Source organism: Rhodococcus sp. USK10 (assembly GCF_019378875.1).
Lineage (GTDB): Bacteria > Actinomycetota > Actinomycetes > Mycobacteriales > Mycobacteriaceae > Rhodococcus_F > Rhodococcus_F pseudokoreensis.
In genome coordinates this window covers 2,605,513-2,662,289 of the sequence record NZ_CP076048.1, presented here as the reverse complement: position 1 = coordinate 2,662,289, position 56,777 = coordinate 2,605,513, and the positions used below count along the sequence as shown (strand labels likewise).

Below are 56,777 nucleotides of genomic sequence, written 5' to 3'. Positions count from 1 at the left end.
GCTCCCACAGTGAAGGAACCACCGCAGTGTCCACTCCGCTTGCCAAGGGTCAGAACGGCCCACTGAGCGTCGACGACGTCATCGTCTCCCTCGAGCTGACCGCCGCCGCCGACCTGTCCGCGCTGCTCGTCACGGACTCGGGGAAGGTCCGCTCGGACGCCGACTTCGTCTTCTTCAACCAGCCGTCCGGTCCCGGCGTGCAACTCGTGCCCGGGGCCCCCGGCCAGGCGGCGTCGCTGAAGGTGTCCCTCGGCGCGGTACCCGCCGACATCGCCCAGGTGCGCGCGGTCATCACACTCGACGACGCCACCAGCAACTTCGGCCGCTCCGCCCCGCCGACGGCCCGGGTCACCGACGGCGCTGGAAACGCGCTGTACGAGTACCGGATCGACGGACTGAACTCCGAGTCGATCGTCATCGCGCTCGAGCTGTACCGCCGCCAGGGCGCGTGGAAGGTGCGGGCCGTCGGGCAGGGCTACGCCGGCGGTTTCGCCGCACTCGTCACCGATCACGGCGTGTCCGTCGACGACGCTCCCGCACCGGCGGCCGCCCCCGTCCAGCAGCCACCGGCACCGCAGGCCACCCCTGCTCCTGCCTACCCGCCGCCGGCTGCACCGGTTGCACCGCCTGTGCCCCCGGCGCCCGCCGCCCCTGCGGCTCCGGCCGAGGTCAGCCTCACCAAGTCGCGGCCGGTGAGCCTGAGCAAGGGGCAGAAGGTCACGCTCCGCAAGGACGGTGGCGTCGCGCTGACGTACATCCAGATGGGACTCGGCTGGGATCCGATCGAGAAGCGCGGCATGTTCGGAAACCGTTCCGCCAACGTCGACCTCGACGCGTCGGCGGTCCTGTTCGCGGACAGCAACATGGTCGACGTCGCCTACTACGGCCAGCTGACGTCGAAGGACGGGTCGATCCGGCACCAGGGCGACAACCTCACCGGCGAGGGCGCAGGCGACGACGAGGTGATCCTCGTGGATCTCACCCGCATTCCGCCGCATGTCTCGACCATCGTGTTCATCGTGACGTCGTACCGCGGGCACACGTTCGAACAGGTGAAGAACGCGTTCTGCCGCCTGGTGGACACCACGTCGAACGCCGAACTCGCCCGGTTCACGCTGCAGGGCGGGATGCCGTTCACCGGAATGGTGATGGCGAAGGTGTACCGGGTGGGCGGCGAATGGAAGCTCCAGGCCATCGGTGAGGGCATCCAGGCCAAGCACGCCGGTGAGGCCGCGCCTCAACTCGCCCGGTTCCTCGGCGTCTAGGGGCGGTTGGTGACGGTCCACCTCGTTCCGGGGCAGAACGCCCCGCTGCCGTCGCGCGTACTGCGTTTCCGCGCAGTCGACGCGACACCGGTCGACGTCTCGGCGTTGATCGTCGACGGCGATCTCCGCGCGCTGTCCTCGGACCATTTCGTGTTCTACAACCAGCGGCGCGCCGCCGGCGTGGAACTCGACGCGGACGGAACGGTCCGGCTGAACCTGGACGAGGTGGACGCCGCCGCGGCGGGGGTGCTCTGCGTGGTCAGTGTCGATCCGGCATCCCCGAGCGGTCCGGCGACGCTGGCCCGGTCGGGTCTGTCGGCCACGCTCGCCGATGAAAGCGGCGGTACCGTGGTCGTTTTCGACGTCCCGCTGGTCGGTTCCGAGGCGGCCGCGATCTGCCTGGAGATCTACCGCCGCGGCACCGACTGGAAGGTCCGCGCCGTCGGGCAGGGATACGACGGCGGCCTCGCCGAACTTCTCGCCAGGCACGGCGTCGACGTAGACGAACCCGCGCACCCTGTCGCCGAAGAGGTTCCGGCGACGCCCGGTCCGGCGGGCATACCGCTCGACCCGGCCCACTCGTTCGAGAGAGCGTGGATGATCTTCGAGGACGCCGCCCGTTCGGCGGCCTCGTTCCGGTCCTCCCGCGACTACGCGCAGACGCGGCTGGACGACGAACTGTCCGCGTCGGTGGCCGACCCGTCCACCCGCAACAGTCCGGCGGTCGCGCAGTCGCAAGCCCGGGCGCAGGAGCGGTCCGACGCCCTCGCCGCCGAGGCGCAACGCAAATTCGACGGCGAGACTTCGCAACTGGCCGAGGAACTCCGCGTCATCGATCCGCTGCTGCCGCGGTCGCTGGCCACGTTCGAATCCGCCGCGTGGACGAACCCGGTCACCCACACCGCCGTGACGGACGGCCTGAGGCTCGGCGAGTTGTCCGCACCGGACCTCGGCGAACTGCGGGTCCCGTTCTGCGTCCACTACCCGCTGGGGCGTCCCCTCTGGATCGTCGGCGAACCGGCCGAGGCCGCACCGGTCGTCGCGGCACTGGCTGCGCGCATGCTGGTGGCGTCGCCCGCGGCGTCGGGGCGGCTGGAGGTCGTCGACCTCAGTGGCTCGCTGTGCGAGTTCACCGAACCCCTCGGTGCGCTCCTGGCCTCGCCCGTCGTGTCCGCGGCGTCCGACGTCACCGCCCGGCTCTCCGCGCTGTCCGAGAGCGTCGACCTCGCAGAGATGGCGGCCCGCAACGGGATCCGGGACACCCTGCCGGAACCTCGGCTGGTGATCCTCGGCGACTTCCCGCACGGGTACGGCACCGAGGACGCCGCCCGCATCGTGCACCTCGCCGACCACGGTCCCGCAGTCGGGACGTCGCTGATCATCGTCGGCGACAGCGCCGGCGCCGCTGCGGATCCGGGAGTCGCGGTGCTCGAACGCATCGCGCAGCAGGTTCCGACGTCGGGGGTTCTCACCGTCTCCGACCCGTGGACGCGCAACGACTGGATCCTGACCCCCGACCGGCTCCCGGACCACCCCCTGCACCGGGCGTCGGTGCTGGATTCGCTGACCGGCCACGAAAGGTGAGTGCACCGTGACACGTCTTGCGCGCGGCGAGAACGTCGAGATCGTCTGTTCGCCGACGAGTGTCGCGGTCGCCGGTGCCCGCCGAGGCGAGGTCGACCTGATGGTCTTCCAACTCGGCGCGAACGGACGGGTGCGGTCCGACGGGGATTTCGTCTTCTTCAACAACCCCAGTTCACCCGAGGGGGCCGTGCGGTTGGCAGCGGCAGACGGCGTCGACCTCGATCTCGCGGCGGTGCCCGCCGACATCGACAAGCTCAGTATCGCCGTCGCCCTCGACGACTCGGTGCCCGGCAGTCTCGCCGATCGCGTCGGGTTGGGCGTTGTGATCGAGAACTCCGGGGTGTCGCTGGGGGCGGACGCGTCCGGGCTGAGCACCGAGCGCGCCGCCGTACTCGTCGAGGTGTATCGGCGTGGTTCCGGATGGAAGGTGCGCAACGTCTCGGCCGGGTGGGACGGCGGGCTCGCTGTCCTCGTCACCGAGCACGGCGTCGACGTGACGGATTCCGACTCCGCCGACGATGTTGCCGTGCGAACGGTGCCGGACGAGCTGGGTCTGACGTTCGAGAAGCGGCAGACGCTCGACATGCGCAAGCGTGAAGTCGCGAAGGTGTTGCTGCACAAGGGTGCAGGTGAGACGCGCGCCCGAGTCGTTCTGGTGATCGACAAGACGGGCAGCATGCGGCGTCAGTATTCGACCCGGGCGATCAACAGGGTGGTCGAGCGGATGGTGCCGGTGGCCACGCAGATCGACGACGACGGTCGCCTCGAACCGTATCTCTACGCCAAGAACTTCGCGCGCCTGCCCGACATCGCCGTGCACGAGGTCGACAGTTGGTGCGATACGTTCCTGCATCTCGGCGGCGTCCACGGCGGAATCGACTACAAGGCAATCGGCGGCTACAACGACGAACTGCCGATCATGACCGACATCGTCTCCAGTCTGCCGCCGCGGGGCGGGACCCCCACCCTCGTGCTGTTCTTCACCGACGGCGGATTCCAGCAGCGCGCCAAGATCAGCGAACTCATGCGCCGGGCGTCGAGTCTGCCCGCGTTCTGGCAGTTCGTCGGAATCGGCCGCGCCGACTACGGACTGCTCGAGAAACTCGACACCCTCGACGGGCGGACCCTCGACAACGCCGGGTTTTTCGCCGTCGACGACCTCGACAGGATCGACGACGCCGAACTGTACCGCCGCCTGCTCAGTGAGTTCCCCGACTGGCTGCGCGCCGCGAAGTCGGCGGGTGTGGTCGGGTGACGCACGGACACGAGTCACTCGTCGGGTAGTTCCACCCCGAGTTCGCGGGCCTTCGCGGCGACGGCGTCGGGGAAGACGTTGCGGAACAGGAACAGGTCCTGTCCGATCACCCAGCCGGGCGCGAGTTCGGTGGCGTAGCGCTCGAAGTAGCCGAGTTGCTTCCCGAACAGGACGAGTTCCTCCGGGCTGGCGACGCCCCAATTCTTGCCGATGCCGATGAGTGCCATGATGAGTTCGCTGAGCCGCAACTCGCCGAGGTCCCGGCCCAGCAGGGGTGCGAGGGCGGCCGCCACCTGGAGGCCGATCTCGTCGTCGGTGGCGTCGTTGTCCTGCGCGTAGCCGAGGTTGCGGATTCCGCGCGCCATGCGGGAGAAGTCGCCGTCGATCAGCGTCGCGTAGAACATGTCGCGCAGGATCTGCCGCCACGATTCGGGTAGCTCACCGACGATGCCGAAGTCGAGCATCGCGATGCGCCCGTCGTCGAGGACCCACAGGTTTCCGGCGTGCACGTCGCCGTGGAACGGGCCGTGCAGGATGACGGACTCGATCCACACCTTGACGCCGCGGCGGATCAGCATGCGGGTGTCCATGTGGACGAGGTCGGGGAACCGGTCGAGCGGCAGCCCGTACATGCGTTCCATGCAGATGACGTGCGGACCGCAGTAGTCCCAGTACACCTCCGGGGTGGTGACGCCCTTGTTGTCGCCGAAGGCGCCGATGTTCGTCCTGAACCGGGTCTGCCGGTCGGCCTCCACGGCGCTGTTGAGTTCGGTCATCGTGGCCGCGTGGAGATCGCGGATGATGGCGGTGGCGTTGGCGATGCGGAAGAACTCGAAGAGTTTCTCGAGGATCCGCGCACCCCAGTACGCGGTGCGCAGGTCCACCACCATGCGGCGGAAGATGTCGGGGCGCTGCACCTTGATGACGGCTTCCCGGCCGTCGGGGAGCACGCAGCCGTGGACCTGTGCGACGGAGGCGGCGGCAAGGGGGACGTCGTCGAACGACGCGAACAGCGCGTCGACGGGATGTCCCAGATCTGCCTCGATCACCCGGCGGGCCTCCTGCGCGGGTACCGGCGGCACGTCGTCGAGACACCGCAGGCAGGCGTTGGCCAGCGGGGCGGGAAACACGCCGGACGACGACGCCATCAGCTGCCCGACCTTCACGAACGTCGGGCCGAGCACCTCGAATCCGTTGACCAGGCCCTCCGACGCCGCGTCCGCGAGGGTGCGGCCGCGACGCCGGACGGGCCAGGTGACGAGCGAGAGCAGTGTGTAGGCGACGACGACCACGCCGATGACCAGCGCCCGCCACAACTCGGCCGCGCGGAACCGGTCGAGTCTCGCGGAATGCACGGTCAGGGCTGCAGGTGGCGGCCCCGAAGCGTATGGGCCGACCGGACGTGGCGTTGGCTCGTGCACAGTTCCTACCTTGCGTTCAGTCCTGCCTGCCGTTCAGAAGGGGACCATACCCCGACCGTTTCGGCGAACGCTTTTCAGTATGCGGTACCCGCCATCACACTATTTCGTTAGCAGAACTCAGAGTCCCAGCGCGCCCGCGAGTTCCCGCAGCGCAGGGATGGGATCGTCACCGGCGGGCAGCACCTGGATCGCGACGTGATCGGCGCCCGCGTCCAGATGTTCGCGGAGGCGGCCCGCGATGTAGGGGGCGTCGCCGTGGGCGGCGAGTGCGTCGATCAGCTCGTCGCTGCCGCCGTTCGCGATCTGCTCGTCGGTGTACCCGAGCCGCTTCAGGTTGTTGACGTAATTGCGCAGATGCAGGTACGGATTCTCGACCGCCGCACGTCCGACGGGACGAGCCCGTTCCGGATCGGTGTCCAGCACGACCTTCTGCTCCGGTGCGATCACCGGGCCGGGGCCGAGCAGCTCACGCGCTTCCCGGGTGTGCTGCGGAGTGGTCAGGTACGGGTGGGCGCCTGCGGCGCGGGCCGCCGACAGCTCGAGCACCTTCGGGCCGAGCGCGGCGAGGACGCGTCGTCCCGCCGGGACCCCCGCGGCGTCGAGGACGTCGAGGTACTCCACGAGCGCGGCATACGGCTTGTTGTAGTTCAGACCGGGTTGTTCGGGATGGCCGACGCCGATGCCGAGGAGGAAGCGCCCCGGATGACGGGCCTCGAGCCGGTGGAAGGAGGTCGCGATGTCGTCGGCGGGTGCGGTCCAGATGTTCACGATGCCGGTCGCGACGGTGATGGTGGACGTCGCGTCGAGCAGGCGTTCGGCGACGTCGAGGTCGGCAGGCGGCGAACCGCCGATCCAGATCGCGCCGTAACCTGCCGATTCGATCGCGGCACCCACCTCGGGTGCCAATCCGCCGGCGTGACGCCAGACGCCGAACTGTCCGAGCTGCGGGGTTTCTCCTGTGGTCTCCGTCATGTGGCGTGCAACCTTCCCTCGCGCACATTCATTCCGGCATCTCAGATCTGGTGGAGCCACGACCGGAACAGCAGTGCGCCGGCGACGGCGAGGACCAGCGCGACGGGCACGACCCATGCCGGACCGCCGTCGCCGAGCAGGCGCCGGGTGAGTCCGGTCTGCAGCACCGCGATGCCCCGCAGGATCCACACGGCGACCGGCACGAGCAGCAGACCGAGCACGAGATGCACCAGCCAGGCGCCGGCGAGCGTCGGGCCACCCCAGCTGTACGCGTAGGAGTCGTCGGTGATCAGCCCGTAGAACAGCCCGCGGAACGCGGCGATCACGCTCAGGGCTACCACAAACCATGCGACCGTCCCGACCAGGAGCGACAGCACGGAGTGGGTGAGGACGCGCAGCGGCGACGACGGACGCGCCTGTTCGGACCACCGGCCGGCGGCGTCGAGTTGCCACCGCGTGGCCCACCGGTGCTGCCCGATCGCGGCGGCGCCGAGTGCGGCGAGGCCGGCGGGAAAGGCCCTCAGCGCGAACAGGGCACGGCGAGCGGAGTCGGTGGTGAACGGATTCACGGTCGTCGAGTAGGTCTGGTCGGCAGACATGGCTCGACGGTATCGGCCGACTCCGCGGCTGCACATCATCCTGCAGAACGATATTCGCCGCCGCAGGCAGTGGGGTCGATCAGCTGCCGGGCGCCCGATATTCGGCGTCGCGGCGAACTGCGTCGTCCACCTGCTCCGGTGTCAGCAGCGCTACCGATTCCGACCGTGCCGCCCCGGAGGCGGCGGTGCGGATGCCGAGCGCGGCGGCGGCCACGTCGTCGGGCACATCACCGATCACGAACAGATCCCGGCCACCCAGTGCGAAGTAGCAGGATTCGACTGTGCCCCCGACGCTTTCGACCATCTGGGTGATCGCGTCGCGTCGTGCGGTGCCGCCTTCGCTGAGCAGTCCTTTCGCGCCTTCGGGTGAGTACGTGACCTGCCAGAGATATCTCGGCATCGGTGCCTCCTCGATTGTGGGGTCTTCTCATGGTTCTCCCGGGACGGGCCACATGCAATAGGTTCCGCGCTAGGGTCGGGAGATGGCGCAGGCCCGCGTAGGTATTTCCGGCTGGACGTATCCCGGGTGGCGCGGCGACTTCTACCCGGAAGGACTGGCGCATCGCAAGGAGTTGGCCTACGCCGCGGGGCGTTTGACGTCGATCGAGATCAACGGTTCCTTCTATGCGTTGCAGCGGCCGACGAGTTTTGCGAAGTGGCGCGACGAGACACCGGACGATTTCGTGTTCGCCGTCAAGGGCGGTCGCTACATCACGCACATGAAACGACTCGTCGGTGTCGAGGCGGCGCTGGCGAACTTCCTCGCCTCCGGGGTGCTCGCGCTGGGCCCGAAGCTCGGACCGCTGCTGTGGCAACTGCCCCCGACGCTCGCGTTCGACGCGGCGAGTCTCGCAGCGTTCCTGGGCCAGTTGCCGCGGACGACCGCCGAGGCCGTGGCGCTCGCAGAGCGGCACGACGACAAGCTCACCGGCGACCGGACGTGGACCGAAACCGACGCCGACCGCCCCGTCCGTCACGCGCTCGAGGTTCGCCACCACAGCTTCGAGGCGGAGGAGGCGAAGGAGTTGCTCCGCGCGCACGACGTCGCGTTCGTCGTCGCCGACACGGCGGGCCGGTACCCGTTCGTGGAGGCGGTCACGAGCGATTTCGTCTACCTGCGGTTGCACGGCGACAAGGAACTGTATGCGAGCGGCTACACCGACGAGGCCCTCGACGAGTGGGCGCGCAAGATCGGGCGGTGGCGGGGGCAGGGGCTCGACTGCTTCGCCTACTTCGACAACGACATGAAGGGGTACGCCCCGTTCGACGCGCTGCGGCTGATCGAGCGGCTGCGCTGACTGTCGGTGCCCCATGATTCAGTAGCCTCGGTTCGACGGATACGAGAAGAGGATCTACCGGATGTGGCCCACTCACTGGCCTGCTGTTGCGCGTGACATCGCCGAAGCGCTGGACGTCGCCATCGTCGCGGCACGGGCGTCGGATGCGGCCGCGCTGACCGAGGCGACCGAAGACCTGGCGGCCCTGCCCGCGGAGCAGGTCGGCGCGGTGCTGGCCGGGGTGGTCCGGGAACTCCTCGAGACGCTGCACCCGGACGGACTGACGGGGGAGGACGTGCAGGAGGTGCTCACCCGGTGCGCGCGGGCGGCGGCGCTCTGGTTGCCTGCCGTGAACGTCGACTCCTTGGTCACCGTGCTGACCGGCGCGCTCGGTGTGGCCGACGTCGAGGAGAACCCGCGCAGGCCCGAGCATTCCGTCGAGGCCGCGATCCTGGTGATCGCCGACCTTCTGAGCGCGGCGGAGGTGCCCGCCGACGGCTACGTGCGCCGGGCGCTCGACGAGATCGCGCGCGCCGAAACCGTGGAGATGCCCTGAGTCCACTGGCCGATCTACGGGCGCAGTCCTGACTCGACGTTGGCGGCGATCCGTCGGAGCAGACCCGCCAGCACCGCGCGCTCGTCCTCGTCCAGTCCCTCGAGGAATTGCCGGTCGCGTTCGACGCGCTGCGGGAATTCGGTGTCGACGAGGGCGCGTCCGGCCTCGGTCAGGTGGAGCAGCACGACGCGGCCGTCCCGTTCGAAGGGCAGCCGTTCCACGAGTCCCAGTCGGCCGAGGCGGTCGACGTGCTTGGTGGTGGAGGCGCCGCTGAGCATGGTCACGGCGGTGACCTCGCTGGCCCGCAGGGGCCGGTCGCTGCGGGCGAGCACGCACAGGACGTCGAACTCGGCCCGCGAGACCCCGCTCGCGTCGAGGGCGCGGTCGAGTTGCTGCAGGGCCTGGGATCCGATCCGGGTGATGCGACCCATCACCTCGATCGGTGAGGTGTCCACGTCGGGATGGGTCTCCGCCCATTCGCGTCGTACGCGATCGGTGAAATCCTCATCCGGACGTGGGGCAGGGCTCATGAAAACCATCGTAGCGACCAACTTCACACTATTTCACAACTATTTTACTAGTGAAATATACGGTAGGCTCGGGTCATGCAGGCTTCTCCTCGATTCGCACCCGACCTCAGCCGGCTCCATCACTCTCGTGGGGCGTTGGCCCACTCGGTGGCGCCGTCGACGTGGCGCCGGGCGTTCGAGGTCCGGACCGCGGACGCCACCATCGCCCCCGCCCTGCGGGTGGGTGCGGCGACGGCGCTGGTGCTGGTGATCGGCGGCCTGCTCGGGCACGGCAACCTCGCCGGCTTCGCGGCGCTGGGTGCGCTGACCGCCGCGTTCGGCCGATACGAGCCGTACCCGCGGCTCGCCCGCAAGACGGGTCTCGTCGGTGTCGCACTCGTCGTCTTCGTCGCCGGGGGAGCACTCCTCGGTGCGGCCGGACTGTCCCTCTGGCTGCAGATAGCGGTCATGGCCGTGGCGTCGGGGATCGCTGCATGGCTGCTGGCGGCGTTCCGGATCGCCGGCCCCGGTCCCGTCATCCTGATCTTCGCGGCCACCGCGGCGGCCGGGTACTCGACGCGGCTCGCGGATCTCGGACCGGCGGTCGTCGCCGTGGCGACGGGTGTCGCCGTGGGCTGGCTCGCCGCCATGGCGCCCTGCCTGTTCGTTCCTCTCGGTCCCGCGCGACTGGCGGTGGCGCGGGCGCTCGCCGCCGTCGCACAGCTGGAACGTGCGCACGACGCCTCCGCGATCGCGGCCGCCCGCAAGGCCATCGACAACGCGAGGGACGTGATCGCGCACAGCGGCCGGGGCAGGGACGGTCACTCCCATCAGTTGTTCGCGCTTCTCGCCGAAGCCGACACCGTGGTCGATCGGTGGGCGCACGAGCGTGACCACGACACCCTGCGTGCGCTCGTCGATCACGAGTCCGAGCTTCGTAAGGTGAAGCGCCGCAGCGACCTTCCGGCTTTCGATGTGGAGGCCGCGGCGTTGCCGAAGCCGGCCGGCTTCCTCGCGGAAGGGCTCCGGGGACTGCGGTCGCGTGAGGGGATCGTCAACGCCGCCCGTATTGCCGCCGCCGCAGCACTGGCCGGATGGATTTGTGTGGCAGTGGGATTGGAACATCCGCTGTGGGCGTCGATGGGTGCGATGGCCGCGATGCAGGGGTTCAACTTCAGTCAGACCGTGCAGCGGGGGATTCAACGTCTCGTCGGCAACGTGGCGGGCGCTGTCCTCGCCGCCGGGCTGATCGCCGCGGCGATGGGGTACTGGCAGACCGTCGTGGTGATCGTGGTGCTGCAGACCGTGACAGAACTGGTGGTCATCAAGAACTACGCGTTCGCGTCCGTCGCCATCACTCCCATGGCGCTGCTGCTCACGGGTCTCGGGTCGGCGGTGGCGCCGGACATCGCGGTGAGCCGCGTCGTCGACACCCTCGTCGGTGTGGTGGTCGGTGTGATCGTCTCGGCCGTCGCGATCAGCCGGACCGACCACCATCACGTGGCCTGAGGACGCTCAGATTCCCGTCGCCGAGACGTAACCGGCGAACCCGATCGCGCACGCGGCCGCGCAGAGGACGAGGGTCCCGCACGCCACCGGCCACGCGACCGTGTGCCGCGCGATGTGGGCGATCGTGACCGCGCCGCCCATCACGGTCACCAGTGCCGCGACCGCGAGTGAGACGCACACCGCGATCCACGCGTTCTCGGCGCTGCAGGTCTCGGGTGGGCAGTAGTCCAGGAACAGCAGCCAGAAGAACGCCGCGACCGCGGAGATGCTGGCGACCGCGACCGCGACGACGATCGCCGCCGCAGACACCGCCACGTCCCAGCCGTTGAGTCGCGGCAACTGCTCGTCACCGGCACGTGGGTGATTCCATGGTTGTGGCGCAGGCCCCCCTTGCTGCATGTTCGTCACAGTACAGCCGCGGCCGGGAAGATCGGCGGCGGCAGCGGAGACCCGTCCGGGCGCAACCCGGCGAGGAAGACCGTGATCAGCCGCGGAACGAGATTGGCCGTCGTGTTCTCGAACATCAGCACGTGCGGCCGGGTGAGCATCGCGATCCCCATGACGATCTCGAGCGGCACGATGTCCTCGCGGACCAGCCCGAACTCCTGGAGTCGGTGAACGAGCTCGGTGACCGTCGCCTTCGTCTGCTCCCTCGTGTCGCGCACGTCGGGCGGCAGTTCGTCGAGGCTGTCGACCAGCGCGGGAACCAACGCTCCGATCCGCAGTTCGACCACCGCGTCGACGAACCGTCGCCATGCCGCGTCGGGTTCGTCCGCGCACTCGTCCAGCGCCCGGACGGCGAGTTCCCGGACCTCGGCGAGCGTCGTCCGGGCGACGGCGTGGGCGAGGTCGTCCCGGCTCGGAAAATTCCGGTACAAGGTGGCGATCCCGACGCCGGCGTGCGCGGCGATGGCGTCGAGTGGCGCATCGTGGCCGCGGTCGGCGAACACCGCCCGGGCCGCCTTGATCAGGGTGTTGCGGCGTTCCAGCGCGTCGGCTCGCATCGGGGCACCTCTTTCGTTTGACAACCCAGCATAACCGGAGGAATATTCTCCACAAATACTGGAGGAATTTCCTCCACTTAGTTGAAGGGGAGTCCGATGAGCACTTCGGATACCGGGACACTCGACCCGCGCATCGAATCTGCCGGGCAGGCGAGCAACGGCCCGTCCGATCCGGTGAAAATGATCGCCGTCGTGCTGGGACTCACCGCCGTGATCGCCGTGATGCTGCTGGCGTTCGCGCTGCCTGCCGTCCACAGCGGCCCACACGACCTGCGGCTGGGCGTCGCGGGACCCGACGCGGCCGTCACCCGGATCGACGCCGCACTCGAGGCAGGTCGACCGGGGGCCTTCGCCACCGAGCGGTTCGCGGACGCCGAGGCGGTCCGGACGGCGATCGAGCACCGGGAGGTGGTCGGCGGAATCGTCGCGACACCGGAGGGCATGAAGGTCCTGTCCGCCGGCGCAGGCGGGGCACCCATCGCGCAGACGATGAACGGTCTCGCAGCGGGCATGAGCGCGACTGCGGGACAGCCTGTTCCGGTCGAGGACGTCGTTCCGTTGACGGCCGACGACCCCGCCGGGGCCGGCCTCGGCGGCTTGGCGCTTCCGCTGGTCTTCGGCGGCATGATCCCCGCGATCGTGCTGGTACGACTGTTCCCGCACAGCGTCAAGAGCAGGGTGGCGGGTGCGGTGCTCTTCGCCGTGAGCGCCGGACTGGCGCTGACCGCAATTCTGCAGTTCGGTCTCGGAAGTGTCGATGGTGACTACTGGACGACTTCCGGTGCCGTCATCCTCGGAATCGCCGCCATCTCCCTGACCGTCCTCGGGCTCGAATCGGTTCTGGGCATCGCGGGGTTCGCGCTCGGCGCGGTGACGATGATGTTCCTCGCCAACCCGCTGTCGGGACTGGCGACCTCCCCGGCATGGCTGCCCTCGGGGTGGGGCGCGTTCGGTCAGCTCCTGCCGCCCGGAGCGGCGGGAACCGTGGTGCGGTCGACGGCGTTCTTCGACGGACACGGAGCCGGCGCGGGCCTGCTCGTGCTGAGCTGCTGGATCCTGTTCGGGCTCGGCCTGTGCGTGGTATCCGGACTGCGTGAGCGGCGCGCCCCGCAAGAACCGGCCGTCGCCTGACGCTGTGGTTTGATGGCGGCATGGGGGAACGACGGATCGTCCGCCGACTGGTCGGCATCGGAGCGGGCCTCGGCGCGCTCGCGGTCCTCGTCGTCGCGGCCTCGACGGTGTGGATCTCGCGCGAGGCCGAGGGGCACGTCTACGACGTCGAGGACGCACCCGAAGCTCCCGTGGTCATCGTTCTCGGTGCGCAGGTGCGCGACGGCAAACCCCGGGAGTATCTGGCCGGGCGCCTCGACGTCGCCGTCCGCCTCGTGCAGGACGGGCGTGCGCGGGCGGTGCTCGTCTCGGGCGACGGCGCAGGCAGATCCGGCGACGAGATCGCGGCGATGACGGAATACCTGGTCGAGAAGGGCATCGACCGCAGCCGGATCGTCGGCGACCGGTACGGGCTCGACACGTACGACACGTGCGCGAGGGCCGTCCAGATGTACGGAGTGACCAAGGCGCTCATCGTCACTCAGGGTTTCCACGTCCCCCGCGCGGTCGCGCTGTGCCGCGGCGCCGGAATCGACGTCGCCGGCGTCAACGCCGGGTGCGAATGCCGCCCGGTCACGATGGCCAGGAACACCGTGCGCGAATCGCTGGCGCGGCCCAAGGCCGTCCTCGACCTGCTGTCCGGACGCGACCCGGTGGTGGTCTCCGAACCCGAAGACTCGCTCGGCAAGGCCCTCGCCGCCGGGGACTGACCTCGAACCGCCGCGGTGCGGTAGTCGCGTCGGTAGGCTTCGACCCGTCGACGATCGGGAGGCTCACGATGGTTGCGGGTGCACGACCGGATCCCGGTCCGCGCGAGGTCCGGAAATGGCGTCGCTACCTCGCCGACGAACGTGCCGAGGCCGCCGTCTACCGCGATCTCGCGAAACGCCGCACCGGCGAGGAACGCGAGATTCTGCTGGCGCTCGCCGACGCCGAGGGACGGCACGAGGCGCACTGGCGTGCGCTGCTCGGCGAGCACGTCGGCAAACCCGTTCGCGGTGACGTCCGCACGCGCATCCTCGGCGTGCTGGCCCGGCGGTTCGGATCGGTGTTCGTGCTCGCCCTCGCGCAACGCGCGGAGACCCGATCGCCGTACCCGACGGACGTCGACGCCACCGTCGCCATGGGCGCGGACGAACGCATCCACGAAGAAGTGGTGCGGGCGCTGGCGGCGCGTGGGCGAAATCGTCTGTCCGGCACGTTTCGTGCTGCCGTGTTCGGTGCCAACGACGGCCTGGTCAGCAATCTCGCCCTCGTGCTCGGCATCAGCGGTAGCGGCGTCGACAATCACATCGTGCTACTGACGGGGCTCGCCGGGCTGCTCGCGGGCGCGCTGTCGATGGGTGCGGGCGAGTACGTGTCCGTGCGGTCGCAGCGCGAATTGCTCGAGGCGTCGGCGCCGGGGGAGGGCGCCCGCGAGGCGGTGCCGCTCCTCGACGTCGACGCGAACGAACTCGCACTCGTGTACCGGGCGCGGGGCATGCCCGCCGAGGACGCCGAGAAACGCGCGGCCGACGTGTTGCGGAGAGCCGCTGCGCCCGAGCCTGTTTCGGGTGCGGAGGCCGTCGACGAACACGAGGCCATCGGCACCGGGCTCGGTGCGGCGGCGGCGAGCTTCTGCTTCTTCGCGTCCGGTGCGGTGATCCCCGTGCTGCCGTATCTCTTCGGCATGGAAGGGACCGCCGCGCTCATGGTCGCGGCCGCGCTCGTCGGCGTCGCGCTGCTCGGAACCGGCCTGGTGGTGGGGTTGCTGTCGGGTGGACCCCCGGTCAAACGGGCGCTACGCCAGCTGGCAATCGGGTACGGCGCAGCCGCCGCTACCTATCTGCTGGGCATGCTGTTCGGAACCGGCGCCTGAGAAAGCTTGTCGCTGCCTGTCAGACATCACAGCCCCTTCCCTGATCGGGACGCAAATGTTACCGCCAGGTATGGCGTGTGGTGACCGGCGAGCGTAGGAGGGCGATGTTATGTTCCCCTCGCCGGGTGTGGCCGGTGTTGACGGAGGGGTCGGGGATGTCGAAGAGGTGGATCGCGTCGGTCGCGGCTGTGGCGATCGGTTCGGGCATGATTGCCTATTCCAACCAGAACGCCGCCGTCGCGGAACCCGAGCCGGTAGCCAACGGAATCCCCGGCAGCGGACCCTGCGCGAGCGAGGTGTCGAACGAGACGCACTCGCTCATCCCGGACAAGCTCGAGATTCCGATCCCGTACCCGAAGATCACGACGGTGCCCTATCCCGCCCCGGTCACGGATCCCGTCCGCGTCTCGCAGGCGCTGCCCGCCGACACGTGCACCGATCCGTGCCCGGATCTCACCGACGAGACCGACCACGCCCCGGGAAACCTGTCGAGCGAGCTGAACATCCCGGACGTCAGCGTGAAGTTCACGCCCTTCCACTTCGGCATTCCCGTCCCGGGCGCCGACATCGAACTGCCCCCGCCGCCGCCCCTCGTCCACCCCGCGACCGAGGAGGCGCCGCGCAGCGCGGCCCCGGCCACCCCGAAGATCGGCGACGTGACCCGCGTGGCCAAGGTGACCGGCGCCGGCTCCGTCAGCCGCACCGACAAGCGTTACCAGGTCAACGGCACCGACCTCGGTATCATCTGGGAGAGCGCCCCCGACCAGGTCGCCGTCGCATTTGGTGACACCGTCGGCAAGGGATTCCAGCCGCCCGGCGGCCAGGGCGACGACTGGCGCAGCAACGTCCTCGGTTTCAGCTCCGACCGCAACCTGTCCGACGGCATGAGCCTCGACAGCATGGTCCAGGACAGCCGGTGCCACGCGGCGGAACTGCTCGACAGCCGCAAACTCGACAACATCGAGATCACCACCATCCCGACATCCGGTTTCGCCGTCGGGAATCGGCAGTACATGAGCTACATGTCGATCCGCACCTGGAACAGCATCCCCGCCACCTGGTGGACGAACTACGGCGGCATCGCCTACTCCGACGACGGCGGATCGACGTGGACCAAGGACCCGTACGCGAAGTGGGACAACATCTTCGGGGTCACCAAGTTCCAGGTCGCGTCGATGGTCCCGGCCGGCGACTTCGTGTACATGTTCGGAACCCCCAACACGAGGCTCGGCGCCATCGGTCTGGCGCGCGTCCCGGCCGCCGACGTGCTCAACACGTCCGCGTACCAGTACTGGCAGAACGGCAACTGGACGCCGGTCGGTGGCTACACGGAGGCGACGCCGATCGTGGACGCCCCCGCCGCCGAACTGTCCGTGCGGTACGAGGAAGCCACCGGCAAGTGGCAGATGACCTACCTCGACACGTCCAAGGCGGCCATCGTGCTCCGTGAGTCCGACTCGCCGCAGGGCGTCTGGTCCGGCGGGGCGCCGATGGTCAGCGCCGCCGAATACCCGGAACTGTACGGCGGCTTCATCCACCCGTGGTCCAGCGGCGACGAACTGTACTTCACCATGTCGACCTGGTCGGACTACAACGTGTTCCTGATGAAGGCGGACTTGGGCGCCTAGCGCCCGTGCGTGGTTAAGGAGTCTCTGGACTCGTTCACCACGCACGGGCGGCGGAGCCGCCTACAGCAGGCCGTGCCGGGGCGGGACGGTGCCCGACAGCGTCCACCGGCCGATGTGCTGGATCTTCCACCGCGTGGGGTCGTGCAGCGTGTGGGTGCGGGCGTCGCGCCAGTACCGCGACAGGTTCGACGTGTCCGACGCACTGCGGGTGCCGCCCAGTTCGAACAGCACGCTCGACGCCTCGAGGGACGCGCGTGCGGCGGCGACCTTGGCCGCGGCGGCGTCGATCGAGGCGACCGCGGCGGTCTGCTCGGTCAGAGTGCGCCGCGCCGCGTCGATGCTGCGCGCACCCTCCCGGAGCACTGCCGTCGCGGACCGGACGCCGACCGCGGCCTCCCCGGCCAGTTGGATCAGCAGGGGATCGTCGACGGCGTCGGTGACGCCCGCCTCGAAATACGGTCTCGCACTGCGGGCGGCGCGCACGCCCTCGTTCAGCGCGGCCGCGGCGATCCCGGCGTCGATCGCGGCGTGCAGGATCTGCGCCTGCGAGCCGTAGGTGGTGGGTGCGTCGAAGATGGGGGAGAACGGCACGACGTGGAACGCGGGCACCCGGACGGCGTCGAGGGTGACGGTTCCGCTCGCGGTGGTCTTCTGCCCCATGCCGTCCCAGTCGTCGACGATCGACAGTCCGGCGGCGGTCCGCGGCAGGTAGGCGACGGCCTTGGCCGGTTTCCCGGCCGGCGTCGTCCGCCCGGGAAGCGTGGCCCGCACCGCGATCCAGTCGGCGAACAGCGCGCCCGTGCTGTAGAACTTGCGACCGTCGACGACGAAATTCCCACCCTGCTCGGTGAGGGTCGTGGCGTCGATGTCGATCGTTTTCGTTCCGCGCTCGCTCTGGGCGTTGGCGAATTGGCGCCCCGCGAGCACCTCGGAGTAGAAGAACTCCTGCTGCGCCGGTGTGCCCTGGTGGCGCAGCACCTCGAGGAACGTGTAGTGGCTGTGCGGGATCTGCGCGATGCTCGGATCGCCCTCGGCGAGAAGGCGGAACACTTCGGTGAGGGTTTCGGTCCGCGCGTCGATGCCGCCGTGCTCGCGGGGAACGCCGAGCGCGAGCAGTCCGGACGCGGCGAGCGCCCGCACCTGTTCGTACGGCAGCTGTCGGCCGGAATCGCGCGCTGCCGCCTCCTCGGCGAAGTGCGCGGCGAGATCGGCGGCGACGGTGAGGGCTTCGGTCTCGTCGCTGATGCGGTGGGCGTTCTGGACGGCGGTCATGGTTCTCCGTGGGTCGGTGGTGCGGACGCACCGAATCCGGCCACCGTCGACGGTGGCCGGACTCGGGGTTCGGAATCGTTATGTGTACCAGGTGGGTTCGGGCAGTTCGCCGGTCAGCAGGTGGCCGCCCACCTCGCGCCGCTTGTACGCGACGGGATCGTGCAGAGTGTGCGTCCGCACGTTCCGCCAGAAGATGTCGAGACCCACCGTGTTGGACGTGGCACGCGCACCGGTCAGTTCGAACACCTTGGTGCCGATCTCGAGGGCGACGTCGGCGGCGCGGATCTTGGCGGCGGCGATACGGACGGCGAGATCCCCGCGCGCCTGTTCGGTGAGGTTCTCCCGCGCGTCGTGCAGCACCGCGTTCGCCTCGCCGTTCACCTGATCGACGAACGCCTCGGCCGCCCACAGCTTCGACTGCAGGTCGCCGTAGCCCTCGCGCAGGTACCACTCGTCGGTCGCCAGTTCCTTGTCGTCGCCGCCGTACGGCCACGGACGGGTCCGGGTCCGGGTGTATTCGGCCGCGGTGTCCAGTGCGCCGCGGGCGATGCCGACGTAGAAGTTGGCGAACACGATCTCGAGCGCCGGGAAGTTCAGCGTGTTGTAGACGAGCGGCTGAAACTCCTTGTCCACGAACCCGGCAGCCCCCGACCAGTCCACCTCGACGTCGTTGATCTCGACCGTGCCGGAGTCGGTGAGGCGTTGTCCGAGATTGTCCCAGTCACCCCGGAACACGATGCCGTCCTGCGCCGTCGGCACGATCGCGAACACGTGCGTGGCCGTGCCCTCGATGATGCCCTCGAGCACGGTGAGGTCGGTGGCGCGGCCGCCCGTCGAGAACGACTTCACCCCGTTGTAGACGAGCGTGTCGCCGCGGTCGACGATCGTGAGGTCGGTGTCGCGCGGGTTGACCGCGCCGCCGAACAGGAAGCGGTTGCTGGTGTACAACTCCTCGACCGCCCCGATCTGCGGTGCGGTGCCCACGAGTCGCACGGCCCACGCCCACAGGTAGTGGTAGCCGAGCAACTGTCCGATGGAACCGTCGCCGCGCGCGATCTCGCGGACCACCTGGTAGGCGGTCTCCCACGGCTGTCCGGCGCCACCGAATTCGGCGGGCCCGAGCAGGGTGACGAGCCCACTGTCCTTCAGGAGCCGGACCTCCTCGAACGGTGCACCGCCGGCGCGGTCGCGTTCGACGGCGTCGCGAGCGAGGATCACGCTCACCTCACGCGCACGCGCGATCCAGCCGTCGGCGGTGGCCGGGGCGTCCGACCAGATCTTCTCTTCGGTGATGACGGTCATGCCTTGTCTCCCTCTGCGGTCGGTGCGGTGCCGATGGCCCACACGTAGACGGGTTCGGTTCCGTTGATCTCGTAGTCGCCGACGACCTTGGCCTTGAACACCACGGGGTTGTGGCTGGCGACCGTGCGTGCATTCCGCCAGAAGCGGTCGAGGTCCCACTCGCGGCTCACCCCGGACGCGCCGAGCGCGTCGAAGATCTTGGCGGTGGCGGGGACGACGATCGCGGTGGCGGAGATCTGGCCCTGCGCCGACGCGATCTCGGCGGCGATGTTGGCGGACTTCTCCTCGTCCGGGCTGCCGGTGAACGCGGCCTCGTACGCCCACTGGGCGGGTTCCGCCGCGTGCAGTGCGATCGCCTCGGCGGCGTGCGCGGCGGCCGACACCTCGCCCACCACCTGCTGGATCTGCGCGTCCAGCGCGTAGGTGGGGGCGTTGCCGTGGCTGAACGTGCGGGTGCGGGTCGCCACCCGGCGGGCGATCGCGTCCGTCGCCGCCCGCGCGATGCCCGCGAGCGTCGCGAGGTGGAACAACTGGTAGAACGCGGTCTGATACTTGAACCGGGTGGAGAAGTCGAAGATGTTCTCCGGTTGGACGATCGCGTTCTCGTACGTCGACGTGCCGGAGCCGGTGGTCTGCTGGCCGAATCCGTTCCAGTCGTCGCTGTGTGTGACCGCAGGCTGGCGTGCCTCGACCGCGGCGATCACGAACGCGCCGGTGTCGGTGCGCTGCGAGTACAGGTCGATCCAGTCGGCGAAGATCGAACCGGTGCTGTAGTACTTCGTCCCGTTCGCGAAGAAATGGGCCTCACCGGGGACGGGGGACACCTTGGTGTTCGCCTCACCGAGCGGGACGTCGCCGATCTCGGTCCACGCGTTGCCGACCAGCTGACCGTCCGCGAATCTCCGAAGCCACGTGTCGCGGTCGGGACCGTCGGCGGCGACGAGGCGGTCCTCGACGAATGCGAAATGTCCGCGCAGGGCCTGCGTGATGTTGGAATCCGCCGCGGACAGTTCGACGAGCAGCCGGAACAGCTGGGGGATGCTCGCGCCCGACCCGCCGTGGGATCGCGGCACGCGTACCGCCCCGAACCCGGCCTTCTTCAGGGCGTCGATCTGCTCGTAGGGGAGGACGTGGTCGCGTTCGCGTTCCACCACACCTTCGGCGATGTCGGCGAAGAGGGGACGGAACCTGGCGGCGAGCGTGTCCCAGTCGGTCTCGCTCGCGATGGGCTGTGCAGCTCTTCGTTCCTGTACGGCTGTCATGCCGTCGAACCTCACACGGTCTCGCGTGCCCGGTGAAGGGTTGGACGCGCGCTGATTGGAAGGGTGGGCGTCTGCCCGGCGGGCGGGTTCCATGCTGGGTATGTCAACCGAACACATCGCTGAGCAGATCAAGTTCGCCTACTGGGTGCCCAACGTCAGTGGCGGGCTGGTCACGTCCGACATCGAACAGCGCACCAGCTGGGACTACGAGTACAACAAGAAACTCGCCCAGACCGCCGAGAACAACGGGTTCGAGTACGCGCTCAGCCAGGTCCGGTACGAGGCCAGCTACGGGGCCGAATTCCAGCACGAGTCGACGAGCTTCAGCCTCGCGCTCCTGCTCGCCACCGAGCGGCTGAAGGTGATCGCCGCGGTCCACCCCGGCCTGTGGCAGCCCGCCGTGCTGGCGAAACTGGGGGCCACGGCCGACCACCTTTCCAACGGCCGGTTCGCCGTCAACGTGGTGAGCGGCTGGTTCAAGGACGAGTTCACCCACCTCGGCGAGCCGTGGCTCGAACACGACGAACGGTACCGGCGCAGCGCCGAATTCCTGCAGGTGCTCCGCAAGATCTGGACCGAGGACGACGTCGATTTCCGCGGCGATTTCTACCGCATTCACGACTTCACCCTGAAGCCGAAACCGCTCAACACCCCCGACCGTCCCAACCCGGAACTGTTCCAGGGCGGCAACTCCGCCGCCGCCCGGCAGAACGCGGGCCGCTACTCCGACTGGTACTTCAGCAACGGCAAGGACTACGACGGCGTCACCGAGCAGATCGACGACGTACGGCGGGTGGCGCGCGAGCACGACCGGGAAGTGAAGTTCGGGCTCAACGGTTTCATCATCGCCCGCGACACCGAAAAGGAAGCTCGCGACACCCTCCGCGAAATCATCGAGAAGGCCAACAAGCCTGCGGTCGAGGGTTTCCGATCCGCCGTCCAGCAGGCGGGGGCGTCCACCGCCGACAAGTCGGGGATGTGGGCGGATTCCACGTTCGAGGATCTCGTCCAGTACAACGACGGATTCCGCACTCAGCTGATCGGGACGCCGGAGCAGGTCGCCGAGCGCATCGTCGAATACCGCCGTCGCGGAGTCGACCTCATCCTGGGCGGATTCCTGCACTTCCAGGAGGAGATCGAATACTTCGGGGCCAACGTCCTGCCGCTGGTCCGCGAACTGGAGGCGTCCGAGAGGCTCGCACCCGTGAGTGGTTAAGGAGTCCAGGGACTCGCTAACCACGCACGGGCGGCGGAGCCGCCTACCGGGCCAGCGCGCGACCTGCGGCCCGGCCGGAGAAGATGCACCCGCCGAGGAACGTGCCCTCGAGCGCGCTGTACCCGTGGACGCCGCCGCCACCGAATCCGGCGACCTCGCCGGCGGCGTAGAGACCCTCGAACGGGGTGCCGTCGGGCCGGATCACCTGTGAGTCGAGGTTGGTCTCGAGGCCGCCGAGGGTCTTGCGGGTGAGCAGGTGCAGCCGGACCGCGATCAGGGGACCGTTCTTGGGGTCGAGCAACTCGTGCGGGCTCACGACGCGGGTGATCTTGTCGGCCAGCAGGTTCCGGGCGTTGCGGATCGCCATCACCTGGAAGTCCTTGGTGTAGGCGTTCTTCACTTCCCGGTCGCGGGCCACGATTTCACGTTCGAGGTCCTCGTACTTCAGCGGTGCGTCGGGGGTGAGGGCGTTCATGCCGTCGACGAGGTCGCGGAGGTTGTCGCGGACGACGAAGTCGGCGCCGTGCTGCTTGAACGCCTCGACGGGACCGGGGGCGCCCTTCTTGAGTCGTTCGGCGAGCAGCTTGAAATCGCGGCCGGTGATGTCGGGGTTCTGCTCGGACCCCGACAGCGCGAACTCCTTCTCGATGATCTTCTGGTCGAGGACGAACCACGTGTGGTGGTGGCCGCTGTTCACGATGTGCTCGAGGGTGCCCATGGTGTCGAAACCGGGGAAGTTCGGGCTGGGCAGGCGGGTGCCGTTGCCGTCGAACCACATCGACGACGGGCCGGGGATGATGCGGATACCGTGGTTGGGCCAGATCGGGTCCCAGTTCTGGATGCCCTCGGTGTAGTGCCACATGCGGTCACGGTTGACGATGTTGCCGCCGGCGTTCTCGGTGATCTCGAGCATGCGGCCGTCGACGTGCGCGGGGACGCCGGCGAGCATGTTCTCGGGGGCCTTGCCGAGTCGTGCGGGCCAATTCTTCTTGACCAGTTCGGGGTTGCCGCCGATGCCGCCGGACGTGACGACCACGGCCTGCGCGGAGAATTCGAACTCCCCGACCGCGGTTCGCGAACTCTTCACACCGCGTGCCTCGGTGGACGGTTCGAGGACGGTACCGCGCACACCGGTGGCGGCGCCGTTGGTGACGACGATCTCGTCGACCTGGTGGCGGTGCTTGAACGTGACGAGTCCCCGCTTCGACGCGGCGACGACGCGGGTGAGGAAGACCTCGACGACGCCCGGGCCGGTGCCCCACGTGATGTGGAATCGGGGAACGGAATTGCCCTGTCCGAGTGCGGATCCGCGCCCGCGTTCGGCCCACCCGACGTTCGGCATCAACCGCAGTCCGAGGTCGTGGAGGTACTGCCGCTTCTCGCCGGCCGCGAATTCGACGTACGCCTGCGCCCACAACCGCGGCCACTGGTCTTCACGCTCTCGGTCGAAGGCGGCGGTGCCCATCCAGTCCTGGATCGCCAGTTCGTACGAGTCCTTGATGCCGAGGCGCCGCTGCTCGGGGCTGTCGACGAGGAACAGGCCGCCGAGCGACCAGAAGGCCTGGCCGCCGAGATTCGCCGAACTCTCCTGGTCGACGACGAGGACCTTCCGGCCGGCCTTGACCATCTCGTAGGTGGCGACGAGTCCGGCCAGTCCTGCGCCGACGACGATCACATCAGCCTGTTCGGTCACGAGGACCCCTCTTTCCGGTGTGTGTGGGTGTGGGTGGTGTCGGGTTCGGTGTAGGCGGCCACGACGCGGGTGAACAGTTCGACGCGCAGTTCCCGGGCGGCCGCGTTCTCGTCTTCGATGAGGCACTGGACGCTGGTGCCGTCGTGGAGAGCCACGAGCGCGCGGCCGAGCACCCGGGGATCGCCGGTTATGCGGCGCCCGAGTCGGTGCAGGGCTGTCTCGAGGATCGGCACGATGGTGTCGAGAATGGTGTGCTCGCGGGCTGCGAGAGCCTTCTTCAGTGCCGGGTTGCGCAGGGCGTGGGCGGTGAATTCCGCGTTGATCCGGTACCACTGGTCGTCGACGGGGACGACGTCGAGCACCAGTTCGGTTCCGGTACGAAGCTTTTCGGCGGGCGAGAGCCCGGAGAGGTCGATGCTCGACGAGTCGGCGGCCTGCCGGATGTGCGCGAGCATCGCGCTGGAGCGCTGTTCCCACATGGCGAAGAACATTTCGTCCAGCGACGCGAAGTTGGAGTAGAAGGCGCCGCGCGTGTACCCGCCGCGTTCGCAGATCTGCTCGACCGTCGACCGTCCGAAGCCGTTTTCGGCGAACACCTCGACGGCGGCGTCGAGCAGTCGCTGCCGGGTCTGGCCGCGTCGCTTCGTCACCCTCCGGGGTGTGTCGGTGGCAGGCTCGGAGGAGCGGGCCGGTGACGTCGGCATGGCCTCTCCTCCGATCGGGTCGACAGCAACCGTCGATACACTAGCGTATCGGATACACCGGTGTATCGAAATCGGTCAGCGCAGTCCGCTCGGCGAGGTCGGCGGTCTCAGAGGTAGAGGCGCCTCAGAGGTAGAGGTCCTGCTTCCGGATCAGGGCGGTCGCCACGACGCTGACGACCGAGGTGGCGACGAGGTACCCGCAGGCCAGCCAGGGGGTTCCGCCGCCGGCGGCGATCAGGGCGGTGAGGATCATCGGCGTGATGCCCGAGGCGTAGATCCCGGAGAACTGGTACACGACGGACAGGCCGGTGTAGCGGATCTCGGTGGGGTAGAGGCTCGCGTACAGCGTGCCCTGCGCGCCGTAGAAGAGGGCGTGGACGACGCCGAACACGAGCACCATCGCGACGCCGAACAGGACGAGATTCTCCGTCCCGAACAGGGCGAACGCGGGGAAGACGGCGAGTCCGTAGGCCCCGATCCCGATGAGGTAGATCCGTTTGGCGCCATACCGGTCGACCAGTAGGCCGGAGAACGGCAAAAGTACCGCCATGATCGTCGCGGCGACGGTGACAACGAGGAGGACCGGGATCTTGGCGAACTCCAGATTCTTGGTGGCATACGTGATCGCGAAGACGCCCCACGTGTTGAACGCGGCGCCCTCGCCCCACCGGGAGAGCAGGCCGAGGATGCTGCCGCGGCGCACCCGGCCGCGGAACACGTCCTTCAGCGGAGCGGAGGAGCGCTTCTCGAGGTCGTGCACCTCTTGGAACGCCGGAGTCTCCTCGACCTTCAGCCGGACCACGAATCCGACGAACACGAGAATCAGGCTGAGCAGGAACGCGATTCGCCAGCCGTACGTGAGGAACTGGGCGTCGTCGAAGATCGTCTGCAACGCGGCGAAGACGCCGGTGCCCAGCGCGAGTCCCAGTGCCAGACCGATCTGGGGGATGCTGCCGAAGATGCCGCGCCTCTTCGCGGGACTGTGTTCGACGGCGAGGAGCACGGCGCCCGCCCATTCACCGCCCAGCGCGAATCCCTGCAGGACGCGGAGCAGGAGCAGCAGCACCGGCGCGATCACCCCGACCTGCGCGGCGGTCGGTAGCACCCCCATCAGGGCGGTCGCGATGCCCATGATGAACATGGTGAGCGCGAGCGTCTTCTTCCGTCCGATGCGGTCGCCGATGTGGCCGAAGACGACACCGCCGATCGGCCGGACCACGAAACCGACCGCGAACGTGGCGAACGCCAGCATGGTGCCGACGAACGAACTCTGATCGGGGAAGAACAGCTGGTTGAACACCAGGCTGGCGGCGGTGGCGTAGAGGAAGAAGTCGTACCACTCGACTGTCGTGCCCAGCAGGCTGGCAGCGACGACGGTGCGGAGCCGCTTGCGCCGCTCGAGGTCGGATTCCGGTGTGGACGTGTACGGGGCGTCGGACAGCGTAGTCATAACGGGGGGCGACGCTAACGCCGTTCGTGCCGGCGCCGCACCCCTCCGAATCACGGTGATCGAAACCCTCGCGCCCCGGCGCCGTCGTTGATGAACTGGCCTGCGGTGCCCATCTGTCGTCGACAAGAGGATCGCGCGTGTCTCTTCATTTCCACTGGTTCCTTCCCACCTACGGTGATTCCCGCAACCTGATGGCAGGTGGTCACGGGAGTTCCATGGCGGGGGACCGGCCGGCGACGCTGCGGTACCTCAACCAGATCGGCGCGGCGGCGGAGTCGAGCGGATTCGAATCGGTGCTGACGCCCACCGGCGCGTGGTGCGAGGACGCCTGGCTCACCACGGCCATGATGCTGGAGACCACCGAGACGCTGAAGTTCCTGGTCGCGCTGCGGCCGGGCCTGCTCAGCCCCACGCTGGCCGCGCAGATGGCGGCGACGTTCCAGTGGCAGTCGCAGGGGCGGCTCCTGCTGAACGTCGTGACCGGCGGTGAGGACCACGAGCAGCGCACCTACGGCGACTACCTCGACAAGACCCAGCGCTACGCGCGCTGCGGCGAGTTCCTCGACGTCATCCGGAAGCTGTGGGCGGGAACGGGACCGGTCGACTACGTGGGCGAGTACATCCGGGTGGAGAACGCCCAGTTGCAGCGCATCCCGGACCCGGTGCCACCGATCTTCTTCGGCGGGTCGTCGCCGGCCGCGGGCACCGTGGCGTCCCAGTTCGCCGACACCTACCTCACCTGGGGTGAACCGCCCAGTGCCGTCGCCGGGAAGATCGCCTGGATCCGCGACCTCGCCGACGTCCAGGGCCGCACCCTCGACTACGGCATCCGGCTGCACGTGATCAGCCGCGACACGTCCGAGGAGGCGTGGGCCGAGGCCGACCGCCTGCTGTCCGCCCTCGACCCGGCGACGGTCGAGCAGGCGCAGCAGAGCCTGGCCCGCTCGGGTTCCGAAGGGCAGCGGCGCATGCGGGAACTTCACGGCGGCGGCAGCGCCTATTCGAAGGACGGTGGGGCGCGCGCCCTCGAGGTGGCCCCCAACCTGTGGTCCGGGGTCGGGCTGGTCCGCGGCGGCGCGGGCACCGCGCTGGTCGGCTCCCACGAGGAGGTCGCCGACCGCATCGCCGAGTACGCGGCGCTCGGACTCGACCACTTCGTCCTCTCCGGCTACCCGCACCTGGAGGAGGCGTACAACTTCGGCGAGGGTGTCCGGCCGATCCTCGAACGCCGCGGGCTCGTGCAGTCCCGCACCCACCGGCCCGGGGATCTGTCGGGGTCGACGGCGTTCCTGTCCTCGAGTCGGTAGCCGCTGCCAGACTGGGGGCATGGCGACGGTCGGGCGGGTCCCCGAGGAACTACTCCCGCACCTGCGCCGTGCCCGGGACCTCGCCGACCGTGACTACGCCTCGCCGCTGGATCTGCCGGAACTCGCGGCGACGGCGGGGGTGTCGAAGTACCACTTCCTCCGGTGTTTCGCGGCGGTCTACGGCCGGACGCCGGGCGTGTATCTCGCGGAGCGCCGCGTCGAGCGCGCCCAGGATCTGCTGCGGGCGACGAACCTGACGGTGACGGAGATCTGCCACCTCGTCGGGTACACCAGCCTCGGGTCGTTCAGTGCCAAGTTCCGTCAGCTGGTAGGCACGTCACCGTCGGTGTACCAGGCGAAGTTCGCCGAGCACGGGGCGCCGCGCATCCCCGGGTGCTACGTGTTCATGCACGGGCTGAGCGACCGCCGGTGAACACCGCAATTTCGGAGAAGCGCCGTTGTCCGCTCCGGACATAGGTTGGTCGCATGATCACCAACGTTTCGCTTGTCACCCTGTGGGTCACCGACCAGGACGACGCGAAGAAGTTCTACATCGACACACTGGGTTTCGCCCCGGGCACCGACGTCACGATGGGCGACGGGTTCCGCTGGGTGACGATCCTGCACCCCGACCACCCGGAGCTCGAGGTCACACTGATGCGGCCGGGGCCGCCTCTCGACGCCGACATGGCGGAGGCGGTCCGCCGGTCGCTGGCTAGCGGGACGATGGGCGGATTCGGGCTGACCACCACCGACTGTCACGCGACGTACAAGGATCTGGTCGCGAAGGGTGTCGAGTTCACGCAGCCGCCGGCCGAACGGCCCTACGGCATCGAGGCGGTCATGCGGGACAACTCCGGCAACTGGCTGGTGCTGGTGGAGAAGCGGGAGTACACGGGGGAAGATTTCGCGCACTGACGGACACGAGTCAGCGCGCCCGGTGGCGTCGTACGGCGTCCCGGTTCGCGCACTTGGGTGAGCAGTACCGCTGACGGCCGTTGCGCGAGGTGTCGGCGTAGATGGCGGTGCATTCTTCGAGCGCGCAGCGGCCGAGCCGGTGCATGCCGCGGCCGACGAGGTGCAGTGCGGTGCCGACTGAGAACAGTGCCTCGAGGACGCCGGCCAGGGACTGCTGGTCGTCGCGGTAGTGGAGGTGCCAGCCGTCGCCGGCGTGGTTGGTCAGTCGCGGGTAGGCCGACGCCTTCGTCAGCAGGAGGTTGACCTGTTCGGCCCGGTCTTCGTCGCTCGTGGCGTCGGCTATGGCCGACCACCGGTCGAGCATGCCGAGCACGTCGGCGAGGTCGTCGTCGGTGACGGGGAAGTCGACGACGATGCCGGCGTCGACGCATCGGTCGACGAGTTCGCCGGTCGAGTCGGGCGGGCGATTCGCGAGGTCGGCGGCGAGCGTGACCGCATACTCCCCGTAAGGGTTGAGATGCACAATGCCATTACATCACGCTGGGTGCATGAGCGAACATCACGAACACGACTGGCAGGAAGTATCCCGGCATCGAACGAGCACGGGCGTGGTCACCTACCTCGGCTGTGCGTGCGGTCGGTGGCAGTTGTCGCTGCTCGAGGCGTCGCTAGGGGAATCTAGCCGTATCTACGTTCGATCGCAGATCTGAATAGATTTGTATACGGACCGCCGGTTTCCGGGTCGAGGGTCTGGCATTTCCGGGACGAGACGCACATAATCACCACGTGAGCCAAGTTACTGTTACTCCGAGTTCGCTTATTCTTGCCCAGTCGGGCGGGGAGGGTGGCGGTGCGGCATTCGACCAGATCATCGGAATCACGGTGGCGACGGCGATCATCACCGTGGGTCTGCTGTGGGTCGCGTACCTGCATCGCACACGCAAGATCACGTGGCTGCAGACGATCGCCGACGCGGCGTCGCGTGCACTCGACCGTCCCCCGTGGGTGGCCCTGCCCCTGGTGACGTTCGTCGGGACCATCCTGACGGCGTTCTTCGGTTTCATCTGGGACGTCAGCCTGCACATCGGGCGAGGCCGCGACAACGGGCCGCTCGCGAACCCCGCGCACTACTTCATCCTCGTCGGACTCTTCCTGCTGTTCATCACCGGAATGCTGGCGATGATCCTGCCGCGCGACGAGAAACCCGGCCGTGCGGCGATCAAGATCACCCGCACCTGGTACGTCCCGGTCAGCGGCGTCCTCGTGGCGGGAGCGGGTCTGTACGCCCTCATCGGGTTTCCGCTCGACGACGTCTGGCACCGCATCTTCGGTCAGGACGTCACGCTGTGGGGGCCGACGCACCTGATGCTGATCGGCGGTGCGGGACTGTCGCTGATCGGCGTCCTGCTCCTGGACTACGAGGGCCGGATGGCGACCCCCGGGGAGGTGAAGCCGGACAGCAGACTCATCTGGTTCCTGCGGTGCGGCATGTTCGGCGGCCTGCTCATCGGCCTGTCCGTCTTCCAGATCGAATACGACTTCGGCGTCGAACAGTTCCGACTCGTCCTGCAGCCCATGATGATCGCCGGAGCGGCCGCGTTCACCCTGGTGGCGGCGCGCATCGTCCTCGGACCGTTCGCGGCGATCGTGGCCGTGGCAGTGGCAGGCGTCGTCCGCGCGATCACGGCTCTGGTGGTCGGACCGGTTCTCGGTGCCCCCACCAACGTGTTCGAACTGTGCCTCGGCGCCGCGGTGGTGATCGAATTGCTCGCTCTGACACCGCTGGTCAAGAATCGGGTGGCGTTCGGTGCCGTCGGCGGTCTCCTCGTCGCGACGGTCGGGCTGTGGCTCGAGTCGCTGTGGATCGACGCCGTCTACATCTACCCCTGGCCCACCAGCATGTGGCCGGAGGCGCTGGCGATGGCCGTGCCCGTCGGCATCGCGGCCGGAGCCTGCGGCGCGCTGCTCGCGCGGGTGCTCCGATCCGAAGGGCTTCCGCGCCCCGCGATCAGCCGCACCATCGTCGTCGCCACCGTCGTGGTGATTGCCGGTGCCACGGCCAACGGCCTCGTCACCACGGTCCCGGACAACGCCACGGCAACGATCGCTCTCACGGAGGCCGCCCCGGACGGCGGCCGCATGGTCGACGCGGAGGTGCGCATCGACCCGTCCGATCTCGCGAGCGACGATCCGGCGTGGGTGTCCATCCTGTCCTGGCAGGGCGGCCCCGGACTGGGCAACGGTTTCACGGTCGACCGGCTCGAACGCACCGGTCCCGGCACCTACCGGACGCACGAACCGGTCCCGGTCCACGGAACGTGGAAGACGTTGCTGCGTGTGCAGGACGGGCGCACCATGACGGCCGTCCCGATCTACCTGCCCAGCGACCCGGGCATCGGCGCGGAGGAACTGCCCGCCGTCGAATCCTCGACCCGCGACTTCGTCCCGGAGATCACCATCCTGCAGCGGGAGCGGAACTTCGACCACCCGTCCTGGCTGTTCGGCGCCGCATCACTGGTGGTGCTCGTGTGCACCCTGGCGCTGATCACCGCTCTGGCGTGGGGAGCGGGCCGGATCAGCAAGTACACGCAGGGGCAGGCGGCCACCGGCACCCGCGAGGACGTGACGGTGACATGAACCCGGTGCACGATCCGGACGTCGCCTATCTCGCCGATCATTCGGTGCTGCTGGCGATTCCGGCGTTCGTCCCCGCGTTCCTGGTGGCCGGACTGGTCATCTACCTGGCGGTCAGGGACCGCAAGGCGGAAGCCGCCGAGAATGCCGAGAACGCGAAGCACGGCCCGAGTGAAAACGAAGAGGAGAACTAGGTGATCAGGCGGTTGGCCGGACTTGTCGCGATACCCGCTGTCGTCGTCGCTCTGGTGTCGGGCTGCGGAGGTGACGAAGACACCCCGGCGACGGAGGACGGTGTCGTGATCGACGTCGTAATCGAGAACGGCACGGTCACACCGGACAACGAACGCATCGAGGCCACGGTGGGGGAGACCGTCACGGTGCGGATCGACAGCGACGCCGACGACGAGTTGCACGTGCACGCGGTTCCGGAGCACTCGTTCGAGATTCACCCCGGAACGCAGGAAACCCAGTTCTCCGTTGATGTTCCGGGTCAGGTGGCAGTGGAATTGCACGACACGGGTAAGACGGTGGCCACGCTGCTCGTGCGTCCATGACCGCTGTTCTCGCGCACGGTCTCGGCGGATCCACCGACCTTCCCATCCCGTTCACGTATGCGCTGATCGGGGCGAGTTGGGCGCTCACCGCGTCCTTCGTGGTGCTGGCGTTCGCATGGCGCACCCCGAAGCTGGATCCGGACAACCCGGGGCGCAGGCTGCCGGGCTGGGTGACGCGGTTCGCCGACGCGCAGGCCACGCGGAACGTGCTGGCCGCGGTCGGTGTGGTGTTCGCGGTGTGGGTGGCCCTCGCCGCCTTCCTCGGACCCGCGGAATCGTCGGAGAACGCCCTGCCGGGCGCGTTCTACGTGCTGCTCTGGGTGGGGCTGGTCGCGGCGTCGCTGGCGTTCGGGCCGGTCTGGCGGGTGCTGTCCCCGGTCCGCACCGTGCACCGGTCGGTGTGCGCGGCGATCGGCCGCTCACCGGCGGAAAACGATGCGCGGTACCGCAACTCGTGGGGTTACCGGCCCGCGGTCGCGGGACTGTTCGCCTTCGTCTGGCTGGAACTGGCCTCCGGCGACCCGGGTTCCGTGGCCGCGGTGCGGACGTGGCTGCTCGTGTATGTCGTGGTCACGACGGCCGGGGCGTTTCTGTGCGGCGAGCGTTGGTGCGAGCGGGGCGACCCGTTCGAGGTGTACAGCACGCTGGCGTCGCGGCTGTCTCCGCTGAGCCGCGACCGGCCGAGCGGACGGATCGTCCTGCGCAACCCGCTGGACCACCTGGGGTCGATGCCCGTCCGCGCCGGCTCGGTCGCGTTGATGGCAACCCTGCTGGGGTCCACGGCCTTCGACAGCTTCTCGGCGTTCCCCTGGTGGTCTCGTCTGGTGGACGGGATCGGTTCCCCGATCGGCGCCACCCTCGCGCGCACGGCCGGGCTCCTGGTCTTCGTCGGCTTCGTCGGGGTGTCGTTCTGGGTGGCCTCGCGGGCCACAGCGGGGCTGCGGCCCGAGCAGCGCGCCGCTCTCCCGGGGCAGCTGTCGCATTCGCTGATCCCGATCATCATCGGCTACGTCTTCGCGCATTATCTGACGTATCTGGTGGAGAAGGGGCAGGCGACGGTCATCCTGCTGGCCGACCCGTTGGGGCGGGGATGGAACCCGCTGGGGCTCGGCGACGCCGAGGTCTGGTACGTGCTGTCCGAGCATCCGGCCGCCTCGGCGTCGATCAAGGTGCTGTTCGTCCTCGCCGGACACGTGCTGGGAGTGATTGCTGCACACGACAAATCTGTGCGGCTCCTGCCGCGGGGCCATCAGCTGACCGGGCAGCTGGCACTGCTGCTCACCATGGTCACCTACACGTTCGGTGGGCTGTACCTGCTGTTCGGTGGCTGACGGCCCCGGGTGCGTCAGCGTGCGAGGACGACTGCCGCCTCCGCGGTGAGCGAGGCGAACGTGAACGTCTCCTCGAGGTAGAGCGTGACCTCGTCGGCGGTGTGGCTGTCGTAGCCGATCGACAGGTCCGTGCCGAGGGTCAACTGGTTGTCGCCACCACGCGTGGACAGCACGTATCCACCGCTGATGGCGGGTGCCCAGATGATGTCGCCGGTGACCAGGTCGCGCAGGTGGTGGAACACCGGATGTCCCTCGTCGCGGGTCTCGCTGACCGCGGTGTACGCGTCGGCGTCGAGCACCACCGAGTACGGTCCCTCGACTCCGGCGAGTCGCAGCGCCGACAGCGCGGAGGCGACGGCGTCGGGGATCAGCAGCGGATCTTCCGGCAGGCTGAGAACCGGGTTGTCGCTGGACGGTCCGAGTCCGCGGATGCCGGCCTCGTCGAATCCCTGGAAGATCGACTGGTCTTCCGCGAACGCGACGGCCTTCGCGGCGTCCTTGACGGGCTGCCAGTCGGAGTCGAGGGAACCGCGGGCGACGTCGTCGACCTCGGCGCGGCTGAGGGTGAACGGGAACCGGAGTTCGACGAGCGGGTCGACCTGCCGCTGCTGGGCGCGGATCCTGCTGTCGGAAGTCTTGATCGGCTTCACCCGGCCGAGGTTGTGGGCCGAGTAGGAGTATCCGAACGGTCCCGCGACGTCGACCACGCGCCGGCCGGCGACGTGGCGCTTGAACGTGCGGGTGGCCTCTTCGCCGATCTGCTGCCAGGCCGCCTCGGTGACGGGTGCCAGGTTGCGGTGCAGATTGCTCGAATCACTCATTGCGATACTCCTTTGAGACCACCGATTTTCAGGGACAGTTCGTACGGGTCGGCCGCGGCGGGCTCGACCGGGTCTTCGGGCGCCGGCTCCGCGACGGCCGGTGCGTCGCCGAGCGATTCGAGCACTTCCCGGCTCGGCACGAAGAACAACGTGCCGGTGGCCGCCGTGGAGAAGTCGAGGATGCGGTCGTAGTTTCCGGGCGGCTCGCCGAGAAACATTCTCCGCAACATCAGCTCGGTGACGGCGGGATCCTTGGCGTACCCAATGAAGTAGGTGCCGTACTCGGCCTCGCCGAGACTGCCGAATGCCATGTTGTCCCGCAGGATCTCGTGCTCGACGCCGTCTTCGTCGACGATGCTGTTGAGGGTGACGTGCGAATTGCTCGGCTGGGCGTCGTCGTCGAGTTCGATGTTGTCGAGCTTGGTGCGCCCGATGACCCGTTCCTGCTCCTCGGTGCTCAGCGTGCTCCACCCGCCCATGTCGTGCAGGTACTTCTGCACGATCACGTAACTGCCGCCCCGGAAGTCGGGGTCCTCGTCGCCGATCAGCGCGGCGTCCGACGCGTCGTCTTCGGTGGGATTCTCGGTGCCGTCGACGAATCCGAGGAGGTCGCGGGAATCGAAGTAGCGGAAGCCGTGCACCTCGTCGACGACGGTGGCGGCGGACCCCAGTGCGGAGACGATCTGGCGGCCCAGTTCGAAGCACAGGTCCTTGCGGGCGGCCTTGATGTGGAACAGCACGTCGCCGGGTGTGGACGGCGCGCTGTGGGCCGGTCCGGTCAGCGGGACGAACGGGTGCAGGTGGGCCGGCTTCGACGACGCGCTCACGCGGTCCCAGAACTCCGCACCGACACCGACCACGCAGGACAGGGAGCCGGCGAGTTCGCGGAATCCCACGGCCTTGAGCGGTCCGTCGATGCCGGAGATCACGTCGCACACCGTCGCGCGGTCTTCGTCGGAGGGCCCGGCGACGAGCACCAGGAACAGGGAGGCAGGGCTGGGCGGAGTGAGGACTGCTTGGGGTGCCAATCTCGCGACTGTGCCTGGCATCTGTGTCTCCGTTCACTCCGACGTACGACGCTGCACTGTCCGGAACCTCAGGTCCCATCTAACCGTTTCGGACCGTCAGGTTCCATTCGATAGGCCCGCGCGCCGCCGCGGACCCCCGGAATGTGTCGGCGGGGGCTCCTATCGTCGAGGTCATGTCATTGTCTGTGTCCGAGCGCGAACAGTTCCTGTCCGAGCCGCACATTGCGGCGCTGTCGGTTTCCGCCGGTGAGAGCCGCGGACCTCTGACGGTCCCCATCTGGTATCAGTACGCCCCGGGAGGTGAGCTGTGGGTACTGACCGGCGCCGGTTCGGAGAAGGCGCGCCTGATCGAGGCGGCCGGGCGATTCACGATGATGGTCGAACGGGTCGACCCCACCGTCCGGTACGTGTCCGTCGAGGGAGCGGTGGCGCGAGCGGTCCCGGGAACCGACGCCCAGTTGCGGGAGATCACCGAGCGCTACCTCGCGCCGGACAAGGTCGACGGCTATCTCGACTTCGCCAGGGCCGAACTCGGCGAACAGGTCGCCATCTACCTCCGCCCCGAGCGCTGGCTGTCGGCGGACATGGGTTCCGTCTGACCGTGGGGCCGACCCCGTCTAACCCTGCGAGAGAAAGCGGTATCTGACGGGTTCCGGTCGTAATACGTCGAGCATATAGCTGTGAACTGTGTGAATGGGAATCCCGTTGCGTAACCGAGAAAGCGTTTACAAATTCGGTGACGTGGGTCATAGTAGTCGGGTTCCGGCAGTTCCCCTTAACAGTCAGGAGTTCTCGATGGGCATGACCGAACTCGGCACCGAGCGGTCGACCGCGGTGCCGCACGGGTCGGCGGGGCAGCAACGCCGCCGGGTGATCAAGGCGAGCGCGGCGGGAACCGTGATCGAGTGGTATGACTTCACGCTCTACGGTCTCGCGGCCGCCCTCGTCTTCGGGCCCCTCTACTTCCCCGGGGCGGGATCCCTCGCCGGCACGATGGCCGCCTTCGGGACGTTCGCCGTCGGCCTCGGCGCCCGCCCGATCGGTGGGCTGGTCTTCGCGCACTTCGGTGACCGGATCGGCCGCAAGCCGATGCTCCTCATGACCCTGCTCGTGATGGGCGCCTCGACGACGCTGATCGGGGCACTGCCCACCGCGGACGCGATCGGCATCTGGGCGCCGATTCTCCTGATCGTCCTCCGCCTGTTCCAGGGCGCAGGCGCGGGCGCCGAGTTCGCCGGGGCGATCACGATGGTCACCGAATCCACCGACAGTTCCCGGCGAGCACTCTCCAGCGCGTATCCGGGGGCCGCGATCTACGTCGGAACCGGCGGCGCCACCGCGATCTTCGCGGTGCTCACGCTGATGCCCGACGACCTCTTCCTGTCCTGGGGCTGGCGTATTCCGTTCCTGGCCAGTGCCGTCATCGTTCTCGTCGCCGGCTACCTGCGACTGAAGGTGAACGAGACGGCGGTGTTCGAGGAGGCCGCCCAGCACGGTGAGGTCGACCGTGCACCTCTGGTCGAGGCGGTCCGCAACCACTGGCGACAGATCCTGTGCGGACTCGCCCTGTTCAGCTTCGTGATTCCGTGGGCCTACGTCATGCAGGTCTTCGCGCTGTCGTTCGTGACCAAGACCCTCGGGGTCGATTCCACCCAGGCCCTGATCGGATTGATTGTCGCCGAGTTCTGTGCCATCCCCGTCATCCTCGGCTTCGGCCGCCTGGCCGACCGGATCGGCCGCAAGCCGGTCCTGTTGGCCGGCGCTGTCTTCGGGATCGTCTTCCCATTCCCGATGTTCATGATGCTGGACACCCGGTCGCCGTGGATGGTCGGGCTGGCGCTGATCCTCGGCATCTGCCTCGTCCAGGGCACGACGTCCGGACCTGGCGGCGCGCTGCTCTCCGAATTGTTCCCTACCAAGATCCGCTGGAGCGGCATCGCGATCTCCCGGGAGATCCCCGCCGCGGTGGTCGGCGGCACGATTCCGCTGGTCGCCACGGCCCTCGTCGCCGTCGCCGGCGGAACACCCTGGCTCGTCGCGAGCTACCTCATGGGCCTGAGCGTGGTGGGTCTGATCGGCATCGCCCTGCTCCCCGAGACCCTCGGCCGGAGCGTGAGTGCGCGCACCCACGCCGAGGCGGCATCGTGACCCGACGTGTCGTGGTGATCGGCGCCGGTCTCGCGAGCGCCGCGCACCTCACGGCCCTGCGGGCGGTCGGCGCCGACGTGGTCGGTGTGGTGACGCGCGACGAGAAGAGGGCGGCCGCCGCCCGCCGACTGGCACCTGAGGCGCGAATCCTTCCGAGTCTCGACGCGGCAGAGGCCCTGGACGCCGACACTGCCGTGGTGGTCACGCCGCCGTCGAGTCACCTCGCGGTCGCGTCGGCGCTGGCCGAATGCGGTCTGGACCTGGTGATCGACAAACCGCTGGCGGCCTCGTTGCCCGATGCGCAGGCGATCGTGGACGTGGCGGAGCGGACCGGTGTTCGGGCCGCGGTCACGCTGCAACACCGCTACAAGGAGGCGGCGGGCCGCGCCCGGCAACTGCTCGCGGACGGCGTGATCGGCACGCTCCGTTCGGCGACCGTCACCGTTCCGTTGTGGCGGCCGGATTCCTACTACGCCGCGGCCGGGCGCGGCACCTGGGACCGCGACGGCGGCGGAGTGCTGATCACCCAGGCCATCCACACCCTCGACCTCTACCTGTCGCTGACCGGACCGGCGCGCAGTGTCGTGGCCGCGACCGCCACCAGTCGTGGGCGGCTCGAGGCCGAGGACACGATCCACCTGCTGATCGACCAGGGCACGCATGCGGCGTCGGTGACGGCGAGCACGGCGTCTTGGCCGGGCGGCGCCGAGACGATCCACCTGTTCGGTGACGCGGGACAGCTTCGGCTGGTGGGTGATTCGCTCGTCCTGATCGGTGACGGTGCCCGCACGCTCGTCGACGGGTCCGTCGACGCGTCCGGACCCGACCCGCTGTCGATGACGGCGTGGTTCCGGTCGCTGTACGAGGACGTCCTCACCAGTTGGGCGGCGGGGGCGGCGCCGCTGGCCGACGCCCGGTCGGGCCTGCGCGTGCAGTCGGTGATCGACGCCGCCTACCGGTCCGCCGCAGCAGGCACAACGCCGGCCGTCGTCTCCGAGGAGACGCATGACATCGTCTCCGAGGAAAGGGAAAGTGCATGTCAGTCTTGAGTATTCGGGTCGACGGTCCGAACGACTATCGCCTCGACCGCGGTGACGTCGCGGAACCCGGTGAGGGGGAGGTGCTCGTCGCTCTCGACTCGGCCGGGATCTGCGGCGGCGACCTGTCGCATCTGCGTGGCCGGAACGCCGTCGCCGCGTACCCCACGGTGCTGGGCCACGAATGCGCCGGACGCGTCTTGCGGGTGGGCCCGGGCACGAGTCTCGCCGTCGGACAGCCGGTGATGGTCTACCCGACCACGGGGTGCGGCCGATGCCGCGCGTGCCTGGACGGCAGGATCAACAACTGCCCCAGCATCCGGGTGTTCGGGCTGTCGGATCCACGCGGGTGTTTCAGTGAGGAGTTCGTCGTCCCCGAGACGCAGTGCGTGCCTGTCAGCGACGCGGTGCTGGACCGTTTCGGGGCGCTCGTCGAACCCCTCGCCGTCGGCGTGCACGTCGTCCGCCGCGGCGGCGTGTCGGCGGGGGACACCGCGCTGGTCGTCGGAACCGGGGCGATCGGTCTCGCGACCACGCTGGTGGCCCGGAGTCGGGGCGTCCGGGTGTTCGGCGTCGATCGCTACACCGAACGCGAGCGGCCCGCCCTGGCGTGCGGGATGAGCGATTTCACGACGGACTCGGGCGACGTGCTCGAGGGCTGGCTCCGGGACCGGACGGAATCGGTCGACCTCGTCTACGACACGGTGTGCTCCCCGGAGTCCGCTCGGCTGGCGCTGCGGGTCCTGGCTCCGGGCGGCCGGTACGTGGCGATCGCGTCCGCGAAACCCGGACACGAACTGACCCTCGACTACAGCGCGCTGTACGCCCGCGAACTGTCCGTCGTGGCGTGCCGGAACTACGTGCGGCAGGACTTCGTCGACGCGGCCGGACTGCTCGAGTCGGGGAAGGTGGACGCGTCGCCGCTGCACACCGCGACGTTCCCGCTGGACGAATTCGGCCGCGCGGTCGAGGAGCTCGAATCGAACGGCAGCAGGCACGTCAAGGTGCTGCTGACGTCGCGGAAACTGCTCGGAACGCGCGCGTTGTTGCGCGGGGAGTGAGCGTCCGCGTGATCCGGGGCCGCCTTCGCGCTACGCTGTAAGCGTTTCCACCCTGCACTGGGTGGACGGTGGCAATGGCGACGAGAGATGCAGAGGCAGCGATGGCTGATCAGACCCGAGTGCCCGCGAGCCGTCGCGTCACGATCAACACCGTAGCGAAGGCCGCCGGCGTCTCGATCGCCACCGTCTCCCGCGTCATGAGCGGCAGCTCGTCGGTGACCCCGGACCTCGCGGCCCGGGTCCACAAGGTCGCCGAAGAGCTGTCCTACCGGCCCAGTACCGCCGCCCGCGGACTCGTCCTCGGGTCGCTGAGAAACATGGGCGTGATCCTGCCCGACCTGGCCAACGCGTATTTCTTCGACGTCGTGAAGCAGATGCACCACGGCGCCACCGCCGACGGCTACCGCATGCTCGTCGCCGACTACTCCGGTGACGCGGCCGACGAACTCGCCACCGCGCTCGACCTGCTCGGCCAGGTCGACGGCCTCGTGCTGCTCTCGTCGAGGATTCCGACGAGCGGGCTGAAGGAACTCGCCAGGCAGGCCACCCCCGTCCTGCTCGTCAACCGGGTGGAACTGGGGGTCGATCTCCCCATGGTCGCGGTCGACAACTTCACCCCGATGATGGAGCTGTGCGGGCACCTCGCGAAGCTCGGCCATCGCCGGATCGTCTACGTCAAGGGCTCGGACCTGGCCTGGCAGAACCGCGAGCGGTGGCGGGCCATCGAAATGGCGAAGGTGCTCGGGATCGAGGCGACGGCGGTGCCGTCGGACGGGACCATCGAGGGTGGCTACGACGTGGTGGAGGAAGCGCTCACCCACGAGCCGACCGCCCTCGTCTGCTTCAACGACCTGACCGCGCTCGGCGTCATCTCGAAACTGCGCGAGCGTGGACTCCGTGTCCCCGAAGACATTTCGGTCACCGGCTTCGACGACATCGACATGGCGCGGCACCTGGCGCCGCGCCTGACCACGGTGGTGAGCCCGAAGATCGACCTGGGCGACCAGGCGTGGTCGCTGATGCGCGCCGCCCTGAACAACGAGACCACCACGTCTCCGCCGCTGATCTCCGCGGACGTCGTCATTCGCGAGTCGACGGGTCCCGTCCCGAGCTGAGCCCGGCGTATTCGCTCGGACGATAGAGGCGGGGTCGGCGACAGAGCCGTCGATCATCCATGTCACCCCGGCGCACGGTGCTGCGCCGGTGCGGTGAAGCACGCCGACGCGTCAGTCGTCGGCGAATCGTGTCCTTCCGGTCATCGGACAGGTCTCGGAAAAATTCTGTAATCGCTTTCTTGATGTTGCTCAGCTCACAATATAGTGTGTCAATAACCGAGGTACATGGCGTTCATGGACCGATTGGCCAAATGTAAGCATTTACAGGAGCGGATATGACACATCCCGGACCGGGTGCCGCGGCGAGGCGCTGGACACCGACCACCGCGACACGGGCCGTGAGCGGCATCGCGCCAGGATCGACGATCGCCCTCACCGGTTCGGGCGGCGGAATCCTCGAACCGGACACCGTGCTGAAGGCGCTCGAAGAGTGCTTTCTCGCGACCGGATCGCCCAGGGACCTCACGATCGTGCACGCCCTCGGCATCGGTGACCGGGTGCGTCGCGGAACCAACCACCTCGCACACAAGGGCATGGTCAAGCGGGTCATCGGCGGGCATTGGACGTGGTCGCCGACGATGATCGAACTCGTCCGCAACGACGAGATCGAGGCGTATGCCTGGCCCGGCGGCGCGATCAGCCAACTGCTGCGGGAGATCGGCGCGCGCCGGCCGGGCCTCGTCACCGCCACCGGCCTCGACACGTTCGTCGACCCGCGGCACGGCGGCGGCAAGTTCACCCCGTCCGCCACCGAGGACCTCGTCGAACTCCTCACGCTCGACGGTCGTGAGTACTTGCGCTACAAGCCGTTTCCCGTCGACGTCGCCATCGTCCGCGGCGATTCCATCGACCCGTCCGGCAACGTCACGTGCTCGGGGGAGGCCGCGCAGCTCGACGCGCTGGCCGTCGCCCAGGCGGCGAAGGCCTGCGGCGGCCGGGTCATCGTCCAGGTGAAGAATCTGCTCGACCGGCCGATCGACCCGCGGCTCGTGCACATCCCGGCGGTCCTCGTGGACGACGTCGTCCACGCGCCGGCCCAATGGCAGACGTACGCGGGAGAATTCGACCCGCAATTGTCCGGCGACGCGGCGAATGCCGGCTTCCGAGCCACGAACCACGACCCGATCCGCATGCTGATCGCCCGGCGGGCCGCCTCCGAGGTCCGGGACGGCGACATCCTGAACGTCGGCTTCGGGGTGTCCGCCCTGGTCGTGGACGCGCTCGCCGAACAGGATCGCCTGGACGACGTCACACTCGCCATCGAGCAGGGGCTGATCGACGGCATCCCCGTCTCCGGCGATCTGTTCGGGGCCGCGCGCGGACCGAAGGTCGTGCACTCGTCGACCACCCAATTCGACCTCTTCGCGGGCGGAATGCTCGACGTCAGCTGCCTGGGCATGGCCGAGGTCGACGTCACCGGCGCCGTCAATGTCAGCAAGATCGGCGGCGGCATCGTCGGACCGGGCGGGTTCATCGACATCTCCCAGAACTCGCCGCGCGCCGTGTTCTGCGGAACGTTCACCGCTCGCGGACTGGACGTCGAGATCGTCGGGGGAGAACTGGTGATCCGGCGGGAAGGGTCGGTGCCGAAGTTCGTCGACCGCGTCGACCAGGTCACCTACTCCGGCGCTCTCGCCGTCCGTGAGGGACGCGAGGCGGTGTACGTCACCGAACGCGCCGTCTTCGTGCTCACCCGGGACGGCCTCGAACTCGCCGAGATCGCTCCCGGAATCGACATCGATCGGGACATTCTGCCGCACATGGGATTCCGTCCGATCATCAAGAACCCACGCCTGATGGACGCGGGGCTGTTCGCCCCCGTCGCCGTACACATCTGAGGAGACAATTACATGCCAACCGGAAACAGTGTCATTCCGTCGTCGGTGCTCGGAACCGACGAACGCAAGCTCGTCGCGGAGTTCGTCGACGAACGGATCCGGCCGGTCGCCGGCGAACTGGACGAGACCGAGCGATTCCCCGAAGAGATCTACGCCGAGATGGGCAAGATCGGGCTCTTCGGCATCACCGTGCCCGAGAAGTTCGGCGGATTCGGCGGCACCGCCCTCGACTACCTGTTCGTCATGGAGTCGCTGTCCTACGGGTACGCGTCGGTGGCCGACCAGTGCGGCCTCGTCGAGATCCTCGGCAGCCTGCTCGGCAACTACGGCACCCCCGAGCAGCAGGAGCAGTACCTGCGTCCGATGCTCTCCGCCGAGAAGCGCTGCGCCTACGCGCTCACCGAGCCGGGTTCCGGATCCGACCTCGGGTCGATCACCACGCGGGCGGTGCGCAGCGGCGACGGCTGGGTGCTCAGCGGCGAGAAGATCTACATCCACAACGCCCCCGTCGCCGACTTCGCAGTGGTCCTCGCCGTCACCGATCCCGAACTGGGGAAGCGCGGTGGCATCTCGGTGTTCCTGGTGGACGTCGACCAGCCCGGGGTCAGCCGCGCCTACCACGAACACAAGATGGGTCAGCGCGCGTCCCAGGTCGGCGGTCTGGTGTTCGACTCCGTCCGGCTGTCGTCCGACGCGCTCCTCGGCGAGGAGGGCCAGGCGTTCGGTTACATGATGAAGGTGCTGGCCAAGGGCCGTCTCGGGATCTCGGGGCTGAGCCTCGGCATCAGCCGCGCCGCACTGGACGCCGCCACCCGGCAGTCCCTCGACCGCAGCCAGTTCGGCAAGCCGATCTCCGCGAACCAGGGCATCTCGTTTTCCCTCGCCACCGTGGCCACCGAACTGCGGGCCGGCACCGCATTGTCGGTCGAGGCGGCGCGGGCGCTCGACACCGGCGCGGCGGACGCCGAGACGCTCTGCTCGATGGCCAAGCTGTATGCCTCCGAGGGATGCGTGCGGCACGCCGACGCCGCCGTGCAGGTGTTCGGCGGCAACGGATTCATCCGCGGGTACGAGGTGGAGCGCCTCTACCGCGACGCCCGCATCACGAAGATCTACGAAGGCACCAGCGAAATGCAGCGGCTGATCATCAGCCGGGCCGTGCTGAAGGGTGCCGCGGGCACCGGCTCGGACGAACGATGACACCGGCGACCCGATCCGTCAGGGCGGCAGTCCGCGCCGTCGGCGTTGCCGCGGCGATCTCTGTGATGGCGAGTTCCGCCGTCGCCTGCTCGACGGGATCGGAACGGACCGAGCGGGACGGCGCCGCCGTCGACCGCGGCGACATGGTGATGGTCTCCGAGGTCCGGTCGCTGACCAACCCGTACGAGGCCGCGTGGGTGCAGGGCAGCCGCGCGTACGCCGAATCGCTGGGAATCGAACTGAAGGTGATCGTCTACGGCGGCGACTCGCAGAACGCGCTGTCGCAGCTGCAGTCGGTGCTCGCCGCGGGAAAGACCGTCCTGCTCAACATCAATCCGAACACGAGCGCCGACACCCCGGCGATCGTGCGCGCCGTGCAGAACAGCGGCGGGTGCGCGGTCACCCAGTGGAGCAAGCCCTCGGACCTGCACCCCTGGGACGTCGGGAACGGGTGGGCGTCCTACGTCGCCTACGACGGCGTCCAGCAGGGAGCCGACACCGGGAAGGCGCTCGTCGATTCGCTCGGCGGCACGGGCGGTGTGATCGCGCTGCAGGGGTTGCTCGCCAACGAGATCAGCCAGACCCGGTTCCAGGGGTTCCAGCAGGCCATGGACGGACAGTCCGGCGTCACCCTGCTCGACGACCAGCCCGCCGACTTCGACCGCAACAAGGCGTACACCACCACGCAGACCCTGCTCAACAAATACGGCGACCAGGTGAACGGCATTTGGGCCGCAACCGATTCCATGGCCCTGGGCGCCCTGCAGGCGGTGCGTGAAGCGGGCCGGGCGGGGGAGATCAAGATCGCCAGCGCAGCGGACGCCACCCCGGAAGGCCTGGGCGCCATCGCCGACGGCGAACTGCTCTCCACGTATACGACCGACCCCTATTTCAACGGCGCGATGGGCCTCGCCATCTGCTACCAGGCCATGACCGGGGAGATCGACGTCGCGTCGCTGCCCCGCGAGAACCGCGAATTCTACGTCGACCAGTCGCTGATCACCGCGAGCAACGTCGACCGGTTCCGCACCGTGCCGAGTGACGAGGAGATCGTGCGGTCCGTGCAGGATCCCTTCTCGCGCATCACCGGCCCGGTGGCCCGGTAACCCCCTCACCATTCACGAACCACACAATCTTCCGAAGGAGTGACGATGTCGACGACCGAAATGACGGGGGAGGTGACGACTCCCGCCGAAACTCGCGCGCCCGCGCGCACCACCAGACCCCGCGTGCGACGGTTACTGTCCACCGCAGGCCCGCTCACCGCCCTGCTCGGACTGTGCGCCGTCTTCGCCGCACTGGCTCCCGGATTCGCGACGGCGAGCAACGCGATGGCGATCGTGGAGCAGGCCGCCATTCCCGTGGTTCTCGCGATGGGCGCCACGCTGGTGGTCCTGGTGGGCGGCGTGGACCTGTCGATCGAGGGCGTGATGGCGGCCAGCGGGCTGACGTTCGTCCTGCTCGCCGCGAACAGCGTCAACGGCAACGACCTCGGACTCCTCGCGGTCGTGATCGCGCTGGGCGTCGGTCTGCTGTTCGGGGTGGCCAACGGGGTGCTGCACGTCGTCGCGCGGGTGCCGTCCTTCCTCGTCACCCTGGGAACCTGGTTCGTCGGGCTCGGTGTCGCCACCGTGCTCTTCGGCACCGCCACCCCCCAACTCGCCGACCCGTCGCTCACCGCCTGGGCGGGCGGCCACTGGCTCGGACTTCCCGTCGTCGTGCTGTTCGCGCTCGCCGCCGTGGCCGTGACGGTGGTGCTGTGCAAGGGAACCCGGCTGGGCATGCACACCTACGCGATCGGCGGCGACGAGTCGACCAGCCGCCTGGCGGGTGTCCCGGTCGGGCGCACCAAGGTCATCCTGTTCGCCGTGGCCGGACTGCTGTCCGGGCTCGGGGGAGTGCTGGCCACCATCCGGCTCGGTGTCGGCGACGTGAGCGTCGGGTCGGGAAGTCTGTTCCTCACCCTGTCCGCGGTGGTCGTCGGCGGCACCCTGCTGTCCGGTGGTCGCGGTGGGCCCTTGCACTCCCTGGTGGGTGTGCTGCTCCTCGTGGTTCTCGGCAACGGGCTTCTCCTCTCGGGCGCCAGCCCGTACATCCAGCAGGGCGCGCAGGGACTCATCATCGTGGTCGCGGTGATCGCCACCGGGTGGCCCGCCCGCAGTCGATTGAGGGTCGTGAAATGACATCTCTCCTGGAACTCCGCAACGTCACGAAGAAATTCGGACCCAACACCGTCCTCGACGACGTGAGCCTGTCCATCGCTCCCAACGAGGTGGTGGGACTGATCGGCGAGAACGGCGCCGGCAAGTCGACACTGCTCAAGATCCTCGCGGGAGTGCACCGCCAGGACGGTGGCCGGATGGTCCTCGGCGGACGCGACGTGAGCTTCTCGAGCCCGGCCGACGCCGCAGGCCACGGAATCGGGGTCGTGCATCAGGAGCAGTCGCTGCTGCCGAACCTCACCGTCGGCCAGAACCTGATCCTCGGGCACGAGGCCGACACCGCCCGTGCCGGATTCCTCCGCCGGCGCCGGATCCGCGCCCGCGCCCAGGACATGCTGTCCGTGGTCGAGTCGACGGTCGACCCCGGTGCGCTCACCGAAACGCTCGGTTTCGCGCAGCGCCAGATGGTGGAGGTGGCGCGCGCCGTCGCGTCCCGGCAGTCCGAACACCCGCCGCTCCTCATCCTCGACGAGCCGACATCGGTGCTCGAACCCGAGGACGTCGAGGTGCTCCACCGCCGGGTCACCGCCCTCAAGGAACGCGGTTCCGTCATCTTCGTCTCCCACCGCCTCGACGAGGTCCTCCGCTTCTCCGACCGCGTGTACGTGCTGCGCGACGGCAAGGTCGTCGGTGAGCGGATCGCCGCGGCGGCAACAGAATCCGAGCTGTACCAGCTGATGATCGGAAAGGGGGCGGCCGAGGAGATCTACTCGTCGGAACGCAAGCGCGCCGTCCCCCGGACCGGCACACCGACGCTGTCGGTCCGCGGCCTCATGTGTGGCGGCAAGGCGACGGACGTCTCGCTCGACGTCCACGCCGGCGAGATCGTGTCGGTGGTGGGGGTGGTCGACTCCGGCCGCGAGGAGGTGGCCCGCGCCGTGTTCGGCGCCGTCCCCGTCGATTCCGGAACCGTCGAGATCGACGGGCGGCGTTCGGCGCCGGGATCACCCGCGGACGCCGTGCAGTCCGGGATCGCGTACGTTCCCGCCGAGCGTCGCGTCGAGGGCATGATCGCCGGGGCGACCGTCGCGCAGAACATCGCGACGGTGCATCCGGTCAAGGCGGGCGGCGGCCGGATCTCCTCCGGCGCCCGAGTGCAGGAGACCGCGCGCACCTGGATCGACAAACTCGGCATCCGGCCCGCCGACCCCGACGCCGACATCGCGCGACTGTCGGGCGGCAACCAGCAGAAGGCCGTGGTCGCCAAGTGGATCCTGGGCGACGGCCTGAAGGTGCTGGTGCTCGACCACCCCACCCGCGGGCTCGACATCGGCGCGAAGGAAGACCTGTATGCCCTGTTCCGCGACCTGTCCGAGCGGGGAGTCGCGATCCTGGTGCTCGCCGACACCCTGGACGAGGCGATCGGCCTCGGCCACCGCGTGATCGTGATGCGCGACGGCGAGATCACCGCCGAGTTCGACTCGCCGTCCGGAAACCCGCCCAGCAAACTCCAACTCCTCGAGAAGATGATGTGATCGCCGTGGCAACAAGAACTTCCACCGAGTGGACTTCCGCCGAGACGCGCGCACCCGGGGGTGCCGCGGCCGCGGTGTCCCGGACGACGCGGGACCGTTTGCGCCTGGCGGGACCGTCGGTCGTGCTGGTCGCGCTCGTGCTTCTCGTCGCGCTCGCCGAACCGAACTTCCTGTCGATGAACGCTCTCGCGGTGGTCTCGGCGCAGGCGGTCCCGATCCTGCTGCTCGGGCTGGGCCAGATGTTCGTCATCCTCACCGGCGGCATCGACCTGTCGGTGGCGGCGCTCGCCTCGCTCGCCACGGTGATCCTGGCGACGGCGATCGGTTCGCTCGGCCCGCTCGCCGTCGTCGTCACCCTGGTGGCGCTCACCCTGATCGGTGCGCTGACCGGTCTGCTGATCGTGTTCGGGCAGGTCCCGTCGTTCGTCGTCTCGCTCGGCGCGCTGGGATTCTGGGGTGCGGTCGCTCTCGTCGCCTCGGGGTCGACCACCATCTACATCAGCGAAGGCTACGACGCGATCTTCTGGCTCAGTTCGTGGACGGTGCTCGGACTGCCCATGGCGGTGTGGGCGGGCGTGGCCGCGGTGACCGCGGTGTTCTGCGCGATGCGGTTCTCGCCGCGGGGCAACGTCTTCCACCTCGTCGGGCTGGGGGAGATCGCGGCGATGATGAGCGGCGTCCGGACCCGGGCCGTCCGGGTCGGAGCCTTCGCCCTGTCCGGCTTCTTCGCGGGAGCCGCGGGTATCGTGCTGTCGGCCCAGCAGCAGAGCGCCGCACCGCAACTCGCTGATTCGCTGCTGCTCCCCGCGATCGCCGCGGTACTGGTCGGCGGTTGCGCCATCACCGGTGGAATCGGCGGCGCGTGGCGGGTGCTCGTCGGCGCCCTGTTGGTCACCGTCCTCCGGGTGGGGGGTTCGGTGGCCGGCATCGACCCCAGCTTCCAGCAGATCGTGTACGGCGTGGTCGTCATCGTCGCGGTCGCCGTGACGCTCGACCGCAGCCGGCTCTCGATCATCAAATAAGACTCTGTGTCAGTGTGAGATTCGAAGGAGAACGATGAGTACGACGGCACGCGGTGCGGTGATTCACGAAGTGGGCGGCAAGTGGGAGGTCGACGATCTCGTCCTCGCCGAGCCCGGTCCCGGGGAGGTCCGGATCAAGGTGATGGCGTCCGGGCTGTGCCACTCCGACGATCACCTCGTCACCGGCGACATCCCCAACACGCTGCCGCTGGTCGGCGGTCACGAGGGTGCCGGGGTGATCGACGCGGTCGGTCCCGGGGTCACTCGGCTCGCCGTCGGCGATCACGTCGCCACCGCCTACCTCCCCGCCTGCGGAACTTGCGCCTGGTGCGCGCAGGGGATGCAATATATCTGCGATACGGGGGCCGGTATGGAGGCTGGTTTCATGCTCGACGGAACGGCGCGGTTCACCACGCAGTCGGGGCGGCCGATCGGCGCGATGCAACGGCTCGGCACGTTCGCGAACTACCTCGTCACGTCCCAGGCGCAGGCCGTGAAGATCGACGAGGACATCCCCTTCGACGTGGCCTGCCTGGTGTCGTGCGGGGTCGCGACCGGCTGGGGCTCCGCCGTGAACGGCGCGGGCGTCCGCCCGAGGGACACCGCCCTGATCGTCGGTGCCGGCGGTGTGGGGATCAACGCCGTGCAGGGCGCCCACCACGCCGGTGCCGCACACGTCGTCGCCGTCGACCCGGTCGCGTTCAAACGCGAACGCGCCCTCGAACTCGGCGCCACCCACGCGTACGCGTCGATCGACGAGGCGATGCCGTTCGTCCGCTCGGTGACCAACGGTCAGGGCGCCGACAGCGCCGTCGTCACCGTCGGGGTGGTGGACGGGCAATTGATCGCCGACGCGTTCGGCGCCGTCCGCAAGGAGGGAACCGTCGCGGTCGTGTCGATCGGCCAGAACACACCTGGGATCCCGATCAGCCCGCTCGAACTGGTGGTCTACGCGAAGCACCTGCGCGGGGTCCTGTTCGGCAACTGCAACCCCACCCGGGACATCCCGGCGCTCCTCGACTACTACAAGTCGGGACGATTGAAGCTCGACGAACTGATCACCAGGCGGTACGCCCTGGACCAGGTCAACGACGCCTACGCGGACCTGCACGCAGGGCTCAACCTGCGCGGCGTCCTCATCCACGAACACTGACAAGGAACGGCTCCAGATGTCGACAGTCGAAGCAACACACCTCCGCACCTACGGGCACTTCATCGGTGGCCGGGCGGTGCCCCCGTCGGACACCACGTTCGAGCGGATCAGCCCGGCCGACGGCCGCGTACTCGCGACGTACACAGCGGGCACGCGCGCCGACGCGCTCGACGCCGTCGCCATCGCCCGCACGGCGTTCGACGAGGGTGAATGGCCGCACTGGACCGCGATGGACCGCGGCCGCGCGCTCCTGCGCTGCGCTGAGCTGATGCGCGAACACGAGGAACACCTCGCCCGCATCGACGCCGAGGAGACCGGGAAACCGATCACCCTCGCCCGCGGTGACGTCGCGGCGAGCATCGAGTTGTTCGAATACGCGGCGGCCCTGGCCATGACGATGCACGGTGAGGCACACACGGCGCTGGGCGAAAACTGCACCGCGATGGTGGTCCGCGAGCCTGCCGGTGTGGTCGGCATGATCATTCCCTGGAACTTCCCGCTGCTCCTGCTCGCGCAGAAGCTGCCGTTCGCGCTCGGCGCCGGCTGCACCGCGGTGATCAAGCCCGCGGAGTTCACGTCCGGCACCGCACTCGAACTGGCCCGGTTGCTCACCGAGGCCGGCGTCCCCGACGGCGTGGTGAACGTGGTCACCGGTGCCGGTTCGGTGGTCGGCGCACCCCTCGCGGAGAGCCCGTTCGTCGACATCCTGTCGTTCACCGGGAGCACCGAGACGGGCAAGCGCATCGTGGAGGCGTCCGCGGGCAGCGTCAAGCGGCTGTCGATGGAACTGGGCGGCAAGGCGGCCAGCGTCGTGTTCGACGACGCCGACCTGGACGACGCACTCGACGGCGTCCTGTTCGGTGTGTTCTTCAACCAGGGTGAGTGCTGCGTGTCGGGGGCCCGGCTCCTGGTCCAGGACTCGATCGCGGACGCGTTCGTCGCGCGACTCGTCGAGGCCGCGGCCCGCATCACGGTCGGCGGGCCGCTCGACGAGGCGAGTGAGCTGGGCCCGATGATCGACGCCGGTCATCTCGAGAAGGTACTCGGGCACATCGACGCGGCGCGGCGGGACGGCGCGACCGTCCTCACCGGCGGCACCCGGCTCGACGGAGAGAGCTGGGGGAGCGGGCATTTCGTCGCCCCCACCATCCTCGACGGCGTGGCGGAAGAGTCCGCCGCCTTCCAGGAGGAGATCTTCGGTCCCGTCCTCACCGTCACCCGGTTCAGCGACGTCGACGACGCCATCCGGCTCGCCAACGCCACGGAATACGGTCTCGCCGGATCGATCTGGACCAAGAACATCGACAAGGCGCTGCGGGTGGCGAAGGATATGCGCAGCGGCCGCGTGTGGGTGAACACGACCATCGACGGCGCCCCGCAACTACCTGCCGGCGGCATGAAGCAGAGCGGGTTCGGCCGCGAGATGGGGCAGGCCGGATTCGACGAGTTCACCGACGTCAAGACCATTCAGATCCGCACCGGACCGCGCACGCGCGTGTTCCCGAACTGGACCGGAGGCAACCGATGAGTGCCGACACGTACGACTACGTCATCGCAGGCGGCGGCACCGCGGGGTGTGTGCTGGCCGGACGGCTGACCGAGGACGCGACGGTCCGGGTTCTCCTGCTCGAGGCCGGCGGCAACGACCGGCATCCGTTCATCCATGTTCCCGCGGGGTTCGCAAAGCTCACCTCGAGCAAATACGACTGGGGATTCTCGAGCGTCCCGCAGGAGCACTGCAACGGGCGCGTCATCCCGCTCGCCCAGGGCAAGGTCATCGGCGGCGGCGGCTCGATCAACGCCCAGGTGTTCACCCGCGGCGCGCACGAGGACTACGACGAGTGGGCGCTCAAATACGGTTGCGCCGGATGGTCGTTCGACGAGATCCAGAAGTACTTCCTGCGGTCCGAGGACAACGAACGGCTGTCGGCGCCGTACCACGGGACCGACGGCCCGCTCGGGGTCTCCGATCCCGTGAACCCCCATCCGCTGTCGAAGTCGTTCGTCCAGGCGGGGCAGGAATTCGGGTTGCCGTTCAACGGCGACTTCAACGGCGATCACCAGCACGGTGTCGGCCTCTACCAGACGACCACGAAGAACGCCCGCCGGTGCAGCGCCGCGGTCGCGTACCTCGCACCCGCCAGGAAGCGGCCCAACCTGACGGTCCGGGAGAACGTCACCGTGTCGCGGGTTCTGCTCGACGGCGGACGCGCCACCGGGATCGAGGTGCTCACCCCGCACGGCGTGGAGACGTTCCGCGCGTCGCGCGAGGTGCTCGTCGCCGCCGGCGCGTTCGGATCACCCAAGATCCTGCAGCTGTCCGGGATCGGGCACCCGGACGACCTCCGGGACGCGAACGTCGCGGTGACGCATGCCCTTCCGGGTGTCGGCCGGAACCTGCACGATCACTGCGACCTCGACGTCATCTACGAACTCCGCGAATACCAGAGCCTGGACCGCCTGAACCTGATCCGTCCGGCCACGGCCAAGGCGGGGCTCGAGTACGCCGCCTTCCGGCGGGGTCCGCTGGCGTCGACCGTCGTCGAGGCCGGTGGATTCAGCTTCGGGCACGCGCAGGAATCGATCCCGGACCTGCAGTTCCACTTCCTCCCCGCCGCCGGCGTCGAGGCCGGTGTCGCGGCGGTCCGTCCGGGATACGGCTGCACCCTGAACTCGTACGCGCTGCGGCCGGAGAGCCGCGGTTCGGTGAAGATCAGGTCGAACGATCCCACCGCCCAGCCGCTGATCGACCCGAACTTCCTCGCCACCGACTTCGACCTCGAGTCGAGCATCGAGGGGCTGCGGCAGAGCCGGGAGATCATGGCGCAGTCGTCGATGGCCCGCCACATCAAGGCGGAGCACCTGGCAGGTGGCCTGTCGGTGAACACCAAGGACGACTACGTGAAGTTCGTTCGCGCGTACGGTCGTACGTCGTACCACCCGGTCGGCACGTGCGCGATGGGTGTCGGCGACGACGCCGTGGTCTCACCGGAACTGAAGGTGAGGGGCATCGAGGGTCTGCGGGTGGTCGACTCGTCCGTCATGCCGCGGATCGTCAGCTCCAACACGCAGGCTCCCACGGTGATGATCGCCGAGAAGGCCGTCGATCTGATTCGTGGGGAAGGATGACCGGATGACCACTTTTTCCGGACTGACTGCGGACGTCGCCAGTGAGGCCGTCGAACTCGCCCTCCCGTCGATCGAGAACCTCTCCCACGGAAGCCCGGGGCACCTCGTCGTGCTCCGGCCGGGCGTCGCCCCGTCCGCCGATGCGGAGTTGCCCGTCATCTACCGCCGCAGCTGGGGTGAGAAGAAGGACTGGCGCGGGCCGTACGACGCGATCGCCGAATCGAAGGCGCGGATCAGCTGGACCACCGGACTGCCGTCGCACGCCGTGCAGCAGTTGCACCCGTACCTCTACCAGCCGGGCTGGACCAAATGGGGTGGCAGCGCCGTGGGCGAGGGCGGGCTCGTCGTGGCGTACAGCGGCGACAAGTGGTTCCACGACCAGTTCTATTCGGAACTCGTCGTTTCGGCGATCAAGGTGGTGTGCCTCCGCGAGATCGACGCCGTGATGCGCGACCCGGGCACCCTGTTCCTCGGCAACGGAAGTGAGAATCCATGAAGGTGAACGACAGCCGGACGTTCGGGCGCGCCGGCTTCGACGTCACCCTCCTCGGCTACGGCGGTGCGCCCGTCGGCAACATCTTCCGGCCGATCCCCGAGGCGGACGCTCAGGCGCAGATCGCCGAGGCGTGGAACATGGGTGTGCGGTCGTTCGACACCGCTCCCATGTACGGGCACGGACTGTCCGAGCACCGGGTCGGCCACGCACTGCTGACGAAGGACCGCGAAGACTACGTGTTGTCCACGAAGGTGGGACGCACACTGACCCCCGCGGCCCGTGGGTCGTTCGACACCGGAATCTGGGTGGACACACCGCCGTTCCGGGCCGACTTCGACTACTCGTACGACGCGGTGCTGCGGCAGGTGGAGGACAGCCTGCAGCGCATGTGCCAGGACCGGTTCGACATCCTCTACGTGCACGACGTCGACCGGTACACGCACGGCGACGCCCAGCGCGCGCGGTTCGCGGAGGCGCTCGCGGGTGCGTTCCCCGCGCTGATCCGGTTGCGGGACGAGGGCGTGGTCCGGGCGATCGGTATCGGGGTCAACGAGGCCGACGTCTGCGTCGACGCCCTCGAACGCGTCGACCTCGACTGCGTTCTCCTCGCGGGCAGATACACACTGCTCGAACAGGATCCGGTGACGGACCTGCTGCCGCTCGCGGCGGAGCGCGACGTCGCGATCGTGCTCGGCGGCGTGTTCAACTCGGGCGTCCTGGCCACCGGCGCGGTGCCCGGCGCCAAGTTCAACTACCAGCCGGCGTCGGAAGACGTGCTGGGCCGGGTACGCGACATCGAGAAGTTCTGTGCACGTCACGAGGTTCCGTTGGCGGCGGCATCGATTCAGTTCGCGGCCGCGCATCCCGCGGTGCGGGAACTTCTGCTGGGCGCCCGGAACTGCGACCAGTTGAGGCAGAACGCGACCTGGCTCGAACACCCGATCCCGGCCGAATTGTGGCAGGACCTGCGCGCCGCGGGACTGATCCGGGAGGAGGCGCCCACCCCGACCTGACCGCCGGTCACATCGTGTACGGCGACGTCGAGTTCTGCAGTTCCTCGAGGAAATCGGAGGGGACCGTCGGCCGGTCCGCGGGCCACTCGCCGGCCAGTTGATCGGCCCGCAGATCCGCGACCAGGGCGACGACGAGCGGCCCGCCGTCGGGAAGTATCCGGTGAAGTCCGCGCGCCGCGCAGATCGAGGCGATGGACGCGAGTGCCTGCTTGGCCTCGTCTTCGCGGCCCGCCGCGGCGAGGCACGCCACCCGGAGGCGCTCGGCCAGCAGGTGGGCGCGGTTGCGGCCGGTGCCCGCCAGCCGGTCGGTCCACTCCTGCGCCCATGCGCACGCCGTCTCGATGTTCTCGCGGGCCCCGGTGGCGAGCAGCATCCGAACCGCGGTGGCCTCCTCGACCTGCGCGACGATCTCGTCGATGCCCGCGACCGGGCGGCGCCGGTTCTCGTAGCGGACCGGGTCCGGTGCTCCGAGGGTGGGATGCGCGGTGATGCCGAGTCGGCGGCGTTCGTTCTCGACGCGGGCCCGTAGTCGGGCGAGGGAGAACGTTCCGGCCACCTCGAGTCCGGCGTGGAGGCGTTTCGTCGCTTCCTCCCGGTCGCCGCGCAGCGCCTTGACGTGCGCTCCGGTGACGAAGCGGGCGACCTTGAAATCCACCCCGCCGGTCTCGATAGCCAGGGTGTATCCGTCGTCGAGGAGACGCTCGGCCTCCTCGACGTCCCCGCGTTCGTAGAGCACCTCACCGAGCAGCGACCCCGCGAGCCGGGCGGACGGTGCGCGCGGCCCGCCCAGTTTCCGGCCGGCGCGGCGTGCCCGCCGGAAACGGTCGACGGCGTCGTCGATGTCGAGTTGCTCGTACGATGCGACACCCAGATAGCTCTGGCCGTGAACGACGTTGTGCGGTCCCTTGTTCCGCTCGTAGAAGGGCCGCCCGACCTCCTGGATCCTGCGTACCTCCGCGAAGTCGAAGCGGTACACCGCGGCGAACGTGGTGACGTTGAACGCGGCGCACACCACCCACGGGTGCAGCGACTCCGGCCGGGAGAGGCAGTCGCCGACGAGTTCGTCGATCCGTTCGATGCGGTCGCTGCGCAGTTCGGCCACGGCACGCACCACGCCCGCCTCCGCCCGCAGATCCGCCGTGTCGGTCGCGCTCGCGTCGCCGTGGGCGAGTGCCCGTTCGGCTCGTTCGAGTGCCCGCTCGGCGACCGTGGTCCGGTTCGCCATCGCATTCGCCCACGCCGTCGTGACCTGCAGCCGGGCGCTCGCGGCGACGAGACCCGGCGGCAGCATGTCGACCACCGCGGACAACGTCGCCGACTGCGACTGCTCGAGCAGCAACAGCCCGTCGGCCTCGACGAGTTCCACTGCCCGTCGCTCTTCGCCGCCGGCGAGGGCGTGCTCGACGGCCTCGCGGAGCAGGCTGTGGTCGCAGAACCAACGGGACGCGGCGCGGTGCAGTTCCCGGACGCGGTCGGGCTGGTCGCGTTCGAGCCTGCGGCGCAGGAATTCGGCGAACAGGGTGTGGTAGCGGAACCACGTTCGCTCGTCGTCGATGTGGCGCAGGAACAGGTCCCGGTCCTCGGCCGCCTCGAGCATCGCCTGCCCGCGCGACGTGCCTGCGAGGGTATTGGCGAGACTGCCGCACGTGCGTTCGGTGATCGAGGTGGCCAGCAGGAAGTCGAGCATCTCGGGTTCGAGGGTGTCGAGGACGTTCTCGGCGAGGAATTCGCCGATCGCGTGGTGGCGCCCCGACAGTCCGGCGATCAGCTCCGACGGATCCGCACGCCCGCGCAGCGACAGCGACGCCAGTTGCAGCGCCGCCACCCAGCCGTCGGTGGAGTCGCGGAGTTCCGTGACGTCCTCGCTGTCGAGGGGCAGGCCGCCGAGGTCGACGAGGAACGACCGCGCCTCGGAATCGTCGAAACGCAGTTCCGAATAATCGATTTCGACGAGTTCGTCCTTGACCCGCATGCGGCTCATCGGCAACCCGGCCCGGGTCCGGCTCGTCACCACGACCTGCAGGTGGTGGCACCCGTTGTCGAGGAGGAACTCCAGCGCGGCGATCGTCGTGGGTTCCGACACGCGCTGCCAGTCGTCGATGATCAGGGCGATTCGTTCGCCACTCTCGTGGATCTGGTTGACGAGCGAGGTGAGCACGTACCGTTCGGCCTCGTCGTCGTGCTCCTCGAGGACCTGGCCGAGTTCCTTCGCCAGGTTGGGGCGCACGCGGCGGATCGCCTCGATGAGGTGCGCGACGAACCACACCACGTTGTCGTCGTCGCTGTCGACGGTCAGCCACGCGACCGCCACCCCCTCGTCGGCGAGGACGTTCCGCCATTGGGCGGCGAGGGTGCTCTTGCCGAATCCGGTGGGACCGTGGATCACGGTCAGCAGGCGACGGCGGCCGGCCCGCAGCAGGTCGATCAGCCGGTCGCGCTCGACGAGTTGCCGGGTCGCGGCGGGCGGCCGGAACCGGGTGGCAGGCGCGGGCGGCGGCGTCGACGTAAATTTCGCCCGTCCCGTCGTGGACGTCCGGAACGGACCGGAGACGGTCGAGATTGTGCCATGCGAGGAGTCCTCGGTGTGATGGACACCCGGGTCGACGGGCATCGCCATCTCGTCCACGGCCAGACCGTGGTGCCGTTCGACCTCGCGCAGTTCGTCCCCGAACGCGGCGGCGGACGCGGGGCGATCTTCGGGTTTTCCGGACATCGCCTGCTGGATCACGGCGCTGAGGTCCTCCGGGAATCCCTCGCTCCGCAGGTCCGGGACGGGCTGGGTGGTGATGCGCAGGAACTGCGCGATCACCTCCTCGCCGTTGTGTCGTTCGAACGCGGCGTGCCCGGTGATCGCGCTGAACAGGGTCGCGCCGAGGCTGTACACGTCGGACGCGGCGGTCGGGGTCCGCCCCGACAACACCTCCGGCGCGGTGAACGCGGGGGACCCGGTGACGGTGCCCGCCGTCGTCTCGAACGCCCCCGACATCCGGGCGATCCCGAAATCGGTGAGCTGTGGTTCGCCGTACTCCGTGAGCAGGATGTTTCCCGGTTTGACGTCCCGGTGGAGGATACCGACCCGGTGTGCTGTTTCGAGCGCACCCGCGAGTTTCACCCCGATCCGCAGGGCGTCGCTCCAGGGGATGGGCCCGCGCCGCCGGATCTGCACGTCCAGCGAATCGTGGGGGTGGTACTGCATCACGATGTACGGCCTGCCGGTGTCGGTGGTCCCGACCTGCATGATGTTGACGATGTGCGGGTGGCCACTCAGCCTGCCCATGGCGCGTTGCTCCCGCAGGAAGCGTTCGAGATTCTCGGCGTCGAGCGCCGCGGTGAGAACCTTGACCGCCACTGTCCGGTCGAGTTCCGGTTGCGCGCACCGATATACCACCCCGAACCCACCGTGCCCGATCTCCTTGGCGTCCTCCAGCCCGACCGCGGACAGCTCGGCCGTGAAGGTCGCAGTCACCGACTCACGCTGGGTGGCGAGCGGGTCGAAATCGGTCATGCCACCACCTCTTCGCTCGCCATCGAGCATATCGCGGCAGGGGTGACGCCGAGGCCGGACAATCGAGCGATGCCACACGTGCGGAAAGTCGTGGATCTGTCCCACACCATCGGGCCCGGGATGCAGGTGTATCCCGGCGACCCGGTGCCGACCCTGATCCGGCACTGCACCCTCGAACGCGACGGCTACAACGTGCTGGACGTCCGGATCGGTTCGCAGTCCGGGACGCACGTCGACGCCCCGGCGCACCTGACAGCGGGGGCGGCGACCATCGACCGGCTGGCACCGGAGCTGTTCGTCGGCCGCGGCATCGTGTTCGAC

Annotated in this window: 51 protein-coding genes and 1 pseudogene (1 of these 52 running past the window's edge); 35 read left to right on the top strand and 17 right to left on the bottom strand. The window is 68.8% G+C overall.

The window, feature by feature from the left end; translation table 11 throughout:
• The first annotated feature begins 26 nt into the window (after positions 1–26).
• The 3 genes from I1A62_RS19290 to I1A62_RS19280 are packed head-to-tail and all read left to right on the top strand — an operon-like array spanning position 27 to position 4,104.
• Positions 27–1,265 carry a TerD family protein gene (locus tag I1A62_RS19290; RefSeq protein WP_124391022.1) on the top strand — a complete coding sequence of 413 codons (1,239 nt, stop codon included), beginning with the start codon at positions 27–29 and terminating at the stop codon, positions 1,263–1,265.
• 9 nt (positions 1,266–1,274) lie between these two features.
• On the top strand, positions 1,275–2,849 hold the full coding sequence (locus I1A62_RS19285) for a TerD family protein (protein WP_219459451.1): 1,575 nt from the start codon (positions 1,275–1,277) through the stop codon (positions 2,847–2,849).
• Positions 2,850–2,856: 7 nt separating this feature from the next.
• Positions 2,857–4,104 (top strand): VWA domain-containing protein, encoded by a 1,248-nt coding sequence (locus I1A62_RS19280; protein ID WP_219459450.1) that lies wholly within the window; start codon positions 2,857–2,859, stop codon positions 4,102–4,104.
• A gap of 14 nt (positions 4,105–4,118) precedes the next feature.
• On the opposite strand, the gene I1A62_RS19275 is transcribed toward I1A62_RS19280, so the two are convergent.
• From I1A62_RS19275 to I1A62_RS19260, 4 genes are all read right to left on the bottom strand, one after another.
• Positions 4,119–5,525, bottom strand: coding sequence for an AarF/ABC1/UbiB kinase family protein (locus I1A62_RS19275; protein ID WP_219459449.1), 1,407 nt, complete (start codon positions 5,523–5,525; stop codon positions 4,119–4,121).
• 117 nt (positions 5,526–5,642) lie between these two features.
• Entirely contained in the window at positions 5,643–6,497 is an 855-nt protein-coding gene (locus I1A62_RS19270; protein WP_124391026.1) for an LLM class F420-dependent oxidoreductase, read from the bottom strand.
• 41 nt (positions 6,498–6,538) lie between these two features.
• The gene (locus I1A62_RS19265; RefSeq protein WP_219459448.1) at positions 6,539–7,096 is read right to left on the bottom strand and encodes a hypothetical protein; all 558 of its coding nucleotides are present in this window, start codon (positions 7,094–7,096) and stop codon (positions 6,539–6,541) included.
• Positions 7,097–7,175: 79 nt separating this feature from the next.
• Entirely contained in the window at positions 7,176–7,496 is a 321-nt protein-coding gene (locus I1A62_RS19260) for a GYD domain-containing protein (protein WP_124391028.1), read from the bottom strand.
• 82 nt (positions 7,497–7,578) lie between these two features.
• Between I1A62_RS19260 and I1A62_RS19255 the strand changes: the two genes are divergently transcribed.
• Positions 7,579–8,394: a DUF72 domain-containing protein gene (locus I1A62_RS19255; RefSeq protein WP_219459447.1), complete on the top strand. Its 816-nt coding sequence runs from the start codon at positions 7,579–7,581 to the stop codon at positions 8,392–8,394.
• Positions 8,395–8,455: 61 nt separating this feature from the next.
• Complete coding sequence (locus tag I1A62_RS19250; protein WP_219459446.1) at positions 8,456–8,929, top strand: hypothetical protein; 474 nt, start codon at positions 8,456–8,458, stop codon at positions 8,927–8,929.
• 14 nt (positions 8,930–8,943) lie between these two features.
• Here the strand turns inward: I1A62_RS19250 and I1A62_RS19245 are convergent, their stop codons facing one another.
• A complete protein-coding gene (locus tag I1A62_RS19245; protein WP_219459445.1) occupies positions 8,944–9,468 on the bottom strand; it encodes a MarR family winged helix-turn-helix transcriptional regulator in 525 nt (174 codons plus the stop codon).
• Positions 9,469–9,534: 66 nt separating this feature from the next.
• Between I1A62_RS19245 and I1A62_RS19240 the strand changes: the two genes are divergently transcribed.
• Positions 9,535–10,947 carry an FUSC family protein gene (locus I1A62_RS19240; protein ID WP_219459444.1) on the top strand — a complete coding sequence of 471 codons (1,413 nt, stop codon included), beginning with the start codon at positions 9,535–9,537 and terminating at the stop codon, positions 10,945–10,947.
• Between the two features lie 6 nt (positions 10,948–10,953).
• Here I1A62_RS19240 and I1A62_RS19235 read toward each other — a convergent pair whose 3' ends face one another.
• The gene (locus I1A62_RS19235) at positions 10,954–11,346 is read right to left on the bottom strand and encodes a hypothetical protein (RefSeq protein ID WP_257890842.1); all 393 of its coding nucleotides are present in this window, start codon (positions 11,344–11,346) and stop codon (positions 10,954–10,956) included.
• 5 nt (positions 11,347–11,351) lie between these two features.
• Entirely contained in the window at positions 11,352–11,951 is a 600-nt protein-coding gene (locus I1A62_RS19230; RefSeq protein WP_124391033.1) for a TetR/AcrR family transcriptional regulator, read from the bottom strand.
• A gap of 96 nt (positions 11,952–12,047) precedes the next feature.
• On the opposite strand from I1A62_RS19230, the gene I1A62_RS19225 reads away from it, so the two are divergent.
• The 4 genes from I1A62_RS19225 (at position 12,048) to I1A62_RS19210 (ending at position 16,547) form a co-directional block, all read left to right on the top strand.
• Entirely contained in the window at positions 12,048–13,082 is a 1,035-nt protein-coding gene (locus tag I1A62_RS19225) for an ABC transporter permease (protein ID WP_124391034.1), read from the top strand.
• Positions 13,083–13,102: 20 nt separating this feature from the next.
• On the top strand, positions 13,103–13,771 hold the full coding sequence (locus I1A62_RS19220; protein WP_219459443.1) for a vancomycin high temperature exclusion protein: 669 nt from the start codon (positions 13,103–13,105) through the stop codon (positions 13,769–13,771).
• 68 nt (positions 13,772–13,839) lie between these two features.
• Positions 13,840–14,919 (top strand): VIT1/CCC1 family protein, encoded by a 1,080-nt coding sequence (locus tag I1A62_RS19215; RefSeq protein WP_124391036.1) that lies wholly within the window; start codon positions 13,840–13,842, stop codon positions 14,917–14,919.
• A 155-nt stretch (positions 14,920–15,074) separates the two neighbouring features.
• A complete protein-coding gene (locus tag I1A62_RS19210) occupies positions 15,075–16,547 on the top strand; it encodes a DUF4185 domain-containing protein (protein ID WP_219459442.1) in 1,473 nt (490 codons plus the stop codon).
• Positions 16,548–16,607: 60 nt separating this feature from the next.
• Here the strand turns inward: I1A62_RS19210 and I1A62_RS19205 are convergent, their stop codons facing one another.
• The 3 genes from I1A62_RS19205 to I1A62_RS19195 all read right to left on the bottom strand — a co-directional run bounded on the left by I1A62_RS19205 (position 16,608) and on the right by I1A62_RS19195 (position 20,383).
• Positions 16,608–17,819 carry an SfnB family sulfur acquisition oxidoreductase gene (locus I1A62_RS19205; RefSeq protein WP_124391038.1) on the bottom strand — a complete coding sequence of 404 codons (1,212 nt, stop codon included), beginning with the start codon at positions 17,817–17,819 and terminating at the stop codon, positions 16,608–16,610.
• A 78-nt stretch (positions 17,820–17,897) separates the two neighbouring features.
• Positions 17,898–19,121 carry an acyl-CoA dehydrogenase family protein gene (locus I1A62_RS19200; protein ID WP_219459441.1) on the bottom strand — a complete coding sequence of 408 codons (1,224 nt, stop codon included), beginning with the start codon at positions 19,119–19,121 and terminating at the stop codon, positions 17,898–17,900.
• Positions 19,118–20,383, bottom strand: a complete 1,266-nt coding sequence (locus tag I1A62_RS19195) for an acyl-CoA dehydrogenase family protein (protein WP_219459440.1) — start codon at positions 20,381–20,383, stop codon at positions 19,118–19,120. Before I1A62_RS19195 ends, I1A62_RS19200 begins: the two co-directional genes overlap by 4 nt.
• A gap of 100 nt (positions 20,384–20,483) precedes the next feature.
• Here I1A62_RS19195 and sfnG point away from each other — a divergent pair, with 100 nt between their 5' ends.
• Positions 20,484–21,599: a dimethylsulfone monooxygenase SfnG gene (gene sfnG / locus I1A62_RS19190; RefSeq protein WP_206009640.1), complete on the top strand. Its 1,116-nt coding sequence runs from the start codon at positions 20,484–20,486 to the stop codon at positions 21,597–21,599.
• Between the two features lie 43 nt (positions 21,600–21,642).
• Here sfnG and I1A62_RS19185 read toward each other — a convergent pair whose 3' ends face one another.
• The 3 genes from I1A62_RS19185 to I1A62_RS19175 form a co-directional block, all read right to left on the bottom strand.
• Positions 21,643–23,292, bottom strand: coding sequence for an FAD-binding dehydrogenase (locus I1A62_RS19185; RefSeq protein ID WP_124391042.1), 1,650 nt, complete (start codon positions 23,290–23,292; stop codon positions 21,643–21,645).
• Positions 23,289–23,996, bottom strand: coding sequence for a TetR/AcrR family transcriptional regulator (locus I1A62_RS19180; protein ID WP_219459439.1), 708 nt, complete (start codon positions 23,994–23,996; stop codon positions 23,289–23,291). Before I1A62_RS19180 ends, I1A62_RS19185 begins: the two co-directional genes overlap by 4 nt.
• A gap of 124 nt (positions 23,997–24,120) precedes the next feature.
• Entirely contained in the window at positions 24,121–25,446 is a 1,326-nt protein-coding gene (locus tag I1A62_RS19175) for an MFS transporter (RefSeq protein WP_124391044.1), read from the bottom strand.
• A 137-nt stretch (positions 25,447–25,583) separates the two neighbouring features.
• Between I1A62_RS19175 and I1A62_RS19170 the strand changes: the two genes are divergently transcribed.
• The 3 genes and pseudogenes from I1A62_RS19170 (at position 25,584) to I1A62_RS19160 (ending at position 27,671) form a co-directional block, all read left to right on the top strand.
• Positions 25,584–26,753, top strand: a complete 1,170-nt coding sequence (locus tag I1A62_RS19170; protein ID WP_219459438.1) for an LLM class flavin-dependent oxidoreductase — start codon at positions 25,584–25,586, stop codon at positions 26,751–26,753.
• 19 nt (positions 26,754–26,772) lie between these two features.
• Positions 26,773–27,230 (top strand): annotated as a pseudogene (locus I1A62_RS19165) (helix-turn-helix domain-containing protein).
• 9 nt (positions 27,231–27,239) lie between these two features.
• Positions 27,240–27,671, top strand: a complete 432-nt coding sequence (locus I1A62_RS19160) for a VOC family protein (protein WP_124391046.1) — start codon at positions 27,240–27,242, stop codon at positions 27,669–27,671.
• Between the two features lie 10 nt (positions 27,672–27,681).
• Here the strand turns inward: I1A62_RS19160 and I1A62_RS19155 are convergent, their stop codons facing one another.
• Positions 27,682–28,194, bottom strand: a complete 513-nt coding sequence (locus I1A62_RS19155; RefSeq protein ID WP_124391047.1) for a CGNR zinc finger domain-containing protein — start codon at positions 28,192–28,194, stop codon at positions 27,682–27,684.
• A gap of 263 nt (positions 28,195–28,457) precedes the next feature.
• Here I1A62_RS19155 and I1A62_RS19150 point away from each other — a divergent pair, with 263 nt between their 5' ends.
• From I1A62_RS19150 to I1A62_RS19135, 4 genes are read left to right on the top strand one after another with little or no spacing between them, the layout of a single operon-like run.
• Complete coding sequence (locus I1A62_RS19150) at positions 28,458–30,308, top strand: hypothetical protein (RefSeq protein WP_219459437.1); 1,851 nt, start codon at positions 28,458–28,460, stop codon at positions 30,306–30,308.
• Complete coding sequence (locus I1A62_RS19145) at positions 30,305–30,499, top strand: hypothetical protein (RefSeq protein ID WP_124391049.1); 195 nt, start codon at positions 30,305–30,307, stop codon at positions 30,497–30,499. The genes I1A62_RS19150 and I1A62_RS19145 overlap by 4 nt, the downstream gene beginning before the upstream one ends.
• Complete coding sequence (locus I1A62_RS19140; protein ID WP_219459436.1) at positions 30,500–30,862, top strand: hypothetical protein; 363 nt, start codon at positions 30,500–30,502, stop codon at positions 30,860–30,862.
• Positions 30,859–32,193 (top strand): hypothetical protein, encoded by a 1,335-nt coding sequence (locus tag I1A62_RS19135; protein ID WP_219459435.1) that lies wholly within the window; start codon positions 30,859–30,861, stop codon positions 32,191–32,193. The genes I1A62_RS19140 and I1A62_RS19135 overlap by 4 nt, the downstream gene beginning before the upstream one ends.
• A 14-nt stretch (positions 32,194–32,207) precedes the next feature.
• Here the strand turns inward: I1A62_RS19135 and I1A62_RS19130 are convergent, their stop codons facing one another.
• Together I1A62_RS19130 and I1A62_RS19125 are read right to left on the bottom strand one after the other, a co-directional pair.
• Positions 32,208–33,014 carry a family 1 encapsulin nanocompartment shell protein gene (locus I1A62_RS19130; RefSeq protein ID WP_206009665.1) on the bottom strand — a complete coding sequence of 269 codons (807 nt, stop codon included), beginning with the start codon at positions 33,012–33,014 and terminating at the stop codon, positions 32,208–32,210.
• On the bottom strand, positions 33,011–34,063 hold the full coding sequence (locus I1A62_RS19125) for a Dyp-type peroxidase (protein ID WP_219459434.1): 1,053 nt from the start codon (positions 34,061–34,063) through the stop codon (positions 33,011–33,013). The genes I1A62_RS19130 and I1A62_RS19125 overlap by 4 nt, the downstream gene beginning before the upstream one ends.
• Positions 34,064–34,215: 152 nt before the next feature.
• Here I1A62_RS19125 and I1A62_RS19120 point away from each other — a divergent pair, with 152 nt between their 5' ends.
• The 16 genes from I1A62_RS19120 (at position 34,216) to I1A62_RS19045 (ending at position 52,951) form a co-directional block, all read left to right on the top strand.
• The gene (locus I1A62_RS19120; protein WP_219459433.1) at positions 34,216–34,641 is read left to right on the top strand and encodes a pyridoxamine 5'-phosphate oxidase family protein; all 426 of its coding nucleotides are present in this window, start codon (positions 34,216–34,218) and stop codon (positions 34,639–34,641) included.
• 196 nt (positions 34,642–34,837) lie between these two features.
• Complete coding sequence (locus I1A62_RS19115; protein WP_219459432.1) at positions 34,838–36,190, top strand: MFS transporter; 1,353 nt, start codon at positions 34,838–34,840, stop codon at positions 36,188–36,190.
• On the top strand, positions 36,187–37,239 hold the full coding sequence (locus tag I1A62_RS19110) for a Gfo/Idh/MocA family protein (RefSeq protein ID WP_219459431.1): 1,053 nt from the start codon (positions 36,187–36,189) through the stop codon (positions 37,237–37,239). Before I1A62_RS19115 ends, I1A62_RS19110 begins: the two co-directional genes overlap by 4 nt.
• Positions 37,236–38,288, top strand: a complete 1,053-nt coding sequence (locus tag I1A62_RS19105; RefSeq protein ID WP_219461269.1) for an alcohol dehydrogenase catalytic domain-containing protein — start codon at positions 37,236–37,238, stop codon at positions 38,286–38,288. Before I1A62_RS19110 ends, I1A62_RS19105 begins: the two co-directional genes overlap by 4 nt.
• A gap of 101 nt (positions 38,289–38,389) precedes the next feature.
• Positions 38,390–39,403, top strand: coding sequence for a LacI family DNA-binding transcriptional regulator (locus I1A62_RS19100; RefSeq protein ID WP_087555227.1), 1,014 nt, complete (start codon positions 38,390–38,392; stop codon positions 39,401–39,403).
• A 275-nt stretch (positions 39,404–39,678) separates the two neighbouring features.
• A complete protein-coding gene (locus I1A62_RS19095) occupies positions 39,679–41,241 on the top strand; it encodes a CoA-transferase (RefSeq protein WP_219459430.1) in 1,563 nt (520 codons plus the stop codon).
• Positions 41,242–41,253: 12 nt separating this feature from the next.
• Positions 41,254–42,441, top strand: coding sequence for an acyl-CoA dehydrogenase family protein (locus I1A62_RS19090; RefSeq protein ID WP_219459429.1), 1,188 nt, complete (start codon positions 41,254–41,256; stop codon positions 42,439–42,441).
• Positions 42,438–43,547, top strand: coding sequence for a sugar ABC transporter substrate-binding protein (locus I1A62_RS19085; RefSeq protein WP_374710796.1), 1,110 nt, complete (start codon positions 42,438–42,440; stop codon positions 43,545–43,547). Before I1A62_RS19090 ends, I1A62_RS19085 begins: the two co-directional genes overlap by 4 nt.
• A 45-nt stretch (positions 43,548–43,592) precedes the next feature.
• Positions 43,593–44,624, top strand: a complete 1,032-nt coding sequence (locus tag I1A62_RS19080) for an ABC transporter permease (RefSeq protein ID WP_219459428.1) — start codon at positions 43,593–43,595, stop codon at positions 44,622–44,624.
• Positions 44,621–46,138, top strand: a complete 1,518-nt coding sequence (locus I1A62_RS19075; RefSeq protein WP_219459427.1) for a sugar ABC transporter ATP-binding protein — start codon at positions 44,621–44,623, stop codon at positions 46,136–46,138. Before I1A62_RS19080 ends, I1A62_RS19075 begins: the two co-directional genes overlap by 4 nt.
• On the top strand, positions 46,135–47,160 hold the full coding sequence (locus I1A62_RS19070; RefSeq protein WP_219459426.1) for an ABC transporter permease: 1,026 nt from the start codon (positions 46,135–46,137) through the stop codon (positions 47,158–47,160). The genes I1A62_RS19075 and I1A62_RS19070 overlap by 4 nt, the downstream gene beginning before the upstream one ends.
• Positions 47,161–47,194: 34 nt before the next feature.
• Positions 47,195–48,313, top strand: coding sequence for a Zn-dependent alcohol dehydrogenase (locus I1A62_RS19065; RefSeq protein WP_219459425.1), 1,119 nt, complete (start codon positions 47,195–47,197; stop codon positions 48,311–48,313).
• A 16-nt stretch (positions 48,314–48,329) separates the two neighbouring features.
• Positions 48,330–49,841, top strand: coding sequence for an aldehyde dehydrogenase family protein (locus I1A62_RS19060; protein WP_219459424.1), 1,512 nt, complete (start codon positions 48,330–48,332; stop codon positions 49,839–49,841).
• Positions 49,838–51,442: a GMC family oxidoreductase gene (locus I1A62_RS19055; protein WP_219459423.1), complete on the top strand. Its 1,605-nt coding sequence runs from the start codon at positions 49,838–49,840 to the stop codon at positions 51,440–51,442. The genes I1A62_RS19060 and I1A62_RS19055 overlap by 4 nt, the downstream gene beginning before the upstream one ends.
• Before the next feature lie 4 nt (positions 51,443–51,446).
• On the top strand, positions 51,447–51,938 hold the full coding sequence (locus I1A62_RS19050) for a hypothetical protein (protein WP_219459422.1): 492 nt from the start codon (positions 51,447–51,449) through the stop codon (positions 51,936–51,938).
• Complete coding sequence (locus I1A62_RS19045) at positions 51,935–52,951, top strand: aldo/keto reductase (protein WP_219459421.1); 1,017 nt, start codon at positions 51,935–51,937, stop codon at positions 52,949–52,951. Before I1A62_RS19050 ends, I1A62_RS19045 begins: the two co-directional genes overlap by 4 nt.
• A gap of 7 nt (positions 52,952–52,958) precedes the next feature.
• On the opposite strand, the gene I1A62_RS19040 is transcribed toward I1A62_RS19045, so the two are convergent.
• The gene (locus tag I1A62_RS19040; RefSeq protein ID WP_124391067.1) at positions 52,959–56,456 is read right to left on the bottom strand and encodes a serine/threonine-protein kinase; all 3,498 of its coding nucleotides are present in this window, start codon (positions 56,454–56,456) and stop codon (positions 52,959–52,961) included.
• 69 nt (positions 56,457–56,525) lie between these two features.
• Here I1A62_RS19040 and I1A62_RS19035 point away from each other — a divergent pair, with 69 nt between their 5' ends.
• Positions 56,526–56,777, top strand: partial view of a cyclase family protein gene (locus I1A62_RS19035; RefSeq protein ID WP_219459420.1) — the start only. It continues 417 nt past the right edge of the window; the window shows 252 of its 669 coding nt (coding positions 1–252); its start codon is at positions 56,526–56,528; the stop codon falls past the right edge of the window.

What these genes read in the sequence shown, in the direction of transcription:
- I1A62_RS19270 (WP_124391026.1), bottom strand. Translation starts at nt 6,497, where the DNA reads ATGACGGAGACCACAGGAGAAACCCCGCAGCTCGGACAGTTCGGCGTC.
- I1A62_RS19265 (WP_219459448.1), bottom strand. Translation starts at nt 7,096, where the DNA reads ATGTCTGCCGACCAGACCTACTCGACGACCGTGAATCCGTTCACCACC.
- I1A62_RS19260 (WP_124391028.1), bottom strand. Translation starts at nt 7,496, where the DNA reads ATGCCGAGATATCTCTGGCAGGTCACGTACTCACCCGAAGGCGCGAAA.
- I1A62_RS19255 (WP_219459447.1), top strand. Translation starts at nt 7,579, where the DNA reads ATGGCGCAGGCCCGCGTAGGTATTTCCGGCTGGACGTATCCCGGGTGG.
- I1A62_RS19250 (WP_219459446.1), top strand. Translation starts at nt 8,456, where the DNA reads ATGTGGCCCACTCACTGGCCTGCTGTTGCGCGTGACATCGCCGAAGCG.
- I1A62_RS19245 (WP_219459445.1), bottom strand. Translation starts at nt 9,468, where the DNA reads ATGGTTTTCATGAGCCCTGCCCCACGTCCGGATGAGGATTTCACCGAT.
- I1A62_RS19240 (WP_219459444.1), top strand. Translation starts at nt 9,535, where the DNA reads ATGCAGGCTTCTCCTCGATTCGCACCCGACCTCAGCCGGCTCCATCAC.
- I1A62_RS19235 (WP_257890842.1), bottom strand. Translation starts at nt 11,346, where the DNA reads ATGCAGCAAGGGGGGCCTGCGCCACAACCATGGAATCACCCACGTGCC.
- I1A62_RS19230 (WP_124391033.1), bottom strand. Translation starts at nt 11,951, where the DNA reads ATGCGAGCCGACGCGCTGGAACGCCGCAACACCCTGATCAAGGCGGCC.
- I1A62_RS19225 (WP_124391034.1), top strand. Translation starts at nt 12,048, where the DNA reads ATGAGCACTTCGGATACCGGGACACTCGACCCGCGCATCGAATCTGCC.
- I1A62_RS19220 (WP_219459443.1), top strand. Translation starts at nt 13,103, where the DNA reads ATGGGGGAACGACGGATCGTCCGCCGACTGGTCGGCATCGGAGCGGGC.
- I1A62_RS19215 (WP_124391036.1), top strand. Translation starts at nt 13,840, where the DNA reads ATGGTTGCGGGTGCACGACCGGATCCCGGTCCGCGCGAGGTCCGGAAA.
- I1A62_RS19210 (WP_219459442.1), top strand. Translation starts at nt 15,075, where the DNA reads ATGTCGAAGAGGTGGATCGCGTCGGTCGCGGCTGTGGCGATCGGTTCG.
- I1A62_RS19205 (WP_124391038.1), bottom strand. Translation starts at nt 17,819, where the DNA reads ATGACCGCCGTCCAGAACGCCCACCGCATCAGCGACGAGACCGAAGCC.
- I1A62_RS19200 (WP_219459441.1), bottom strand. Translation starts at nt 19,121, where the DNA reads ATGACCGTCATCACCGAAGAGAAGATCTGGTCGGACGCCCCGGCCACC.
- I1A62_RS19195 (WP_219459440.1), bottom strand. Translation starts at nt 20,383, where the DNA reads ATGACAGCCGTACAGGAACGAAGAGCTGCACAGCCCATCGCGAGCGAG.
- sfnG (WP_206009640.1), top strand. Translation starts at nt 20,484, where the DNA reads ATGTCAACCGAACACATCGCTGAGCAGATCAAGTTCGCCTACTGGGTG.
- I1A62_RS19180 (WP_219459439.1), bottom strand. Translation starts at nt 23,996, where the DNA reads ATGCCGACGTCACCGGCCCGCTCCTCCGAGCCTGCCACCGACACACCC.
- I1A62_RS19175 (WP_124391044.1), bottom strand. Translation starts at nt 25,446, where the DNA reads ATGACTACGCTGTCCGACGCCCCGTACACGTCCACACCGGAATCCGAC.
- I1A62_RS19160 (WP_124391046.1), top strand. Translation starts at nt 27,240, where the DNA reads ATGATCACCAACGTTTCGCTTGTCACCCTGTGGGTCACCGACCAGGAC.
- I1A62_RS19145 (WP_124391049.1), top strand. Translation starts at nt 30,305, where the DNA reads ATGAACCCGGTGCACGATCCGGACGTCGCCTATCTCGCCGATCATTCG.
- I1A62_RS19135 (WP_219459435.1), top strand. Translation starts at nt 30,859, where the DNA reads ATGACCGCTGTTCTCGCGCACGGTCTCGGCGGATCCACCGACCTTCCC.
- I1A62_RS19130 (WP_206009665.1), bottom strand. Translation starts at nt 33,014, where the DNA reads ATGAGTGATTCGAGCAATCTGCACCGCAACCTGGCACCCGTCACCGAG.
- I1A62_RS19125 (WP_219459434.1), bottom strand. Translation starts at nt 34,063, where the DNA reads ATGCCAGGCACAGTCGCGAGATTGGCACCCCAAGCAGTCCTCACTCCG.
- I1A62_RS19120 (WP_219459433.1), top strand. Translation starts at nt 34,216, where the DNA reads ATGTCATTGTCTGTGTCCGAGCGCGAACAGTTCCTGTCCGAGCCGCAC.
- I1A62_RS19115 (WP_219459432.1), top strand. Translation starts at nt 34,838, where the DNA reads ATGGGCATGACCGAACTCGGCACCGAGCGGTCGACCGCGGTGCCGCAC.
- I1A62_RS19100 (WP_087555227.1), top strand. Translation starts at nt 38,390, where the DNA reads ATGGCTGATCAGACCCGAGTGCCCGCGAGCCGTCGCGTCACGATCAAC.
- I1A62_RS19095 (WP_219459430.1), top strand. Translation starts at nt 39,679, where the DNA reads ATGACACATCCCGGACCGGGTGCCGCGGCGAGGCGCTGGACACCGACC.
- I1A62_RS19090 (WP_219459429.1), top strand. Translation starts at nt 41,254, where the DNA reads ATGCCAACCGGAAACAGTGTCATTCCGTCGTCGGTGCTCGGAACCGAC.
- I1A62_RS19085 (WP_374710796.1), top strand. Translation starts at nt 42,438, where the DNA reads ATGACACCGGCGACCCGATCCGTCAGGGCGGCAGTCCGCGCCGTCGGC.
- I1A62_RS19080 (WP_219459428.1), top strand. Translation starts at nt 43,593, where the DNA reads ATGTCGACGACCGAAATGACGGGGGAGGTGACGACTCCCGCCGAAACT.
- I1A62_RS19075 (WP_219459427.1), top strand. Translation starts at nt 44,621, where the DNA reads ATGACATCTCTCCTGGAACTCCGCAACGTCACGAAGAAATTCGGACCC.
- I1A62_RS19065 (WP_219459425.1), top strand. Translation starts at nt 47,195, where the DNA reads ATGAGTACGACGGCACGCGGTGCGGTGATTCACGAAGTGGGCGGCAAG.
- I1A62_RS19060 (WP_219459424.1), top strand. Translation starts at nt 48,330, where the DNA reads ATGTCGACAGTCGAAGCAACACACCTCCGCACCTACGGGCACTTCATC.
- I1A62_RS19055 (WP_219459423.1), top strand. Translation starts at nt 49,838, where the DNA reads ATGAGTGCCGACACGTACGACTACGTCATCGCAGGCGGCGGCACCGCG.
- I1A62_RS19050 (WP_219459422.1), top strand. Translation starts at nt 51,447, where the DNA reads ATGACCACTTTTTCCGGACTGACTGCGGACGTCGCCAGTGAGGCCGTC.
- I1A62_RS19045 (WP_219459421.1), top strand. Translation starts at nt 51,935, where the DNA reads ATGAAGGTGAACGACAGCCGGACGTTCGGGCGCGCCGGCTTCGACGTC.
- I1A62_RS19040 (WP_124391067.1), bottom strand. Translation starts at nt 56,456, where the DNA reads ATGACCGATTTCGACCCGCTCGCCACCCAGCGTGAGTCGGTGACTGCG.